Annotated in this window: 49 protein-coding genes and 1 tRNA gene; 43 read left to right on the top strand and 7 right to left on the bottom strand. The window is 50.9% G+C overall.

What is annotated here, in order from left to right:
• The first annotated feature begins 344 nt into the window (after window positions 1–344).
• Together Q2J39_RS01090 and Q2J39_RS01085 are read left to right on the top strand one after the other, a co-directional pair.
• Complete coding sequence (locus Q2J39_RS01090) at window positions 345–707, top strand: PadR family transcriptional regulator (protein WP_230268124.1); 363 nt, start codon at window positions 345–347, stop codon at window positions 705–707.
• Window positions 682–1,248 (top strand): HAAS signaling domain-containing protein, encoded by a 567-nt coding sequence (locus tag Q2J39_RS01085; RefSeq protein WP_230268123.1) that lies wholly within the window; start codon window positions 682–684, stop codon window positions 1,246–1,248. The genes Q2J39_RS01090 and Q2J39_RS01085 overlap by 26 nt, the downstream gene beginning before the upstream one ends.
• 274 nt (window positions 1,249–1,522) lie before the next feature.
• On the opposite strand, the gene Q2J39_RS01080 is transcribed toward Q2J39_RS01085, so the two are convergent.
• Entirely contained in the window at window positions 1,523–2,890 is a 1,368-nt protein-coding gene (locus Q2J39_RS01080) for a lyase family protein (protein ID WP_230268122.1), read from the bottom strand.
• An 827-nt stretch (window positions 2,891–3,717) separates the two neighbouring features.
• Between Q2J39_RS01080 and pulA the strand changes: the two genes are divergently transcribed.
• Together pulA and Q2J39_RS01070 are read left to right on the top strand one after the other, a co-directional pair.
• Complete coding sequence (gene pulA / locus Q2J39_RS01075; protein WP_288338866.1) at window positions 3,718–5,877, top strand: type I pullulanase; 2,160 nt, start codon at window positions 3,718–3,720, stop codon at window positions 5,875–5,877.
• Window positions 5,878–6,146: 269 nt separating this feature from the next.
• Window positions 6,147–7,661 (top strand): IMP dehydrogenase, encoded by a 1,515-nt coding sequence (locus Q2J39_RS01070; protein WP_230268120.1) that lies wholly within the window; start codon window positions 6,147–6,149, stop codon window positions 7,659–7,661.
• Window positions 7,662–7,785: 124 nt separating this feature from the next.
• Here Q2J39_RS01070 and Q2J39_RS01065 read toward each other — a convergent pair whose 3' ends face one another.
• Complete coding sequence (locus Q2J39_RS01065) at window positions 7,786–8,316, bottom strand: hypothetical protein (RefSeq protein WP_230268119.1); 531 nt, start codon at window positions 8,314–8,316, stop codon at window positions 7,786–7,788.
• A gap of 282 nt (window positions 8,317–8,598) precedes the next feature.
• Between Q2J39_RS01065 and Q2J39_RS01060 the strand changes: the two genes are divergently transcribed.
• Window positions 8,599–9,375 (top strand): ZIP family metal transporter, encoded by a 777-nt coding sequence (locus Q2J39_RS01060; RefSeq protein WP_288338865.1) that lies wholly within the window; start codon window positions 8,599–8,601, stop codon window positions 9,373–9,375.
• A 185-nt stretch (window positions 9,376–9,560) separates the two neighbouring features.
• Here the strand turns inward: Q2J39_RS01060 and Q2J39_RS01055 are convergent, their stop codons facing one another.
• Window positions 9,561–10,334, bottom strand: coding sequence for a hypothetical protein (locus tag Q2J39_RS01055; RefSeq protein WP_230267805.1), 774 nt, complete (start codon window positions 10,332–10,334; stop codon window positions 9,561–9,563).
• A gap of 287 nt (window positions 10,335–10,621) precedes the next feature.
• Here Q2J39_RS01055 and Q2J39_RS01050 point away from each other — a divergent pair, with 287 nt between their 5' ends.
• Both Q2J39_RS01050 and Q2J39_RS01045 read left to right on the top strand, forming a co-directional pair.
• Window positions 10,622–13,222, top strand: coding sequence for a hypothetical protein (locus tag Q2J39_RS01050; protein ID WP_288338864.1), 2,601 nt, complete (start codon window positions 10,622–10,624; stop codon window positions 13,220–13,222).
• Window positions 13,222–15,459: a nuclease domain-containing protein gene (locus Q2J39_RS01045; RefSeq protein WP_288338863.1), complete on the top strand. Its 2,238-nt coding sequence runs from the start codon at window positions 13,222–13,224 to the stop codon at window positions 15,457–15,459. Before Q2J39_RS01050 ends, Q2J39_RS01045 begins: the two co-directional genes overlap by 1 nt.
• A gap of 134 nt (window positions 15,460–15,593) precedes the next feature.
• Here the strand turns inward: Q2J39_RS01045 and Q2J39_RS01040 are convergent.
• Window positions 15,594–15,680, bottom strand: a tRNA-Leu gene (locus tag Q2J39_RS01040).
• A 403-nt stretch (window positions 15,681–16,083) separates the two neighbouring features.
• Between Q2J39_RS01040 and Q2J39_RS01035 the strand changes: the two genes are divergently transcribed.
• The 5 genes from Q2J39_RS01035 (at window position 16,084) to Q2J39_RS01015 (ending at window position 21,154) form a co-directional block, all read left to right on the top strand.
• Window positions 16,084–17,640: a nitrite/sulfite reductase gene (locus tag Q2J39_RS01035; protein WP_288338862.1), complete on the top strand. Its 1,557-nt coding sequence runs from the start codon at window positions 16,084–16,086 to the stop codon at window positions 17,638–17,640.
• Between the two features lie 116 nt (window positions 17,641–17,756).
• A complete protein-coding gene (locus Q2J39_RS01030) occupies window positions 17,757–18,779 on the top strand; it encodes an ABC transporter substrate-binding protein (protein WP_288338861.1) in 1,023 nt (340 codons plus the stop codon).
• Window positions 18,769–19,725, top strand: a complete 957-nt coding sequence (locus Q2J39_RS01025; protein WP_288338860.1) for an iron ABC transporter permease — start codon at window positions 18,769–18,771, stop codon at window positions 19,723–19,725. Before Q2J39_RS01030 ends, Q2J39_RS01025 begins: the two co-directional genes overlap by 11 nt.
• The gene (locus Q2J39_RS01020; protein WP_288338859.1) at window positions 19,718–20,554 is read left to right on the top strand and encodes an ABC transporter ATP-binding protein; all 837 of its coding nucleotides are present in this window, start codon (window positions 19,718–19,720) and stop codon (window positions 20,552–20,554) included. Before Q2J39_RS01025 ends, Q2J39_RS01020 begins: the two co-directional genes overlap by 8 nt.
• Window positions 20,555–20,650: 96 nt before the next feature.
• Complete coding sequence (locus tag Q2J39_RS01015) at window positions 20,651–21,154, top strand: 8-oxo-dGTP diphosphatase (protein WP_288338858.1); 504 nt, start codon at window positions 20,651–20,653, stop codon at window positions 21,152–21,154.
• Between the two features lie 155 nt (window positions 21,155–21,309).
• Here the strand turns inward: Q2J39_RS01015 and cobA are convergent, their stop codons facing one another.
• Window positions 21,310–23,427, bottom strand: coding sequence for a uroporphyrinogen-III C-methyltransferase (gene cobA, locus Q2J39_RS01010; RefSeq protein ID WP_288338857.1), 2,118 nt, complete (start codon window positions 23,425–23,427; stop codon window positions 21,310–21,312).
• A gap of 32 nt (window positions 23,428–23,459) precedes the next feature.
• Here cobA and Q2J39_RS01005 point away from each other — a divergent pair, with 32 nt between their 5' ends.
• The 13 genes from Q2J39_RS01005 (at window position 23,460) to holA (ending at window position 37,531) form a co-directional block, all read left to right on the top strand.
• Window positions 23,460–23,726 (top strand): hypothetical protein, encoded by a 267-nt coding sequence (locus Q2J39_RS01005; RefSeq protein WP_288338856.1) that lies wholly within the window; start codon window positions 23,460–23,462, stop codon window positions 23,724–23,726.
• Between the two features lie 552 nt (window positions 23,727–24,278).
• Window positions 24,279–24,650 carry a helix-turn-helix domain-containing protein gene (locus Q2J39_RS01000; RefSeq protein ID WP_288338869.1) on the top strand — a complete coding sequence of 124 codons (372 nt, stop codon included), beginning with the start codon at window positions 24,279–24,281 and terminating at the stop codon, window positions 24,648–24,650.
• Between the two features lie 482 nt (window positions 24,651–25,132).
• On the top strand, window positions 25,133–26,416 hold the full coding sequence (gene mnmA / locus Q2J39_RS00995; RefSeq protein ID WP_288338855.1) for a tRNA 2-thiouridine(34) synthase MnmA: 1,284 nt from the start codon (window positions 25,133–25,135) through the stop codon (window positions 26,414–26,416).
• 57 nt (window positions 26,417–26,473) lie between these two features.
• On the top strand, window positions 26,474–29,065 hold the full coding sequence (locus Q2J39_RS00990) for an AAA family ATPase (protein WP_288338854.1): 2,592 nt from the start codon (window positions 26,474–26,476) through the stop codon (window positions 29,063–29,065).
• A 442-nt stretch (window positions 29,066–29,507) separates the two neighbouring features.
• Window positions 29,508–32,135 (top strand): alanine--tRNA ligase, encoded by a 2,628-nt coding sequence (gene alaS / locus Q2J39_RS00985; protein ID WP_288338853.1) that lies wholly within the window; start codon window positions 29,508–29,510, stop codon window positions 32,133–32,135.
• A 139-nt stretch (window positions 32,136–32,274) separates the two neighbouring features.
• Complete coding sequence (locus Q2J39_RS00980; RefSeq protein WP_230267793.1) at window positions 32,275–32,421, top strand: hypothetical protein; 147 nt, start codon at window positions 32,275–32,277, stop codon at window positions 32,419–32,421.
• A gap of 27 nt (window positions 32,422–32,448) precedes the next feature.
• Window positions 32,449–32,700: an IreB family regulatory phosphoprotein gene (locus Q2J39_RS00975; RefSeq protein WP_230267792.1), complete on the top strand. Its 252-nt coding sequence runs from the start codon at window positions 32,449–32,451 to the stop codon at window positions 32,698–32,700.
• A complete protein-coding gene (gene ruvX, locus Q2J39_RS00970) occupies window positions 32,701–33,138 on the top strand; it encodes a Holliday junction resolvase RuvX (RefSeq protein ID WP_230267791.1) in 438 nt (145 codons plus the stop codon).
• A gap of 214 nt (window positions 33,139–33,352) precedes the next feature.
• A complete protein-coding gene (locus tag Q2J39_RS00965; protein ID WP_230267790.1) occupies window positions 33,353–33,613 on the top strand; it encodes a DUF1292 domain-containing protein in 261 nt (86 codons plus the stop codon).
• 38 nt (window positions 33,614–33,651) lie between these two features.
• Window positions 33,652–34,737, top strand: coding sequence for an endolytic transglycosylase MltG (gene mltG / locus Q2J39_RS00960; RefSeq protein WP_288338852.1), 1,086 nt, complete (start codon window positions 33,652–33,654; stop codon window positions 34,735–34,737).
• A 130-nt stretch (window positions 34,738–34,867) separates the two neighbouring features.
• Window positions 34,868–35,338, top strand: a complete 471-nt coding sequence (gene greA / locus Q2J39_RS00955; protein WP_230267788.1) for a transcription elongation factor GreA — start codon at window positions 34,868–34,870, stop codon at window positions 35,336–35,338.
• A gap of 336 nt (window positions 35,339–35,674) precedes the next feature.
• Window positions 35,675–36,328: a hypothetical protein gene (locus Q2J39_RS00950; protein ID WP_288338851.1), complete on the top strand. Its 654-nt coding sequence runs from the start codon at window positions 35,675–35,677 to the stop codon at window positions 36,326–36,328.
• 264 nt (window positions 36,329–36,592) lie between these two features.
• Window positions 36,593–37,531: a DNA polymerase III subunit delta gene (holA, locus tag Q2J39_RS00945; RefSeq protein WP_288338850.1), complete on the top strand. Its 939-nt coding sequence runs from the start codon at window positions 36,593–36,595 to the stop codon at window positions 37,529–37,531.
• Between the two features lie 167 nt (window positions 37,532–37,698).
• On the opposite strand, the gene rpsT is transcribed toward holA, so the two are convergent.
• On the bottom strand, window positions 37,699–37,962 hold the full coding sequence (rpsT, locus tag Q2J39_RS00940) for a 30S ribosomal protein S20 (protein ID WP_230267785.1): 264 nt from the start codon (window positions 37,960–37,962) through the stop codon (window positions 37,699–37,701).
• A gap of 109 nt (window positions 37,963–38,071) precedes the next feature.
• Here rpsT and fmt point away from each other — a divergent pair, with 109 nt between their 5' ends.
• From fmt to recO, 18 genes are all read left to right on the top strand, one after another.
• The gene (gene fmt / locus Q2J39_RS00935; protein ID WP_230267784.1) at window positions 38,072–39,028 is read left to right on the top strand and encodes a methionyl-tRNA formyltransferase; all 957 of its coding nucleotides are present in this window, start codon (window positions 38,072–38,074) and stop codon (window positions 39,026–39,028) included.
• Window positions 39,006–40,811, top strand: a complete 1,806-nt coding sequence (gene lepA, locus Q2J39_RS00930) for a translation elongation factor 4 (protein ID WP_288338849.1) — start codon at window positions 39,006–39,008, stop codon at window positions 40,809–40,811. The genes fmt and lepA overlap by 23 nt, the downstream gene beginning before the upstream one ends.
• The gene (gene hemW / locus Q2J39_RS00925; protein ID WP_288338848.1) at window positions 40,808–41,917 is read left to right on the top strand and encodes a radical SAM family heme chaperone HemW; all 1,110 of its coding nucleotides are present in this window, start codon (window positions 40,808–40,810) and stop codon (window positions 41,915–41,917) included. The genes lepA and hemW overlap by 4 nt, the downstream gene beginning before the upstream one ends.
• 86 nt (window positions 41,918–42,003) lie before the next feature.
• Window positions 42,004–42,267, top strand: coding sequence for a 30S ribosomal protein S15 (gene rpsO, locus Q2J39_RS00920; protein ID WP_288338847.1), 264 nt, complete (start codon window positions 42,004–42,006; stop codon window positions 42,265–42,267).
• A 457-nt stretch (window positions 42,268–42,724) separates the two neighbouring features.
• Complete coding sequence (locus tag Q2J39_RS00915) at window positions 42,725–44,053, top strand: hypothetical protein (protein WP_288338846.1); 1,329 nt, start codon at window positions 42,725–42,727, stop codon at window positions 44,051–44,053.
• Between the two features lie 368 nt (window positions 44,054–44,421).
• A complete protein-coding gene (gene pnp / locus Q2J39_RS00910; protein WP_288338845.1) occupies window positions 44,422–46,692 on the top strand; it encodes a polyribonucleotide nucleotidyltransferase in 2,271 nt (756 codons plus the stop codon).
• 119 nt (window positions 46,693–46,811) lie between these two features.
• Entirely contained in the window at window positions 46,812–48,209 is a 1,398-nt protein-coding gene (locus Q2J39_RS00905) for a Sapep family Mn(2+)-dependent dipeptidase (protein WP_288338844.1), read from the top strand.
• A 5-nt stretch (window positions 48,210–48,214) separates the two neighbouring features.
• Window positions 48,215–48,838: a tRNA (guanosine(46)-N7)-methyltransferase TrmB gene (gene trmB / locus Q2J39_RS00900; protein ID WP_288338843.1), complete on the top strand. Its 624-nt coding sequence runs from the start codon at window positions 48,215–48,217 to the stop codon at window positions 48,836–48,838.
• Window positions 48,839–48,841: 3 nt separating this feature from the next.
• Window positions 48,842–49,165: a thioredoxin family protein gene (locus Q2J39_RS00895; RefSeq protein ID WP_288338842.1), complete on the top strand. Its 324-nt coding sequence runs from the start codon at window positions 48,842–48,844 to the stop codon at window positions 49,163–49,165.
• 2 nt (window positions 49,166–49,167) lie between these two features.
• The gene (locus tag Q2J39_RS00890) at window positions 49,168–50,001 is read left to right on the top strand and encodes a hypothetical protein (protein ID WP_288338841.1); all 834 of its coding nucleotides are present in this window, start codon (window positions 49,168–49,170) and stop codon (window positions 49,999–50,001) included.
• Window positions 49,998–51,317: a UDP-N-acetylmuramate--L-alanine ligase gene (gene murC / locus Q2J39_RS00885; RefSeq protein WP_288338840.1), complete on the top strand. Its 1,320-nt coding sequence runs from the start codon at window positions 49,998–50,000 to the stop codon at window positions 51,315–51,317. The genes Q2J39_RS00890 and murC overlap by 4 nt, the downstream gene beginning before the upstream one ends.
• 365 nt (window positions 51,318–51,682) lie before the next feature.
• A complete protein-coding gene (locus tag Q2J39_RS00880) occupies window positions 51,683–52,153 on the top strand; it encodes a hypothetical protein (protein ID WP_288338839.1) in 471 nt (156 codons plus the stop codon).
• Window positions 52,154–52,235: 82 nt separating this feature from the next.
• Window positions 52,236–52,994: a hypothetical protein gene (locus Q2J39_RS00875; protein ID WP_288338838.1), complete on the top strand. Its 759-nt coding sequence runs from the start codon at window positions 52,236–52,238 to the stop codon at window positions 52,992–52,994.
• Between the two features lie 3 nt (window positions 52,995–52,997).
• Window positions 52,998–54,020, top strand: coding sequence for a LacI family DNA-binding transcriptional regulator (locus Q2J39_RS00870; RefSeq protein ID WP_230268318.1), 1,023 nt, complete (start codon window positions 52,998–53,000; stop codon window positions 54,018–54,020).
• Window positions 54,021–54,212: 192 nt separating this feature from the next.
• Entirely contained in the window at window positions 54,213–54,668 is a 456-nt protein-coding gene (gene ybeY / locus Q2J39_RS00865) for an rRNA maturation RNase YbeY (protein WP_288338837.1), read from the top strand.
• Window positions 54,649–55,008, top strand: coding sequence for a diacylglycerol kinase family protein (locus tag Q2J39_RS00860; protein ID WP_230268320.1), 360 nt, complete (start codon window positions 54,649–54,651; stop codon window positions 55,006–55,008). The genes ybeY and Q2J39_RS00860 overlap by 20 nt, the downstream gene beginning before the upstream one ends.
• Before the next feature lie 61 nt (window positions 55,009–55,069).
• Window positions 55,070–55,969, top strand: coding sequence for a GTPase Era (gene era / locus Q2J39_RS00855; RefSeq protein ID WP_288338836.1), 900 nt, complete (start codon window positions 55,070–55,072; stop codon window positions 55,967–55,969).
• A 169-nt stretch (window positions 55,970–56,138) separates the two neighbouring features.
• Window positions 56,139–56,966, top strand: coding sequence for a DNA repair protein RecO (gene recO / locus Q2J39_RS00850; RefSeq protein ID WP_230268322.1), 828 nt, complete (start codon window positions 56,139–56,141; stop codon window positions 56,964–56,966).
• Between the two features lie 164 nt (window positions 56,967–57,130).
• On the opposite strand, the gene Q2J39_RS00845 is transcribed toward recO, so the two are convergent.
• Window positions 57,131–57,671 (bottom strand): transposase (locus Q2J39_RS00845; RefSeq protein ID WP_300956673.1); only part of this gene is annotated, 541 nt, incomplete at its 5' end.

The raw sequence follows: 57,671 nt of genomic DNA, 5'->3' as shown, positions 1-57,671 counted from the left end.
GTGTACGAAGGCCAGATTCTTTGCGAGAGAATCTGGTTTTTCTTTTGGCAAAGGAAACGGCAGGGAAAGCAGCCGGGCCAGGGGATGAAAATCTCTGCGACCAGCGTTCTTTCTTCTCAGGCCGCCCTTTCGATCTATGGATCTATGACGATCGTCCTTGATTTCTGTGCGATGTCTTTCGTAAATGCGCAGTGAAAAGGAGACTTTCCTCTCTTGCATTCAGCGAAAGGGATGAGATGTTGCCGGACTGTTTTATACATATATAGTTAAAAAATAAATTATTTGATATACGATCGGCTTCTTAAGTACTGTGTGGTACGATGTATATACAGGAGATACCGTACATGAATATTGAGGATTGGAAATCCCAGATTAAGCGCGGGACACTGGAATTCTGCGTTCTGGCAATGATAAAGCAGCAGCCATCCTATGGATATGAAATGATCAGCACACTGGAAAAGTATCCGATTCTGGCCGCAAAAGAGAATACGATTTATCCACTGCTCAGACGGTTAATGAAAGAGGAATATATCTCCTCGTTCTGGCAGGAGAGTTCTGAGGGGCTGCCGCCGCGAAAGTACTATTCCATTACCGAAAAGGGAATGGAATATCTTTTGGCCATGTCTGAGGAATGGGAAAATCTGCAAAACGCGATTAAGGAAACCAAAGGAGCCAAAGACCATGGAACTGGAAAAATCACTGAATGAATATCTCGAAAAAATCGACACCAGTCTGAACCCAATGACTGCTTGCGAACGTGCCGACATTGTAAAAGAAATCAAAAGTGAAATGCTGGAACTGCATACCCGCGGAATGTCCGCAGAACAGATTCTTAATCGCCTGGGAAATCCTAAGGAACTTGCTAAAGCGTATTCAGGAGAAGCTGTTGCCAAAAGCAGAGGCTTTAGCTGGCGTAGGCTGAGTGCTGTAATTGCTTTTTACAGCCTTGCAGGATTTGGCGGTATGTTTGTTTTGCCCATTACAGGCCTTAGCGGGATCGGCTTTATGGCAGCTGGAGCGCTTTTTCCGCTTGCGGGCGTGGTCAAACTCGCAGCCCATTTCATGGGATATGAAATGAAAGAAATCGGAATTCACATTGGCTCGTATTCTGCAAGTGCCATCGAATTTCTTCCCCTTTCGATTTTGATGGGGGCTATCGTTTTTGTCCTTGGATGGCTGTTCTGGAAACTTACCCTGGTGATTGTTCAGTCTATGCGCCAGACAAAGAAAAAGCTGGATTGTATATAACTGAATCGAATATAACGAGAAACGCCGGACGCGGCGGCCTGATGGCCTGCGTCCGGCGTTTTTCTGAAGATTTGATTTTGCACGAAGCTTATCATCGAATTCGTGCATTTCCCGCCATTTGAATCGTTCAGCGCTTTCCGACAAACAGTCGATTCATACTGGATACCTGATCTTATTTCTGAAAGCCAGAGCTGAAGACGTTCTGGAGGATCGAATATCCTTTGGATTTTTGAGGGGCTGGAAGATGGGGCAGCCGCGTCGAAAATCGGATGGTTTACCGCACCATTTTTTCCGGACGAACGAGTTCGTCAAAGGCGGCTTCATCGAGAAGGCCCAGTTTCAGCACCGCTTCCTTGAGCGTCAGATTGTTTTCGAAAGCATATCGGGCGGCCTTGCCTGCGTTTTCGTAGCCGATGACCGGATTCAGGCACGTCACGAGCATCAGCGAGTTTTCGAGGTTTTCCTCGGTTTTCTGCCGGTTGACTTTGAGTCCTTCCAGGCAGTTGCGAGTAAACGAGACGATCGCATCGGCCAGAAGGCGGATGGACTGGTTGAGGTTGTAGGCAATGACGGGCATGAAGACGTTCAGTTCGAAATTGCCCTGACTGGCCGCAAAGCCGATAGCGGCATCGTTGCCCATGACCTGTACGGCCACCATGGTGACGGCTTCGCACTGGGTCGGGTTGACTTTGCCCGGCATGATGGAAGAACCAGGTTCATTGGCTGGAATTTCCAGTTCGCCAATTCCGCAGCGCGGACCGCTGGCCAGGAAGCGGACGTCGTTGACGATTTTCATCATGTTGGCCGCCAGCCCTTTGACGGCGCCGGAAAGCAGGGAACAGGCGTCCTTGGACGTAAGGGCGTGGAAATAGTTGGGATCCGGTTTGAAGTGAATGCCGGTCATGGAATCGAGAATCGCACAGACATCTGCGCCAAAGGTTTGCGGCGCATTGAGTCCGGTGCCGACCGCGGTCGCCCCGATGGCGAGTTCGTTGACGAAGGGAAGAACCGCTTCGATATGACGGCGGGAATGTTCCAGCATGGACCGCCAGCCGCTGATTTCATTCGAAACGTACAGCGGGGTCGCATCCTGCAGGTGCGTCCGTCCAATTTTGATAATGCCTGCGTTTTCTTCTTCCAGGCGTTTCAGAACGTCCACGCATTCATCGATTGCAGGAAGAAGCAGCTTTCGCGTCATGGACGAAGCCATTATGTGCAGGGCACTCGGGAACGTATCGTTGGAAGACTGGGACGCGTTGACTGTATCGTTTGGATGAAGAGAGAGTCCGGGATGATTTTTCATGCCGACATGTGCGATGACTTCGTTCACGTTCATGTTGGTCTGCGTCCCCGACCCGGTCTGCCAGACGGCCAGCGGAAATTCGCCGGTCAGCTTTTTGTTCAGAATGGCCTGACACACTTCGACGATGGCTTCTTTTTGCGCCGGATCGATTTTGTGATTGCGTTCATTGACAATGGCGCAGGCCATTTTCAAATACGCAAAGGCGTCAATGAGTTCAGTCGGCATCTTTTCGGTGCCGATTTTAAAGTTTTCCAGCGAGCGCTGCGTCTGGGACATCCAGCACGCATCCGCCGGAACTTTGACTTCGCCTAAAACGTCGTGTTCGATTCTGTATTCCATGAGTTCTCCTTTTCTCTTTCTTCTTTTTTGCTTATGTATGAAATCTGTACCGGAGACCTGCCCTGGAAAGGGAATTTTTCCAGACTGCGCAGGGGCATCGGGCGAGCCCCTCGTTTTCGACAGGCTCTTATCCCTGTCATTTTATCCATACGAAATCGTTTCGTCCTGCTTTTCCAGACGTTCCTGAATTTCGCCGGCGCTTTCTTGCGTACTTTGGCGCGCAAAATGAAGAAAAGAGTGTTTGCGTACGCTCTCGTGAATGCCGGCAGCGAGAAGGAGAGACTGGATAGAAAAATCAGGATTTCTTTGAAAACAGCGCGCTGCTGGACAGCAGGAGGATGTCTTAATAGCGCAAAAACGGGTGTCTGGAGTACATCTTTTCTTCAAATCGGTAGGATCAGAAGAGGAAAGCCTCGCCATCGACAGTCTGGAACACTCCAGCTCGAAAATACTGGATCCCATTCTGATGGGAAAGCGCGTACGAAACGTCGGTTGAGGACCATTTTTAACAAAGCATATGAAGACCTGGTTTGAAATGTACAAACTGATCTGTGATTTCTGTAAAGTAATTCCGGGTCAATCGCATTATTTTTAACTTGGAATATCGTGTTTACGTCCGATGTTTCTTTGGTAATACTACGTATTGATATAAGTTCTCGTTCAAAGCGGGAAGAAGCGGAAAAGAAAATCGATCTTCTTGTCTTCCGGAATCAATGCTTGTATGATCAGTCATTGAATTTCATTTTGTTGAAAACGACAAAATTCAGCCCGTTTAGCCTCTGCCGCTCTGCGGTTCTGAGGGTTGTGACACAGGCAAGGAGATGCCTATGAGAATGAAGGATAACCTGGAATGCTATATCGATGGATATAACTGCGTCCATGTTTATATAGACAAGAATTTTTATCAGGGAAACAGTCAGACCTTTCATCTGAAAGATGAACACGGTGAAATTGTTCCTCTGACCATACAGGAAAAGACAGATAATATTACCCACATTCGGTATACGTGTACGGTGGATGCCCCGCTGGAAATCGGACGGGACTACGTTCTGTATTCCGGACACTGCCGGACCGCACCGGCCAAATACAGCCATATTGTTAAGACGCCGGAATTTGCGAACGCCTGGCCGGCCGTCGATCTGAATACGCTTGGCTGTCACTACACGCCTGAGCAGACGATTTTCCGTTTCTGGTCTCCCGTCGTCAGCTGGGCGGAACTTGTTTTACTCGATGAAGAAGGAAACCGGCAGGCTGTCCCGATGGAACGGGATGAAGAAGGCTGCTGGACCGTTTGCGTCGAAGGCGATCTGCTGCATAAGCTTTACCGCTATCGCATGAACGTCAACGGCAGCATTCGTGAATGCCACGATCCGTACAATCTTTTTACCGGCGTCAATACGAGCTGCTCGCAGGTCAACGATCTCTCCTTGCTGAAAATGCCTGAACGCTTCAAACCAAAGCCGATGGCGCACCAGACCGATGCGATCATTTACGAATGTTCCATTCGGGATATGACCGCCCAGAAGGAAATCGGCGTTGAAAATCCGAAAACCTTCCCGGCGTTTGTACAGGAAAACGCCACAACCAGACAGAAACGTACAGGCCTTTCGTATATTCGGGAACTGGGCATTACCCACGTACAGCTGATGCCGGTTCTGGATTTTGGCAGCGTCGACGAAGAGTATCCGTCGCTTTATTACAACTGGGGCTACGATCCTGCGAGCTACCGCGCGCTGGAAGGCTCGTATTCGACCGATCCGTTCGATCCGGAACGCCGCATTCTTGAATTCGCCCAGATGGTACAGAAGCTTCATGAAGCGGGCATTAAAGTCACGCTCGATCTCGTATTCAACCACGTATGGAACCGTGACGGCTACGCGCTGGAAAACATGGTTCCGGATTACTTCTTCCTGATGGACTCCTTAGGCAATTATTCCAACGGATCGTACTGCGGAAACGATATCGATTCCCGTCCGGAAATGAGCCGGCGCTACCTGATCGATGCGGCCATGCAGCTGATTGACGTCTTCGATGTCGACGGCTTCCGCTTCGATCTGATGGGCGTACTGGACTGCTCGCTGCTCAACACGATTGCCGAAGAAGCGAAAAAGCGCAAACCGGATTTCATGATTTACGGGGAAGGCTGGGACATGCCAAGCTTTGTACCGCACGATATTCGGGCTTCCCAGAACAATCAGGCCAAAATGCCGCTGGTCGGTCATTTTTCGGACCGCTTCCGCGAAGTCATTCGCGGCTCGTCGGGTCAGATCAGCGACGCCGGCTATCCGGCAGGCAACCTCGGCCTTCTGCATGATGCCAAGCAGGTCATGTGCGCATCGGTTCTCGAAGGCCGATACGATGCGCCGTTTAAAGCGGTCAACTACATCGAATGCCACGACAACCATACCCTCTGGGATAAAAACCGCAAGGCATGCGAAGGCATGCCGCGCAGCGAACGCATACGCCGTCAGGTTCTGGCGAACGCGATGGTTCTGTTTGCGCAGGGCATTCCGTTCATTCATTCCGGCCAGGAATTCGGCCGGACCAAAAACAATCTCGACAACACGTACAATCGTTCCGATCATTACAACATGATCGACTACCATCGCCGCGATACGATGGAGCCGATGGTCGATCAATTCAAGGAACTCGTTAAAATCCGGCGCGAACATTCTTCGCTGCGTCTGACGAGCAGCGAAGCGATTATGCATAACGTTCATGTATCCGATCTCGATTCGAAAGTGCTCGTGTATCAGACGCAGGATGAAAACGAGAAAATGATTCTGTTCTTTAACCCGACGCATGAGACGTTCCATTACGATCTGACGAAGGAAGGGGAAGTTCTCTACGATGTGAACCGTCTGAACGAGAAACAGGCCCGTCATATTCAGATTGGACCGATCGGCACTGTCGTCGTTCTCGAAGAGACGTTTGAAAAGCCGCAGACGGCTGAAGAAGCTGAAGCTTCCGTGTCCAAAGCTGCATAAGACGGCCGGATCCAATCGAGTGGAAACGGGCGAAAGTCGGGCCAAAAACCGGAATAATGCCCGAAAGCTTTCCATTTTCAGTCCTTTTCAGGAGCGAAAGGGCATTTCATTTTGTTTCTTAAATTGAAAAATTTGTCAAAAAGCAGAGGTTTGGCCTCTGCTTTTTGACAGGACGGCGCATCCGCATAAAATAGAGAAAATGAGATTTGGCCGAAGTCGGCCAGCAGACAGAAATCCCATTCGAATTGCATGCATACAGGAGGAACAATATGGCAAAATTTTTCAGCGAACCTTCCCGCACTTTTGCGGAATACCTTCTCGTTCCAGGCTATACCGGACCAGAAGATACCCCGGATAAAGTCAGCCTGAAAACGCCGCTGGTGAAATTTAAAAAAGGGGAAAAGCCGGCGCTTTCCCTGAACATCCCGCTGACCAGTGCGGTCATGCAGGCGGTGTCCGGACCGGATCTTGCGGTCGCTCTGGCTCGCGAGGGCGGTGTCGCCTTTATTTTCGGTTCTCAGCCGATTGAAAGTCAGGCTGCGATGATTCGTCAGGTCAAGGCCACCAAAGCTGGATTTACCGGCAGCGATGCGAACGTTTCTCCTGATGATACGCTGCGCAAAGTAATCCAGATCCGTCAGCAGACCGGACATTCCACAATGGCCGTTACGGAAAACGGCAAAAAAGACGGCGTTCTCGTCGGCATTCTGACTTCCCGTGATTTCCGCGAAACCCGCGTAGATCTCGACAACACGAAAGTCAAGGATGTCATGACGCCCTATGACAAGCTGATCGTCGGCGATGAAGGTCTCACGCTTGGCGAAGCGAACGACATCATCTGGGACAAGAAACTGAACCAGCTGCCGATCGTAGACAAGGATCGTCGCCTGAAAGCGTTCGTTTTCCGTAAGGACTACGAACAGCACAAGGAAAACCCAAACGAAGTTCTGGATGAGCACAAACGCTACCTCGTTGGTGCAGGCATCAACTCCCGCGACTACAAGGACCGCGTTCCTGCTCTTGTAGAAGCCGGTGCGGACATCCTCGTTATTGACTCTTCCGAAGGCTATTCCTGCTGGCAGGCCGATACGATTAAATGGATTCGCGAAAAATACGGCGACACCGTTAAAGTCGGTGCCGGCAACGTTGTTGACGGCGACGGATTCCGCTTTCTGGCTGAAGCCGGTGCGGACTTCGTTAAAATCGGTATCGGCGGCGGTTCCATCTGCATCACCCGCGAGCAGAAAGGCATCGGCCGCGGGCAGGCGACCGCGACAATCGAAGTCGCCAAAGCGCGGGATGAATATTTCGAAAACACTGGAATCTACGTTCCAATCTGTTCCGATGGCGGTATCGTTCAGGACTACCACATGACGCTCGCCCTTGCCTTTGGTGCAGACTTCGTTATGCTGGGCCGCTACTTTGCCCGTTTCAAGGAAGCGCCGAACAAAGTAGTCAGCGTAAACGGAAACTACATGAAGGAGTACTGGGGCGAAGGAAGTGCTCGTGCCCGCAACTGGCAGCGCTATGATGTCGGCGGCGAAGGCAAGATGTCCTTTGTCGAAGGCGTTGACTCCTACGTACCATATGCCGGCGCACTGGCGGACAACGTCGGTCTGACGATTTCCAAGATCAAGCACACCATGTGCAACTGCGGCTTTACCAACATCCCGGATTTCCAGAAAAACGCGAAAGTTACCCTGGTTTCGGCTGTATCGATTTCTGAGGGCGGTGCCCATGACGTACTCGTCCGCGATGATAAAGTCGACGCCGGGCAGATGTAATTCCAATCATTTTGTTAACTGGACAGGCAGACCCCGGCGGTCTGCCTTTTAAATGGGAAAAATTAAAATGCAGATTTCACAGGCGGAAATCTGCAAAAAACTGAGTGATAAGCCGGCTGACTGATCAGAAGAAAAGAGACGTCGGAATCAGCAGCACATAAGGTGCGGTCGCTATGGAGATGATCAAAGCTGCTTTCCGTCTGCCTTTGACGGAAAGCCCGCTCTTTCGAAGAGCCAGGCGGGAATCGAGAAAATAGAGCGCAAATCCTGCCAGGATAATCGTCAGGCAGACCAGAAGCAGTCCAACCGGATGGGACCAGGGGTTGTAGTATACCGCCATTTCGATGGGATAGAGGGTTTCGGAATAGGGAATAAAACCAATCGCAAACAGAATTACGCAGCCCAGAACGTCCCCCAGATACCCAAGCAGCCAGACCTTCCACCAGGTCTTTTTAAAGCCCTGCTTCCAGTTTCGAGGATTGAAGCGCTTAAGACAGAAGCGGAGAACGGCGCAGTCGATTGCCAGATTGCCGAAAATGAACAGCGGCCAGATCCAGGTGATTGGAACTACAAAGAAGAAAAACAGAGGGAAAATGAGATTGTAAAGCCGCAGGGAAGAAGAGCGGGGCAGTGGAGCAGGATGGATTGTTTTCACAGGGATTCTCCTTGCTGGAATTTATTTTGAATTCCATTTCTCATGAATTGAGCTTATCATCCATCATGGCGTCTTTCGATAATGTCCGTCTAAACATATTCTGAAGTTTTTCTCATCAATAGTCTGCCATTCGACAGGCAAATGTATTATACGAGCCGTTCATATCCGTCGGTAAAATGTCCTTTCGCTGATAGACTGAAAGCAGTTTTTCTGCCGGAGCCGCTTTTCTTTTTTAGCCGGTTTTGTGGAGAACCGGCTTCAGTAATAAATGGAGGATCTGCAATGAACAGTATTCTGCTGGCAGCCTTTATTCCGCTGCTTGGAACTGCTGCTGGATCAGCATTTGTTTTCTTTGTGCGCAAACCGCTCTCACAGCTGGTAAATCGCTGCTTTTCCGGCATTGCGGCCGGAGTAATGACTGCCGCTTCAGTATGGTCATTGCTGATTCCGGCCATGGAACAGAGTGAACCGATGGGCAGAATGGCCTTTTTGCCGGCTGCCGGCGGTTTTCTGCTGGGCATTCTTTTTCTGCTTGTGCTCGATGCCATTACGCCGCACATTCATCCGGGATCGCTGGAAGAAGAAGGCCCGCATTCGAGTCTGAAAAAGCGTACGAAACTGTTTCTGGCGGTCACTCTGCATAACATTCCGGAAGGCATGGCGGTCGGAGCGACGCTGGCTGGCATGCTGAACACGAATCTGATCTCGTTTTCCGCAGTTCTGGCACTGTCCCTTGGCATTGCCCTCCAAAACGTTCCGGAAGGCGCGATCATTTCGATGCCGCTTTACGGCAGCGGCTATTCGCGCTGGAAGGCGTTCTGGTTTGGCACGCTCTCCGGCGCTGTCGAACCGCTGGCCACTGGGCTTACTCTGGCCATGCAAAGCTGGATCGTTCCGCTGCTTCCGTGGTTTTTAAGCTTTGCGGCTGGGGCGATGCTGTATGTGGTAGTGGAAGAACTCATCCCGGAAATGGTGCAGGGCGAACATTCCAATCTGCCAACGCTCTGCTTTTCGGGCGGCTTTGTACTGATGATGATTCTTGATACGCTCCTTGGCTGATTCGGCCAGTCCAAAATCGCCATAAAGAAAACACAAACAAACCGGACTCTGCCGGATCGAAAACGATCGGAAAAGTCCGGTTTTTCTGCGGATGGAGTCGGCAGGAGGGATTCAGCCGGAAGGCGTCATCCTCTGTCGCGAAAAGAGAATCGCAAAAATCCATTGCGAAAAGGATACAGGTACGCTTAATATTTCAGATTCAGCAGCAGGACATTGCCCTGAAAGTGCATTGGTTTGCCTGCAGTAAAGGAAGGATGATCCTTGCTCGGTCGTCTGGGCAGCCGTTTTGCTTTTTTCAGACGTCTTGGCGCAAGAAGGACCTGACGGCGTTTCGGTGTCTGATGACGGGAGCGCGGAAGCAGCACCGCGTCGGTTTTGAGAAGAGAACGGGAAGTTGAAGCGTATGTCTGGTTTTCCTCTTTTTTCATATCGTGTACCTTATCTGGTTTTGCTTCGGTCAAAAAGGGAAGCTTCTCTTCCTGAACAATCAGCGCAGTCACAGAAGAAGTCAGGGCAGGGACCAAGAAATCCGGCTCCTGCTGCGCCTTCTGGTGTTCTTCGATAAATTTCTGATTGAGCAGGGCTGCCTGATTGAGCGCGTACTGCGCTTTACGTCGCCATTGCAGGGCACGCGGATCGGTGGTCGGCGTCAGCCGGTCGAGCACCGAGCGCGGACAGTGATATTCGCGCGGGTCTTCGTATTCAAAACCGTGCACGATTTTAAACGTCGGCTTTCCGGTAAGGCTGTTTTCGCCGTCGATGTAGTAGACCGAAGTGATGTAGGCTTTCACATCGCCGGTAATCTGACTTTTCAAAGCCCAGTAGTAGCACTTGTTTTTGTCGCGGCTGAATTCAAGTAGTTCATAGACATTCAGGTCGATTACGCTGAAGCATTCCAGACAGATGTCGGGTTTTCCATCGGGTTTGTAGTATTCGATTTCCTTAAATGTAAAATGCATGCATTTTCCTCTTTTCTCCAGCCAGCGCCTAAAGCAGCGGTGCAGATCGGCTGCCTAAACGACCGCAATTTTAACGAATACGAAATAATACATTCGTAAACATTCAAGATTGCCTGCGCTGAATATCAAGCGACTGGACAGACCGATTCAATTATAGGGGAAAGCGGGAGCGCCTTTTCTATATTTTTTCTAAACATCCCTGAATTCAGCGGCTTAACGTAAAATCTGGCCGGGATCGGTCCTATAATCAAATTAATTCAGCCGAAAGGCAGGAAAGGAATGAAACTATGCCGCGCTATGTAGGAGAAATTCGAACCAGCGGATTTTATGTGAATTTTTATCCGACGTACATTTATGAAAAAGACAAATTTATTCGTTTGAGCGATGAAGATGTGGAGAAGATTCTTCCGGGATCGCAGTATCCCAACCTGAATCTGTTTTCCTCTTCGACATCGATGCGTTTAGACGATCTGTTTCAGGACGGAGACGACGTCATTATTGATTTTCAGAGCGATAAGCTCATTCCAAATTTGAAAAGCGATGGGAGCGTCTATCCTTCCGCCTGGAAACTCGATGTGTTCAAGCAGTATTCCGGATCGATTCTTCGCATGGAAGATGTGGGCTGGTACTATGCGCTGCCCCAGGAAGCCGTAGAAGGGGACTGGCGTAAAGATTCAACGGTGATTTTGAATACCCGCGACGTCAACGAAGATATGCGGGTCATGATTCCAGGTCCGATCGAAAATACGCTCGTCGGCCCGTTTCGGGTCCGTTACGACGAAGATCTCGATGAACTGGTGATCTATCCTTCGCTTGATCAGAAAAACTCCATTATTTCCGGCTATCTGTATTCGCCTTCTCTCGCGGATCGGATCCATACGCTGGAACAGATCGATGTGACGCGCGGCTATGTCCGCATCGAAGGCGAAGGCGTCGAACCGTGTCCGACCGACACCATTTCCGATGAGGAACTGATCGAAAACTTTACCGCATCCATCAAGGGAAAAACGGCGAAAACTATCGGTGTCGATCCCGCCGCGTTTGCGAGTCTGCTGGCCAGTTACCAGAACTCGCTGATCAGCGGCAAGGACATTCCGGCCGCACTGGCTGCGGAGCGGGTAAAGCGGCTTCAGGCGATTTTTGAATCGTCCGCAAAAATCGGCGAACTTTTTAATGAACTTTCCTCGCTCATTCCGGAAATGTTCAAGGCCCGCAAGGACGATCCTGACTATATGGATATGGTTCATGAGCTGCTCGAAAATGAGGAATTTGTCGAAGCGCTCCCTGCGTATTCGGAATACGTCACGTTTACAAGCCAGCTCAAGCAGAAAAACAGCGAACTGAAGGCGCAGAAGGAAGAACTCCAGAAAGCCGTCGATGAGCTGGAAATCCTGCAGCCAAAGCAGCAGCTTGAACGCTATCAGGAAGAGCTCGATCAGCTCAAGTCCATGAAAGCCAAAGCCGAAGAAGAATTCCAGGAAGCGCTGCGGCAGGCCAATATCGGCAAGGATGTGGCCAACCTGGAAGCAAGATCGTCCTACTTGCAGGAAGAAATTGCGCGTCGTGAAAAAAGCATTGCCGATCTCAACGTACAGATGGAAGGCCTGCAGGGAAAACTCGATGAACTGCTCGAACGCTCCAGCCAGAAAACGCTGGAAATCTCATTTGACGATATGATTTCCGAACGCTTCATGGAACATACCGCCCGTCTGGAAAATGCCAGACGGCTGGAAATTTACCAGCAGGCGTCCCGCGCCATTGCGGCCATGCCGCGATCCTTCCTTTCGAAGGAACAGCTCGTGGACTATCTGGTGTTCACGATGCAGAAAAGCCGTCCGGAATATTCCCGCAATGAAATTCTGAACATTCTCATCTGCCTGACCCAGGGCTTCCTGACTATCTTTACTGGTCAGCCAGGCTCTGGAAAAACGTCGATCTGCCGCGTTACGGCGCAGGCGCTTCACCTCGATCAGCCGGCAGAACTTGAAAAAAGTCATCCGCAGTTTCCGTACTGCTCCCGTTTTGTCTCCGTCAGCGTCGAACGCGGCTGGTCAAGCCGCCGCGATCTGATCGGCTTTTACAACTCGCTGACCCGCTCCTTTGAAAAAGCGGATCCGCGTCTGTTTGATCTGCTCAGCATTCTGAATCAGGAAAGCCGCGGAAACAGCGGCTCGGATTCGCTCCCGGCGCTCGTCCTTCTCGACGATGCCAACCTGTCGAGCATGGAATACTACTGGGCCGACTTCATGTCCATGGAAGAAAACGCCGCCATCCGCGGTACGATCGCGCTGGGCGACACGTATACGTTTGAAATTCCGAGGACTCTGCATTTTGCGGCTGCCATTCAGTCCGACCACACGACCGAACCGTTAAGCAGCCGTCTGCTGGACCGTGCCTGGGTCATTACGATGCCGGAAAAGCGTCTGCTGCTCAAGCCGGCCAGACCGCTTCTGGAAGACGAATTCCGCTCTTCGCTGATTACGCACGAACAGCTTGACGAAGTGTTCCTGCCGCAGGAAGACAGCCAGACGCTGCCAAGCGCGCTTGAAGACGTGTATCAGTCGCTGGCCGCTCTGTTCAAGGAAGCCGGACTTACGGTTTCCATCCGTTCGGAAAGCGCGCTGCGCAAATACGTGCTGACCGCTCTGCGCTGGTTTGTACCCGATGAAGACGAGGCCTATAGTGATGCCGGCACGATGGCGCTCGACTACGCCGTACTCCAGCGTCTGCTTCCGAAAATCAACGGGTCTTCGCACCAGTTCCGTACCATTCTGGAAAAAATGAAAAAAGTCTGCGAAACAGGCGGACTCATTAAGTGCGGCAGAAAACTGAAGGAAATCATGGAAAAAGGAGACGGTTCCATGCAGTTCTATCAGTTCTTCAGCTGATGTCCGAAAGCGTACTGCGGCTTTATGACGACTACCGGGCGGAACTGATCGAAGTTCCGCTGCATCCGGCCGATGAAGTACTGCCGCTCTCCTATTTGTTAAAAGCGCAGAAAGCCCAGGTGTATGCCACGGGATCGTATTCGGCGCAGCTCAGCGTTCCGCGTGCCGGCTACATACGGCATGTGGAAGTTCAGCTGAACCACTATCCGATCAGTGCCACATACTACGCCAATACCAACCGTCTCTACTTCGCGCCCGGCGGCCGGTCGAAATCGATTTTCGCCGATGCCTTTGGCTTTGCGCGCTTTACCATCCGGGTGACTTACGCCAGCGGACCGGCTCAGATGTTTTACTCCGACTACATCGAAGTCATCACGCCGCTGACGGACGAAAACTATTCCGTCAATTCCATGGGCGCCTATATTGCCCGTCACAATCCGATGCTCTTTTACGGAACCAGGGAAGACTACGATACCCGGGAAGGATCTAAAGGGCCCGGCTACTATTCGCTTGAAGACAAGATCCGTCAGCTCAAGCAGACCGCGACGCTTTTTGAACGGTCCTGGCGGCTCATTCGCCTGCGGCCAAGAAAAGCTGCGCTTCACTCTCAGAACGGCAGCAGCCAGTCCATGCAGGCCAGCGTGCGGTATTTGCTGGGACATCCAGAAGCCCTGCATCGTGTTCGCGATTCCCGCGTCGGTCTGCGTATTGGAATGAACACATATATTCCCGATCTCTCGCACGTCGATCAGACGCTCAGTACGACGGATGTGTACGAAAATCAGGTCACTCTCTCGTTTCTCAAGGGTGTCTGCGACGATATTGAAGCCATGATTCCCGAACTGGCCAGGGAGAAAAAGCTGATTCCTGCCCGGTCGGTTCTTCATGACAAGACGATCACGAACATGCAGAACTCCGCGGCCTTCCTGTACGAAGTCATGAAAAACTCGTTTGATTCGACAGAAAACGAACTGCGGGATCTGCTCGCGGGGTTCCGTTATCTGTATCAGGTGTATTCCCGTGCCATTCCGGCCAGACTCATTGAACTGAAAAAAGCGCCGACGCTGACCCCGGCGTTCCGTCAGCTGCCCGCATACCGTCTGATTTACGAAAGCATCAGCCGCTGCTTCGCGAGGAAAAACGTGAGTGTCGGCGATCTTCGCTTCGTTCGAACGTTTTTGCAGATTACGGAAATGTATGAAGTGTACGTTCTGACGAAGCTGGGCGAGTTTTTCGAAAGCAGCGGCTTTCAGCGCACCCGTTCGTACCGGGTCAACTACACGTTTGAAAGCGATACGTTTTATAAGAACACCGAGATCAACAACGTCTACATTTATCAGAAGGACGATCTGAAAATCACGCTTTACTATCAGCCGGTCATCTACAACCACAAGCATCCAGACCGCGCGATTACCGGCCTTGGCCGCTCCACATCGATTTCGATGCCGATCAAGGGCAGTGAAGAATCTTCCTATGGAACGTACTACACGCCGGACTACGTATTCCGCATTGAAAGTCCAAAGTGGAAAGGCGCCCGCTACATTCTCGGCGATGCCAAGTACTCCACGTCGCACGATGTCAAAAAGCAGAAAATTTTCCCGCTGATCTTCAAGTATCTGTTTTCCATTTCGCCGATTCATCCGGACGATCAGATTACCGGTCTTTACGTATTCAATGGACGAAATCCGGAAGTACAGACTCGTCTGCGCATCGCCCGCTCGATTTACGATCTGGTCCGCGATTCGGAGTCGATCTTTCCGCAGGTCGAAATCATTTCGCTTTACGAATATCCGGGAACCCGGCAGGCCGATCAGTTTGAAGCTTTGCAGCGTCTCTTTACCAATCAGATCGAAAAGGCCCGAGCGATTTACGAGCGGCCGCTAAATGTTTCGGACAGCGACAGTCTGCTTCCCGCCAATCTGGATTCGCAATCGCCGCTGGCCTCGCTGGCACTACTCTCGCAGGCGTCTTTGTTTGATCCCGATGAGGCTGCCCCCGAAGATCCGTTTGAGGAAGACTTCGAAACGATGGAGGCCACGGAAGATCAGGAAGCGTTCCCGCCTATGACCCCATCTTCGCCCGATTCGGATCCGGCACAGGATAATCCGGTCGAGGAGCCGGTCGATCGCTCTGTCGATTTTTCCGGACTGGAGCCGGAAAACGGGATCGACGAAAATACAGCGCAAAAAAACGAAGAACCTCTAAACGACGCAGTTCATTCGGATTTATCCGATTGAGTGAGCGGCGATTAAGTGAGCGGATTGATTTCATTGTTCACCCCGCATAACAAAACGCGCAGATTTCCGTATGGATCTGCGCGTTATTTCGTTTCATAAAAAAATCCCCAGATCTGGGGACTGAAGTTCGAAAATGGTGCCCACGGCCGGACTCGAACCGGCACGACATCGCTGTCGATGGATTTTGAGTCCACTGCGTCTACCAGTTTCACCACGCGGGCAACGTGTTCATTATAAAGAAATCCAAAAGGGGATTCAACGGAAAGATCAAAAGCCGCCAGAGCCGACGAATCGGACAGGCACGAGGACATGTTTCGCAGCCTGGAAGGAATAGCGTGATATTCCACAATCCAGCGGGCACTCCGTACGAACGAAGCAAGGCGGATCCTGCGCAGTCCAGAAAAGGGGAAGAAGATAGAAGGTTCCAGATTTTGAACAGAATACAGAGAAGACGCTCTTTTTATCCGAAATGAGCAGGAAAGGAACCGCAAAGGATATATACACGTTTCAAAAACGAAGCCGGGCGGAGACAGCCGCACATCAAAATCCTCAGATTTGTGATTCAAGTAAGGGGTGTCAGAAAATGCACTGTATTATACTGAAGTGGAATAGAGGTAAATATCCATGTCTGTTTTAAAACCTGTCGATTACGATGAATATAAGAAAGTCGTTCCGAAATTTCGCGAAGGAGCGGAAAAATTCTTCAATCACCAGATGAATATGAAGGAATACAAAGGCTTCTCCGGAAAATACGGAAGCTACGCCCAGCGCGGCGGCCAGAAAAGCATGCTGCGTCTGCGTATGAGCGGCGGCCGCGTCACGCCGGAAAAACTGCGCTTCATTGTTGAAATGATTCGCAAGCACGATGTCAAGATGGCGCACTTTACAACATGCCAGACCATCCAGCTGCACGATCTCGATGTCGATACCGTCTGCGACATTATGGAGCAGGCCCCCAATGTCGGCATCGTCTGCTACGGAGGCGGCGGCGACTATCCGCGCAACGTGATGTGCTCTCCGCTCAGCGGCGTGGAAGAAGAATACTTTGACGTTATGCCCCATGCCCTTGCGGCTGCTGAATTCCTGCTCGATTTCATCGACCAGGACAAAATGCCCCGCAAGCTGAAAGTCGCGTTCTCCAATTCGAAATCCAACGTCACTCATGCGACGTTCCGCGATCTTGGCTTTGTAGCCAGAGAAGACGGCCGCTACGATGTCTATATCGCCGGCGGTCTGGGAAACAATCCTAAATTTGGCGTAAAAGTCAAAGAAAGCCTGGAACCGGGTAAGATTCTGTACGTCATTGAAGCGATGATCCGCCTGTTCCGTAAATACGGCAACTACGAAAACCGCTCCAAAGCCAGAACCCGCTATTTGCAGGAAAGCCTTGGCCGCGATCGTCTGATCGAGGAATTCGACAAGGAATTCCGCAAGCTCAAAGAAGAAAAGAACCTGTATGTAGACAATTTTGAAGATCTGCGCATTCACAAGGAAGGCGAGGGCGAACCGCTCGAAGAGTCCTTCATCGTGAAGCATCAGACCAACGGCGATCTGTACAGCGTTCTCTTCCATCCGCGCGGCGGCGTTCCTTCGATCGAAACGCTCGGCTGTCTGTCCGGCGCTCTCGAACATATGGATCAGGTCGAAATGCGTCTGTCCCCGGACGAAGGGGCCTATATCATTAACCTGACTGCAAACGAAGCCCGTCAGATTCTGGAAATCATTGAATCCGAAGCGGCGCGGACGGCGTTCGAAACGTCCGAATCGTGCATTGGTGCGTCCATCTGCCAGGTCGGTCTGCGCGATTCGCAGGATCTGCTGCGCACGATTCTGGCCAAAGTCAGCGAAGCCGGCGTCGCCGATGACGCTCTGCCGCAGATTCATATTTCCGGCTGCCCGTCGAGCTGTGCCGCCCATCAGATCGGCAAGATCGGTTTCCGCGGCGCTCTGAAAGTCGTCGATAAGAAGCCGGTTCCGACCTTCCTGCTTTATGCCGGAGGAAACGATGAACAGGGCGAAGAAAAAATGGGCGTGGAGCTCGGCAATATTCCGGTTGATCGCATTCCGGATTTCCTGATCCATCTCGCGCGCATCGTGGAAGCTTCTGGCATGGGCTATGATGCCTGGGAAAAGGCCAATCCAGACGGAGTAAAAGAAGTCGCTGCCGATTACCTGATTTAATATCCAATTTGATTTTCACTCACGCTTCGGCATCAGAATTCTGATCCCGAAGCGTTTTCCGGATTCAGACCGGTTTTCTTACACCGGTTTTCAAAACACCATTCAAATACTGTCTTATGAACAAAATTACAAAACGAAACCTGAATTTAAAATCTTCCTTAGCCTCGCGCCTTCTGCTTTGCGCCGCCGTGACTTCTCTTCTGGGCGGCTGCGCGTCGAACTCTTCGCAAACCGCGGATGCTTCCGTTTCTTCCCAGACGTCCTCGCTCTCTTCGGCGCTTTCCACCCAGACGGATGAGCAGACGATTGTTCTTAAGGACGATCTTGGCCGTGAGGTCGAAATTCAAAAGCCGGAGCGCGCAGCCATTCTGATCGGAAGCTTTGCGGACCTTTTTGCGGATGCCGGCGGCAAGGATCAGATTGCGGCAGCGGCGCACGATACGTGGACGTCCTTTGATCTGGATCTCGATTCCGAAAAGGTACAGGATCTGGGCGATGTGAAATCCATTGCGCAGGAAACGCTGCTCTCATCCGATCCGGACCTGGTCATCGCCAGTGCCAAAAACGATTCTCAGAAGAAAATGGCGGATCTGCTGGAGGAATCCGGCATTCCTGTCGTTTACTATGATGTGTCTTCCTTTGAAGACTATCTGCGCGTCCTGGAACAGTTCTGTCGTATTACCGGGGATACAAGCAGCTATGAAAAGAACGGTCTCGAACAGCAGAAACGCATCGAAGCCATTCGAAACAAAGAGCGCAATAACCCGCCAAAAGTTCTGGCTCTTCGCGAAACTGGAAAGGGAATCAAGGCGCTTGGCTCTTCCAACTCAGTATTAGGCTCCATGTTAGCGGATCTGAAAACGGAAAACATTGCTGGCGAAGACGGTCTGGACACGCTGTCCATGGAAGTCATCGCGAAAGAAAACCCGGATCAGATTTTTTATGTCGCGCAGGGAAAAACGAACGAACAGGCGCAGGAAATGGCCGATGCCCTGTTTCAGAGCGATGCATGGAAAAACCTGGACGCGGTTAAAAACGGAAAAGTGTATGTCCTCGATCAGAAGCTGTACAACCTGAAGCCAAACGCGAAGTGGGCGGATGCTCTGGAAAATCTCGAAACGATCGTCTATGGCGAGTAAACCGCGCAAAATGGTGCTTGGCGCGCTCATTCTCCTGGTTGGGCTTTCTGTGATTTCCATACTGGCCGGTCCGGCCGGCTGGCTGGATCCGATGCAGGAATCGATGCGCTCGATCGTTTTGCATCTGCGTCTGCCGCGCGTACTTGGCGCTCTTCTTGCGGGAAGTGCGCTCGCGCTCTCCGGCGCTTTGGTCCAGACCATTTTGCATAATCCGCTGGCTTCGGCCAACATCATCGGCGTCAACGCCTCGGTCGGCTTTTTTACCATTCTTGGCAGCAGTCTCTTTCCGCTCTCCTTCAGCGCAGGAACGGTGTTCGGCTTTTTTGGTGGTCTGGCGTGCGGCCTTCTCGTCGCCAATCTGGCCAGAAAGCGAAAAGCGTCCCGGCTGACAATCCTGCTGGCGGGCATGGCGATCAGCCAGCTGTTTTCTGCCGGGATCGATCTTCTGACCGTCCTGGTCCCGGATGCGCTGAGCGGCTATGCCTCGTTTAAGATCGGATCGCTGGCTTCGCTTTCCTTAAATAAGGATCTGTATGCGTCCATCTTGATTTTGCCGGCAATTGTTCTGGTGTTCCTCTTTTCCAGAGAACTGGAAATGTTTACGCTTGGCGACCGGCAGGCACAGGCGCTCGGTCTGAACGTGGAAAAATGGAGTGTCTTCTTTCTGTTTCTTTGCGCGCTGCTGGCGTGCGGGGTCGTTTCGCTCTGCGGCATGCTTGGCTTTGTCGGCCTCATTGTCCCTGCCTGGCTTTCGCGCTATCGCCTGCCGTTTAAGACGTTTCTGCTTCTTTGCGTTCTGGTCGGCGCACTGCTCGTCTGCGCGGCGGATCTGATCGGCCGCTGGATTTTGCTTCCGTGGGAGCTGCCAGCCGGACTGGTCCTCTCACTGGCTGGCGGTCCGTATTTTCTCTATCTGCTTCTGGAAAGGAGAAAACTGGATGCTTAAAGCTGAACATATTCGCGCCGGCTACGGAAACAAAGTCGTCATCCAAGACTTTTCCTGCGATTTTAAAGAAGGAAAGCTGTATATCATCCTCGGCCGCAACGGTTCCGGCAAAAGTACGCTGCTTTCCATTCTCGGCGGCTGGATGAAACCGCAAAGCGGCAGCGTATTGTACAACGGGAAAAATCTCCTTCCTCTTTCTGCGATGGAACGGGCGAGAATTACCGGGCGAATCGCGGACGATACGCTCAATGTGCAGATGAGCGTTCAGCGCTTTGTGGAACTGGGCGATTACGCCAGAGAAGAGAGCCGGTTTTCGCGTTTCTGGAAAAAAGCCGGGAAGACAGATCTCTCCGGCATGCAGTCAGAAGATGCAGCAAAACGGGCACAGGATGCGATGCGTGCATTGTCGATTGACGCGCTGGCGACGCATCGCCTGGATGAAGTGTCCGCTGGCGAACGGCAGAAAGCGGCCATCGCACAGGTGCTCGTTCAAAACCCGCACTGTCTGTTTCTGGATGAACCGGGAGCCAACCTCGATCCTTCCGCGCGTTTTGAACTCATGGATCTGCTCTGCATGCTGAAAGATCCTTCGCGCATTCTCGTCGTCGTGGCGCACGATCTTGATCTCGCTTTACGCTATGCGGATGAAATTCTCGTCCTGGATGGACATCAGAAAGTGTTTCAGGGCAGCGCAATCGAACTTGCCCAAAGCGATCTTCTGCAGGAAGTTTTCGAGATCCGCCTGAACGACTGGGATCCGTCTACCCGAACAGCCAGACTGTTTCCGCTTCGTGAAAATCGAACGTTCTTTACGGTACGGGATGAATAAACTTTTTCGATTTTCAGGAATGGGTGTACGTTTTCTTTACGGCTCAAACGGTTTATACAGGACCGGTTTGAAAAGAGAGAAAAGAGGTACGAAACGATGAAGCATAAACTCGAACCTTGCGAGCTGACGACGATCTGTCTGCTCACACGGAATGATGAAATTCTTTTACAGAAACGGAATAAAGGCGAATGGGACGGCTGGGTTTTCCCCGGCGGCCATGTCGAACACGGCGAATCGTTCGTCCACGCCTGCAAGCGGGAAGTTCTCGAAGAAACCGGGCTGCGCCTGCGTACGGTGAAACTGGTCGGCGTGAAACAGTTTCCTCATGGCGATTCCCGCTATATCGTTTTCCTGTTTCGCTCAGACGATTTCGAAGGCAGTCTGATTTCCAGCGAAGAGGGCGAAAACCGCTGGTTTAAGAGGGATGAACTCCCAGAGGGACTCGTCATGGACTTTGATCTGATGCTGGAAGCGATGGACAACGATCATCTCGGTGAATTTCAGTATCGAATCGAAGACGGTCTGTATGTGCCGATTCTCTTTTACGATGACAAAGAGCAGCCGGTACAGCTCAAAGCCGAACACAAAGCCGGAAGCTGATCCGGTCTGGCTTCCAACGAAAATTTCAAAAGAAACAGGCAGAGGAAATCTCTGACTGCACGAAAAAATGCGAACGGCTTTAAGCTGGCTGTTCGCATTTTTATGTCTTCGTGTTTCCTGTTTTCGTATTTTGGGTCTTTGCATACGTGATGGGGTCAGGGAAGCAGCGTTTCAATGGCTTCGGCCATGCCGCGTGCATCTGGCGTTTCGGCAATGCGAAGATCGATCGCTCTCTTACTGCGTTCATTTTCCAGAACATCGGCAACTTCTTTCGAAATGGCAACAATACATTTTGTACGGTCGAGCAGATGATCGCGCAGGACGGCTTTGGCACATTCCCGGCTGGAAACGGCGAGCACATCCGTCTGGAGAAGCTCTTTCCAGGCCGGTGAATCGTCTTTTACTTTTGCCGGGAGAAAATCCATGCTCGAACTTTCAAAAGTCACTTCATAGAGCGGATGTTCTAGCACAGTAATCGAAGAAATTTCCTGCAGTCCTCTGGAGAGAACATCAATGGCCTGCCGGCTTTGCGCGAGGAAAACGCGATCTCCCTCAGCGAGTTCGGGCTTGAGGGTTTCAAGAAGGGATTGACTGGAGGAAGGCGATGCGACAAGGTCGGCGAAAATCCCGTACGATTCGAGAACTCTGGCGCTCTGGCGTCCGATCAGCGCAAACCGGGTATTGGCCAGTTTCCTATGATCGATGTGCAGGCGCTGAAATTCGCGCATGAGGACATGAATGCCGTGCGCGCTGGTCAGAACGATCCACTGCGGCAGACCTGAATCAAACAGATCGTCTGGCAAAGGCAGATCGTGATAGCGGACTTTGAGCAGCTGCTGATACTGCACAGAAGCGGGGAGAAGATCTTTCAGCTTCTGATTGAGAGCGTCCGATCCGCAAAGCCCGACGCGCAAATGCCTGGGCGGATCGTATAAAGCGGCCGTTCCGGAAATGACTACGATGGCCGGCGAAAACAGCTGATGCTCTTTTGCACAGGCAGAAAGCGAATCGAGCGTGCAGGAAGCGCTGGCGGTCATCATGGATGAGCGTGACGAAAAAATGGCGCAGAGCGTATGCGGATCCATACCGGCTTCCATCAGATGATGGGAAATTTCATCAAGCCGGTTCATCGCCATCAGAAAGACGATCGTTCCGGAAAATTCAGCAATGTTTTTCCATTCTTCCTTTGTTCGCGGTGTGTTTTCGCTCGTTCCGGTCAGAACCATGAATCCGCCGGCAACATTTCGCCGGGTCAGACCAAAGAGATCTTTGGCGGGAATGCCGTAAAAACTCGAAATGCCGGGAAGAACCTGCAGATCGATATTGTGCTGTCGAAGAATTTCGATTTCTTCCATGCCGCGGCCAAAGACCATCGGATCGCCGCCCTGCAGACGGACAATATGCACATACCGTTTTGAAAGCTCCAGAAGCAGTTCATGAATTTCCTGCTGACTGGAGCTTTTTTCATGTCCGCGCTTGCCGCGTTCGATTTTTTCAGCATTGGGGTTTAAATCCAGAATTTCCGGATCGATCAGACGGTCATAGACGATGACGTCCGCGCGTTCGATCGCATGCCGGGCAGCGAGTGTAAGGCCTTCAATACCGGCACACCCGGCCCCGACCAGAGAAATTTCAGGCTTTCGATTCATAGAGTTCCTCCTGTGTTCTGCGTGCTCAATCAGCCGTTCGACTTCCTTTGCACAAAGGGCACTTCCTTTCCGTATGGCGTCTTCAAACAGCCTTCGAAAAACGACGGGCCGAAGGGAAGACGGAACGGTCTCGCGAATATAAGGGCGAAGCTGCTTCAGCCAGAGAAGAATGGAATCAAAGTCTTCCGGGACGATCTCCCGGATTTTCTGTTTTAAATAGCGGGCAGCCGTCGGCGAAGCGCCGGAAGTGGAAATGCCGATAGCGTACTCCGTTCCGGAAACGACCGCTCCAAAGGTGACGGTGCACCAGTCCGGATCGTCCACGCAGTTGCAAAGAACGTTTTTCTCTTTGGCCCACAGGGCAATCGCGTGATTGATTTCGGGCTGATCGGTCGCCGCAATGATCAGCAGATAGTCGGTCGGACAAAACCAGTCGGGCGACCATTCCTGCTCGATTTGCATCACGGGTAAAGACGCAAATGCTTCAAGAAAAGAAGGGGAACAGACCGTAATACGGGCATGGAAGGGAAGAAGCCGCTGCGCTTTTTCCAGAGCGGCATGACCGCCGCCCAGAATGAGAACGGGTTTGTTTTCCAGATCAAAAAACAGAGGAAACCAGGCCATGAATAAAAACACCATCTTTCTGCACGCCTTAAATGAAACATAAGGCAAGACTATCGTACGCAAAGATCGAGAAAAGGTACTTAAATACGAACAGGATTTCTCCAGAAGGAAACGGGAAAGGAAATTCGGGCAGGGAAAAAGACGGACAAAACGGATTTTTAAAAAATGACCGGAGCTGGAATTTAGCACTTTTTATATTAGAAAGCAATAAGGAATCGTTAATGAAAATGAAAGGAATTCTTTCACAGCGCTTTTTTCCTTACTTGTTCTTAACAAAAGCAACCCTCTTTTCTTTATAAGTAGAGGAAATTCCGGGAAGGGGGCATAATGTACAGGAACACTTCAAAATGAATGCGCATTCAAATGGATGAGTCTATCATCACAAAACGATTCGAACCCATTTGAATCGGATTTCAACATAATCCGGATCCGATTTGAATAAAATTGTGGAAGACGGATAAAAAAATATTGTAAATTGTCTCATAAAGATACAAACTTAATTTAAAGACACGTTCAGCACAATTTCATGCAATTCTATTACCCTGTAAAGATGATAAAGGTATACAAAAATCTTAATTTATCGACAGAAAAAATGCTGAATGGGTACTTTCCGCCTCATTATTCCCACCCCGGCCGGATTAAGATTGTTCAAAGACGTTCCATGGGCTTTAAGAACGTGAATCGATCCGGCGAGTTCAGAAAGGAAAAGCTTCTTCGCAAACCGGAATTCTGAGTGCAAAGCTCCTGAAATGCATCATGAAGCAGGCAGCCTGGATTTTGAAATCCAGCAGGGGCTGTTTTCTTTCGTACGGTTTTTGTCCGGCTGCTGCTTTCGCCGGCACGTGAAGAAAATGACAGGTCCGGTTCATGACGGACCTTTTGGAGAAGCCGATCTGATTATGGTTATTTCGAAGCGGGAAACACCGATTGACCTCGAAGAAGGCAGTCCTGAATACGCAATGGTTCATGCCATTCTGGATACCCGGGAAAGACTGCAGATCACGCAGAGCGAGCTAGCCCGCCGCACCGGTATTGACCAGGGCGATATCTCCAAGCTCGAGCGGGGACATCGCAACCCTTCCCTGAAGCTGCTCAAGCGGCTGGCCGACGGCCTGGGGATGGAACTGCGGATTTCTTTCATTCCTATTGAGGACGCAGCATTAGAAAACGGGGAAGGCCCGGTTCTCTGTCTGCCTGAAGAACCGGTTGAAGAGATGGACTGAAGGCTTCGCTTTTCAGCTGCTGCACCGTATCCCAAAACCACTATTTAAGGCTGTCTGTAAAAGGGCAGCCTTTTTCCATGGGACAGCAAAGACAGATCGCCAGAAACCAGACGGAAAACACCGAAAACCAGACTGAAAATAGAGAAAGGCTCGGCTGCGGATCCGCGTATACCCCTAATAAGACCGGCCTGGAGTCGGCTGCTGCTTTCTCATACTGGCCTTGCCGGCCGTCTGGACTGCCCGTCTTGTGAAAAAGAGGCAGTTTTGACAGACTGCCCTCGGAAGTCCAAAATATAAAGAACTGCAAATTTCCCTGCACAATCTTAACGGTGCAGGTTTTCGCGTCCTCAGGCGCCAAAAGAAAAGGACGAAAAAGAGGAAAGTCTGCACGGTTTCAGAACAGACGGGATCCGGCAGCCGTTTTTTCTCTGGCAGTTTATCCTTGAAGGAATACCGAAACAGAACAGGAAAGGAGTTCAAGTATGAAAGTACTCGTCGGACTGAGCGGGGGCGTGGACAGTGCCATTGCCGCCTATTTACTGAAGGAGCAGGGCCATGAAGTGACCTGCTGCTTCATGCGCAACTGGGATTCGTTTCTCAACCATGACATTGCGGGAAATCCGGATCTGTACAATTCCGTCTGCCCGCAGGAGCAGGACTATCACGATGCCCAGGCCGTTGCAAAGCATCTGCAGCTGCCCTTGCTTCGTGTCGATTTCGTACGGGAGTACTGGGACAACGTGTTTACGACGTTCCTGGAAGAATACAAAAAAGGCCGGACGCCGAATCCGGATATTTTGTGCAATCAGTACATCAAGTTTGACTCCTTTTATAAATACGCCATGGAAAACGGATTCGATGCTATCGCGACCGGTCATTACTGCTCGCGCATTGACGAAGACGGATTTGCCTGGCTTGGCCGTGCCGCCGATCAGAATAAGGACCAGACGTATTTTCTGGCACAGATCGCCAAAGAGCCGCTCTCCAGAACGCTCTTTCCATTAGGTACGCTGACTAAGCCGGAAGTGCGCAGGCTGGCCGATCAGCTTCTTCTGGATTCGGTTTCCAAAAAGAAGGATTCCACCGGCATCTGCTTTATCGGCGAACGCAACTTCCGGGAGTTTTTAAGCAACTATCTGCCGGCGAAAGAAGGAAAGATCATCGATATCGATACCGGTCGGGAACTGGGTACCCATCAGGGGGTGCTGTATTACACGATCGGTCAGCGAAAAGGCTTAAACATTACCGGCTTTGTCGGCCCCTGGTTTGTCGCAGCAAAGGACGTCGAACGAAACCTTCTTTTCGTAGCCCGTACCGACCAGATGCACTGGCTCGTTTCGGATCGTGCCCGTATTGAAAAGATCAACTGGCTCGTTCCCGACGGATTTGAATTCCCGAAACAGTGCACGGTGAAATTCCGCTATCGCCAGAAGGACATTCCGGTAACCCTCGAGGTTCATGGCAATCAGGCGATCGTTTCCTATCCGCAGGGTGTCGAAGCCGTTACGCCTGGTCAGGAAGCCGTATTTTACATGGGCGATAAATGCCTGGGCGGCGGTGTCATTGAACAAGTTTTCTTTGAAGATCGCGATGTCTTTGAAACGATCGAGACCCGAGCCGAAGCCGCAATGAAAGAAGAGGCCGTTCGTCAGGCGGAAGCATTAAAGAAAAAAGAAGCAAAAGAGCGGGAAAAGGCCAGAAAGGCCCGACGTAAAGCTGCCAAAGAGCAGAACAGCGCGTCTTCTCAAACCGAAGACACGAAATAAGCAAGCCGGATCGATTTCCAATTTCGAAATGGAATGGCCAGAAAGACGGGAGAAGTTATGAGCGAGTACGAAACGCTGGAGCTGGAACAGCCGGAAACCGAATCGATAAGCGGAACCGTCCGCACTTTCATTTTTGAGCGGGGAAGCTTTAAGATCGGCCGTCTGCAGTATGAAGAAAAAAGAGATCTGTTGTTCAAGGGCAGCGGTCTGAATTCTCTGCTCGTCGGAGACGCGGTGACGCTTTTCGGACACTGGATTCAGGATCCCCGCTATGGACTTCAGTTTGAAGTTTCAAGCTGGCAGGCGCAGGAAACCAGCAAGGAAGAGACGCTGGTCCGCTTTCTCAGTTCCGATTTTTTCCCGTATGTCGGCCAGCGCAGCGCCGAAAAAATCGTCGACGCGCTCGGGGAAAGCGCGCTTGAGAAAATTCGAGAAAATCCGGAAGTCCTGATCACCAAATGCGATCTGCGCCCAAATCTGGCGGTACGCGTCAGCGAAGGCATTGCGAATCTGCAGGGAAAAGAAGAACTCGCTCTGACCCTGATGCACTGGGGCGTCAGCCTGTCCGAAACGCGTGCGATTCTCGCCCGCAATTACTCTCTGGAAGATTTACAGAAAAGCTGCTTCGCCCCGTTTTACGGCGGGATGGGCGTAACATATGGCGCCTGTACGCGCATTGCCAACGGACTGAAGCTTTCCGCCACGGATCACCAGCGCGCAGAAGCGAGAATTTACTACGAACTGAAAAACGCCTGTTTCCAGAGCGGCAGTACATTCATTGTCCGTCCGTTTCTGTATGAGCTCTGCGAGCGGATGGACCATTTTGAAGAAAGTCTGATTACCCTGTCCAACTGTGAAATGATCAAGCTGGAAAAAGACCGCGTATTTCCGCGGTTTCTCTGGGAAGCGGAAAATTCGATCTGCGATCTTCTGGCTGAACGGATGCTTCAGATGCAGGAACATCCGGGTTCATCCAATCCTGGATATGACCGGCAGTCTCTGATCGAAAAGATCGCGCAGATTGAACGACGCGATCGCATTACGTACAGCGAAAAGCAGATCGAAGCGATTGAGACGTGCTTTTCCAGTCCGGTTTCCATTTTGACCGGCGGTCCCGGAACCGGTAAAACAACGATCGTCAAAGCCATTCTCGAATGTCTGGATACCGTAATGCCCGGCTGCCGCTATCAGCTCTGTGCGCCGACTGGACGGGCTGCCAAGCGCTTAAGCGAACTGACGGGCTCCACGGGACGTACCGTTCATTCGCTGCTTGGCTGGGATCCCGATGCGGATGTCTTCGAAAAAAACGAATACAATCTGTATTCGAGCGATTTTATGATCGTGGATGAATTTTCCATGGTCGATACGCGTCTCTTTTCTGCACTGCTCAAAGCGATGCCCGCAAATACCCGTCTTCTGATCATCGGCGATGAAGAACAGCTCGAAAGCGTTGGGGAAGGCAAGGTGCTCAGCGATCTGATCGCTTCAAAAGAGTTTCCCACGATTCATCTCGACCAGCTTTACCGTCAGAAAAAAGGCAGCGGCATCGCAAAACTGTCGGATGAAATTCGCAAGGGGCAGCCCTTCGAATTTTCGGATGGCGTCGAACTTTGCGCGCCTGAGAAAAAAATGTCGGAGCAGATCGCGCAGATCGTCATGGAAAAGCCAAATCCCGGCAAGGTGCAGATTCTTTCTCCGAAATACGAAGGGGAAGGCGGCGTATTTGAGCTGAATGCGATTATGCAGGAACTGCTCAACCCCTTTTCGACTTCAAAGCCGGAAATCGTAGAAAAAGTAAGACATAACCAGAGCGGCTATCACGAAGTGCATTACCGGGAAGGCGATAAAGTCATGTTAAAAGTGAATATCGCTCAGGAAGGCATTTACAACGGCGATATTGGAGAAATCGTGGAAATCGTCCCGAAAACCCGTACGGCTCTCGTGCATTTTGACAACATCGAATACGAAGTGACCAGCCCGCTCAACGCAATGATTTCCCACGCCTGGTGCGTTTCGGTCCATAAGGCGCAGGGTTCGGAATATCAGGACGTTGTATTTTCCCTTCCGGAACAGGCGATGAAGATGAGCGCAAAACGTCTGGTCTATACCGCTGTTTCCCGGGCCAAGCGGGATCTTAAGATTGTTTCGGTCCGGGAAGTTTTTGAAATCTGCGCCAGACGTATCGATCCTGCTTCGCGGCAGACCACGCTCAAGGAACGTCTGCGCTGGAAAATCCTCTGCGCAAAACGCGTAGCCGAAAAACGCCTAAAGCAAGGCGAGAAGGCACAAAAAGCAGTCAGCCGAACGAATATGCCGCTGCCGGGCACATCGCTGACCTCGCCGGCCTATCATGCCCAGATTGCACAGGCTGCTGAGGCAGAACCGGTACGCTCAAACGAATCGACCGTTTTATCCGCTTTAAATGAAACCCATGCCGATTCATCGGCGATCGATAAGGAAATTGTAGATTTATCCGCCATCGAAGATCTCGATCTGGACGAAGCGCTGGATCCGGGAGATTCGGCCGATATGGATCAGAGAGCTTTAAGTATTCAGCCGGACGCGTTCGATGCAGCCGGCGAAAACGAATCGGATTCCGGTGATCTGCACGACGAATTCCGATCCCAGTCTTCTGAAGAAACAAAATAGGATGCCTGCGACATAAGGCGTCCTTTTTGTTTCCAGAGCGCAGCCCGAAGTTTGTGTACGTTTTGGATGGGCGATCGGGAATCGAATGGGAAGGCCGCACGTGTTCTTATGGGATTTGTTTGCGCACAGCTTTTTGAGAGTTTATACTTCTAAAAGCAGCATTGAAGGGAAAAAGGACAGAGTTGCGGCTTGCAGAGAGTCTTCGGCGGTGAAAGAAGACAGCGCATCTGTCTCGAGCCATCCTTGAGCTGCCGCAGTCTGGCGTTATCAGAAAATTAAGGGTGTCCATGGGAAAACCATGGGCAAACCGGGATGGCATCGCGTGTACACGTTCCTGGAAACAGGGGCGTTTTTTATTTTGTCTGTCCATACGCTCTGATAGCCGCTTCAGATTCGAGTTTGAAATGGGAATTATAAGCAGGAAACTGCTGAAAGGAGTCATATGAAACAACTTACCGGAAATCAGGTTCGTCAGATGTTTCTGGATTACTTTGAATCCAAGGGCCATATGATCGAACCCGGTGCAAGCCTTATTCCGCATAACGACCCGACGCTTCTCTGGATCAATGCCGGTGTCGCCGCACTGAAGAAATACTTTGACGGATCGGAAAAGCCAAAGAAAAACCGGATTGCCAACGCGCAGAAATCCATTCGTACCAACGATATTGAAAACGTCGGCAAAACCGCCCGTCACCATACGTTCTTCGAAATGCTTGGAAACTTCTCCATCGGCGATTACTTCAAGCCGGAAGCCATTCCGTTTGCGTGGGAATTTCTGACCAGTGATGAATGGATGGGCATCGACAAGGATAAGCTCTACATCACCGTCTATACGGATGATGACGAAGCGTACCGGATCTGGACCGAAGTATGCGGCGTAGATCCCAGCCACATTTTGCGTACCCAGGAAAACTTCTGGGAGATCGGCAAAGGTCCGGGCGGACCAGACACCGAAATCCATTTTGACCGCGGCGAAAAGTACGATCCGCAGCACCTTGGCGAAAAGCTCTTCTTTGAAGAAATGGAAAACGATCGCTACATCGAAGTATGGAACATCGTATTCAGCCAGTACGATTGCGATCCTTCGATCGACCGCAAGGACTATAAGGAACTGCCGCAGAAAAACATCGATACCGGCATGGGTCTCGAACGTCTGGTTGCGCTCGTTCAGGACGGCGAAACCAACTTCGATACCGATCTGTTCCTGCCGATCATTCACGAAACTGAAAAACTTTCCGGCAAAAAATACGAAGGCGAAAACAAAATGGCCTTCCGCGTTATTGCCGACCATATCCGTACGCTCGTCTTCGCGCTGTCCGACGGTGCCGGCTTCTCCAACTCCGGCCGCGGCTACGTTCTGCGCCGCGTACTCCGTCGTGCCGTTCGCTTCGGTCTGAAGCTCGGTCTGGATGAACCGTTCCTTTACAAGCTCGTTCCGACCGTCAGCGAAAACATGAAAGACTTCTATCCGTATCTGACGGATAAAATTGACGAAAACGAAAAAGTCATCCGTCAGGAAGAAGAAATCTTCAAGAAAACTCTGAAAAACGGTCAGGCGCTGCTCGATGATGAAATGGCCAAAGCCAAAGACGGCAAGCTGAGCGGTGAAATTACCTTCAAGCTTTACGACACATACGGTTTCCCGTTTGAAATGACCCAGGAAATCGCCGAAGAAAACGGTCTGAAAGCGGATCGCGCAGAATTCGATGAACAGATGAAGCAGCAGAAGGAAAGAGCACGTGCTGCCCGCAATGTCGAAGATTCCTTCGCCAGCCAGAACGAAGATCTGATGAACTTCACCGGCGCGTGCAAATTCAACGGCTACAACGTTCTTGCCGAAGAAGGCAAAGTCATCGCTCTCTTCAAGGACGGTCATCTTGTCGATGAACTCGACGGCGACGGTCAGGTGATCCTGGATGTTACGCCGTTTTATGTACAGTCCGGTGGTCAGGTTGCCGATACCGGAACGATCAGCTCCGATACCGTAAAAGCCCGCGTAGTGGATGGCGTTAAAACCCGCAACAAGCAGCACCTGCTCAAAATCGAACTCGATGAAGGCATCCTGCATGTCGGCGATACCGTATGGCAGAGCGTGGATGCGGTCCGCCGCGAAAACGTAACGGCCAACCACTCGGCAACGCACCTGCTGCAGAGCGCACTGAAATCCGTACTGGGCGATCAGATTCATCAGGCCGGAAGCTTTGTCGGACCGGACTATCTGCGTTTTGACTTCAACATGCGCGATAAGATCGGCGAAGAAAAACTCGCGGAAATTGAATCCAGAGTCAACGACATGATTACCGACTCCATTCCTGTATCCTGGGAAATCCTCGATATTGAAGACGCAAAGAAAACCGGTGCGACCGCGCTGTTCGATGAAAAGTACGGCGATCAGGTTCGTGTTGTAACGATGGGCGACGTCTCCAAGGAATTCTGTGCCGGCTGCCATGTTGACAACACGAGTGAAATCGGCGTGCTCAAGATCGTCGGCGAGGAATCCATCGGTTCCGATACCCGTCGTATTACCGCCAAGACCCGCAAGGCGGCGTATAACGATTTCGCAGCGCAGCAGAAAATGCTTGAGCACATTGCGCACACCGCTAAGGCGAAAGGCATTAAAAATCTGGATGCGAAGATCGATTCCGCTTTCGATCAGATGAAAGATCTGCAGAAGAAAATTGCGGAACTCGAAAACCAGATTGCTTCCTTCAAGTGCAAGGAATGGGCAATGGAATCCAAGGACATCAACGGCCTTCATGTTCTCTGCAAGAAAGTCGACAACATGGACTGCAAGGCTCTGAAGGAAATTGCCTCCAGCATTAAAGGAAACGACCCGAAAGCAGCCATTCTGCTCATCGCGCAGAACGGCGATAAGCTGACGCTGGTTGCTGCTGCAGGAAGCGATGCAATCGTCAAAGGCGTCAATGCAGGAACCGTCGTTCGTGAAGCCGCAGTACTTACAGGCGGCAAAGGCGGCGGCAAAAAAGACCTCGCTCAGGCCGGCGGCAGCGATGCCTCCAAGATCGGCGAAGCCTTCGATTCCTTTACCGCGATGGCCAAATCGCTCTAATTCTGGATCAGTAACAAAATCAACAGAGCCAAAACGGCTTTATACAAGCCGAAAATCAATGCGTTAGGCAAGACGAAAGCATGCAGCGAAGAGAGTTTTCCTGCATGCTTTTCTCTTGCTTTGTTCGGACGCTGTCCGAATGGAACAGGCAAAAGAAGAAAGACTGCGTCCAAAAGAAGGTATGCTGGAGGCAGTTCGAATCCAGGAAAAGGGCGGAAACTGCGCGCCTGACGTCTCTGGAGCGCTTTTGGCGCTTGCTTTTCAGCCTGTTTTTCTTGGTGTATGATTAGAATATTATAGAGGAGGGTAAATTATGGCCCGTATTACTGAAACCGTGATGTTTACCACGGAAAAAATCCGTCGTGAGAACATCAAAAAGATTCTTCGCGAAGTTTCTGAAGCACTCGAGGAACGCGGATACAATTCCGAAAACCAGATCGCAGGATATCTGATCAGTTCCGATCCTGCCTACATTTCTTCTTATAAAGATGCCAGAAATACCATCCAGAAGATTGAACGCTATGAGATCATTGAAGAACTCGTCCGGGCGTATCTGGAGAAATAAATGGAACGGATTATCGGACTTGATCTTGGATCGGTAACCTGCGGCATTTCGATCAGCGATCCGCTTGGCATGATCGCCAGAGCGCTGACCACGGTCCGCTTTGCACCGGACGACTACGATGCGGCTTTGCAGGATGTACTGAAGGTGATCCGGGAAAACGGCGTTAAAAAAGTCGTACTCGGTCTGCCGCGCCACATGAACGGCGATATCGGTATTCGCGGTCAGGTTTCAGAAAAGTTTGCCAAACTGCTGGAAGCCGAAGGCATCCAGGTGGAACTCTGGGATGAGCGTCTGACGACCGCCGCCGCAGAGAAGATCCTGATTTCCGGCAACGTAAAGCGCAAGAAAAGAAAGCAGATCATCGACCAGATGGCCGCCGTACAGATTCTGCAGAGCTATCTCGACCGCCAGAGCGGCGGACTGGTGATGCCTTTTTAATTGATGCATGTCTGTTCATTCGCCAGATTCGTTTAGAATCTGGCAATGTTTTCGGTACAATGAACAGGAACAGTCAAAAAAGGAAGCAGACGATTGCACAAATAAGCGAAAAATCATCTGCCCTGAATTCTGTTCATCAGTAAGAAAGAAATAAAAGAAAGCTGTAATAAGGGGAATCCCCTCAGGCCTGAGGGAGCTGAAAGGAGAAACCGCAATGATTGACTCGAATTCACTGTACGTCGTTGATGAAAACGGCGAAGAAAAACGCATGGTCATTCTGTTTACGTTTGACGATCCGAACACAGGAAAACAGTACGTCGTCTTCCAGGATCCGCAGGGAACGGAAGAGGAAGTATTCGCTTCCGCCTATAACGATGAAGGCGAACTGATTCCGATCGAAACCGATGACGAATGGAACATGGTTGAAGAAGTCATCGGCGCTTTTGCGACCGACGAGGAGGAAACAGAAGACTAGTTCAGGTCGACCTGACGGAGTGTACTGTCTTTCCTGCAATGAAAAAAGTAAGAAAACGCAAATCACACGTCGGACTAACTGTTACCATCATCCTTCTGGTTCTTGTGCTTGCCGCAGGAGCCGGAGGCTGGTTCTGGTTTCAGAGCGGACTTGAACCCGTTTCTGACCAGACCGAATCCATCGCGATTAAAGTTACCGAAGGTGAAAGCGCCGCTGAAGTTCTCACGTCGCTTGACGAAGCCGGCCTTCTGAAAAACCGGACGGCAGCCGAATGGTATTCCAAAATTCACGATGGCTTTTCCTATTACGTGGGCACGTACGAACTCGCGAAAAACATGAGCGTTCCCGAAATCCTTGACTATCTTTCCGATCCGGCCAATCTCGCCGCCTCCTATGCGGTCGTGACGATTCCGGAAGGATGCTGGGCCAAGGATATCGCCAAGCGAATCAGCGAAGCGCTGCCGGATCTGACGGCGGATCAGCTTCTCGATCTGTGGAACAGCAATGAGTTCATTCAGCAGGCGAGTACGCGCTATTCCTTCCTCAATCCCGAGGAAGTCTGCAACGATCAGTATTTTGTAAAACTCGAAGGCTATCTGTACCCGGAAACCTACTACATGGATTTCGACATGAGCGCCGAACAGGTCACTTACATGATGCTCGATCAGTTCCAGGCATATTATGATGCACATAAAGCGCAGTTTGATGCCTCCTCGATGAGCGTCCAGCAGATCGTTACGTTTGCGAGCGTCGTTCAGTTTGAATCGGGCGATGCGTCGATTATGCCTGATATCGCCGGCGTGTTTAAAAACCGCCTCGAGCAGGGCATGCCGCTTCAGAGCTCCGTCACGGTGTGCTACGCACTGTATGACCAGTTCGAAAAGCCGGAAGACTGCGAAACCAATGCCGATATCGATTCGCCCTACAACACCTATATGCATGACGGTCTGCCGATCGGACCGATTCTCAATCCGGGTGCAGCGGCTTTAGATGCGGCGCTTTCCCCAGCGGATAACGACTATCTCTATTTTGTCAGCGACATTTATGGAGACGGCGCGACGCATTTTGCACGAACTTACGAAGAGCATCTCGAAAACGTGGAAAAATACAACCTCAATTACTAAGTCGGTTTTGAGGCTGTGGTACAATTCACCTGTTTCGACTGCCCGTTCTGCATTTGGAATCGGCAGGAAATACATACGTCAGAAAACAGCGTACGTCTGTTGTATGGCATAAGGTAAGGAGAAATAATCAATGGCAGAAAAGATTTTATTGACCCAGGAAGGTCTCGACAAATATAAAGCCGAACTTGAAGATCTGATTCATGTCGTTCAGCCGCAGGTCATCGTTGAACTGCAGGAGGCCCGTGCTCAGGGTGACTTGTCCGAGAACGCCGACTACGATGCTGCACGTGACCGTCAGGCCCGTGTAGCAGCCCGTATCAAGGAACTCGAAGCGCTTATCAAAAATGCGGTTCTGATCGAAGAAGATACCGGCGACGCGAAAAACGTTCGTCTTGGATCCAACGTAACGATCCGCGATCTTTCCGATAACTCCACGTTCAGCTTTACGATCGTAGGTACATTCGAAGCGGACATTTACGAACACAAAGTGTCCAATGAAACTCCGGTTGTCAAAGCGATCATGGATAAAAAAGCCGGCGATACGGTTGTCGTTAAAGGCGTTGACGAACCTTACGAAGTCCGCATCGAATCCGTCAGCTGATTTTTCATCCTGACTCCATTTCAAAATCATCAGGCATTTCTTTTCTCTGGAAAGGAAGTGCCTTTTTCTTATGGAGCTTTACGTGTTTTGGATGGGGCTGGCGCCGATCGGGCAAAAGCGGGCACCGTAAGGGAAGGGATTGTGCTCGTTCTGGATAATGGAAGCGAAAGCCCGATCTGGATCTGCCGCCTGTCTGCGCCTGTTTCTCTGCGCATTTTTTGTCTCATCCTTTTCCAGAATGCATTTATGGAACGGAAACCAGAGTGCAGACCAATCCAGAATTCATTATTCGAAAGAGAAAATCAGGCGTATCCAAACCGGCAAAGGAGGAGAAATATGAAAAACGAAATGGATCCTTCATCCAGAATGGAAAACGATATTTTGCCCAAAGCGGCGGATTCTTCCTCGTCGATGACAAAGCCGGGAATTCTGCGCGGCGCTTCACCGGATCCGGCGCTGCAGTTTGTCTTTGCGATGTTTGCCACGCTGACGTGGCTGTCTAAAATCGTCACGATTACACCGGATGCCCGCTTAGTCATGGGCGTTTTGCAGCTTTCACTTGGCGTGGCGGCTTTTACCGGAAGCCGTATGAATCTGCTTCGGGATGATCCGCATGGAAACATCAATCTGATTCTTTCTGTTATTCTGGGCTTTGCAAACGGTCTGACGCAGATCGCGTGGAGCGCAGCAGAACTTAGTCACCTTCATTTCCATCCCTGGATTCTTTCTGTGGTATTGCTGGTGGGCGGCGTATACATGCTGTCGTTTCTGCCGCTGATGATGCATGCGCCCGTTTACGTATGGGTGGCTCATCTTTGTGTATCGCTTGGCTTTCTGAGCAGTTCGTTTGGCGACCTGCTCTCTGTTCCGTTTCTTTCCCAGTTTTCCGCCTGGCTGCTGTTCGTGTTCGCCATTCTTTCGCTGTATCAGGGAATGAGCGAAATGTATGCCCAGTACGGCCGGCATCTCTGGCAGGGGCCAAGAATCTGATCGACGGAAAGAACAAGCTGCTTTTCTTTTTGTACCTTTTTCGGATCTGCGCTTTGGCAGGGCCTTTTTTCTTCAGGAAACAGAGAGGAGAGCGAGGAACAGGCGGAGAGCAGGCGAGGAGAATTGGCTTCGGGTCAACGGTTCCTGACCCAGCCCTGCGATGGGTCGATTTTGGCTTTCGAGAAGAGGACCGGTACAATAGAGGCAATTCGAATTCTCCTTCTGGAGAATGGAAACAGGCAGTCAGGAAATGAGGGTGCAGCCATGATGTATATTCTGGTCGGTGAAGACGAAGCGAGAATGCAGTATAAGCTCGAAAAGATCCGCGAAAAGGAGAAATGCGAAGAGACCGTTCGCATCGATGCGAAAGCGGATGGGGAAGCGGCACTTCTGTTTGAGATGGATACGATGAATCTGTTTGGAACGAAAACGCTCCTGATCGTGGATAACGCCTCTTTTCTTGGTGCAAAAAACGATTCTGGCGTCGATCCGGCAAAAGTCGCTGAACGCAAGCCGGACGATAAAGTTGTTGTTTTCCTCTGTCATTCCAAAAAGATCGATACCCGTAAAAAGGCGATCAAGACGCTGGCGACCAATTCGACCGTGATCGAATGCATCGGTCTGACTGAAAAGACACAGCCGGCGGAAGTAAGGGAAATGATGAAGGAAAAGGGGATTACGATGGATCCGGGTGCGTTTGAATGGTTTTGCGCGCACGCCGGCTATTCTTCCTCGAACCTTTCCATGCAGCTCGACAAGATGGCGCTCTATTCGAATCACCTTTCTATGGGGGATGTGAAGGCGATGACCACCGTCGAACCGGCAACGAACGTCTTTAAAATGACAGATGCCCTCTTCGAAAAAGATAAAGTCCGCCTGCTTGGCCTGTACCGGAATTTTCGACGGCAGAATATGGAGCCGATCGCGATTCTCGCTCTGCTGGCCAGCCAGATTCGATTTGTCTATCAGGTTCGCGTACTCATGGACGAAGGCCGCAGTCAGAATGACATGATGAAAATTCTGAACGCTTCTTTTGGGCGGATCTGGAACTCGATGCGAAACGCGCGTCGCTTCCGGGCCGATCAGCTGCTCGATGATCTCGCCTGGCTCAGCCGGCTGGATGAAAGCATGAAAAGCGGGCGGATCGACAAGGACGCCGGCTTTGAAAACTTTATTTTGCAGGTGGGAGCGCAGGAAATTTAATCCGCGCGGTATGCGAATATCAAAATTTTGCCAAATGAAAAAGGAACGCGATGTGTTTACACGATCGGGTTCCTTTTTTACGGCTGATTTACGGATTGTATATCAAAATAAAAAAACGATATCGACGGATCACGCTAAGCTTTCAATCGGATATCGTGTTTCTCATTTTACTGAATGGAGTTGACAGCCTGTGCCAGTCTTGATTTCTGGTTGGAAGCATAATTTTTATGCTTGAAACCTTTGGCAACAGCTTTATCAAGCTTGGAGCAAGCCTGTGCGTAAGCTGCCTGGGCTGCTTCTTTATCCTGTGCTTCTACAGCTTTAAGAACTTTCTTAATGGCAGTTTTGAGAGCGGATTTCTGCGAAACATTGCGGCTTCTAGCTTTATTATTCGTGAGAACACGCTTTTTCTGCTGTTTGATCTGCGGCATGGTGACACCTCCTGACATAATTCTTTGAAATTATAGCAAACCCAATTATGAGATGCAACAAAAGGGATAACTATCGTTTATAATAGTGATCCGAAAGGAGGGCCGACAAATGGAAAATCGCATTATTTTTATGGGAACCCCGCAAATTGCCGCGGATGTTCTCCAGGCTCTGATTGATGACAAGGCAAATATTGTGCTCGTAGTTACCCAGCCCGACCGCAAGGTAGGACGCAAGGGCATACTGCAGCCCTGTGAAGTAAAACAGCTTGCTCTTGAACATGGCCTGCCCGTCTTTTCACCTGAGAAGATTTCCAAAGACTACAAACCGATCGAAGACTGCCATGCAGATCTGATCGTAACCTGCGCCTACGGACAGATCGTCCCCGAAGGCGTTCTGAACGCACCGAAACAGGGGTGCGTCAATCTCCACGGATCGCTGCTTCCGTTATACCGCGGAGCGGCTCCCATTCAAAGGGCGATCTGGGACGGCTGTCCCAAAACCGGTATGTGTCTCATGCTCATGGAAAAGGGAATGGATACCGGTCCGGTCGCGGACAGTATTGAAATTCCAATCGACAGCTGCGAAACCTCGACTACGCTCTTTAAGAAAATGGGCGAAGCCGCCGGAAAGCTGATCGTAAAAAATCTGCCTGCTCTGCTGAAAGGCGAACTCGTCTTCCAAAAGCAGGATGCATGCAAGGCTATGTACGCGCAGAAAATATTGCCGGAAGACGAAAAGGTCGATCTGAGCAGGGATGATCGTCAGATCTGCTGCCAGATCCGTGCCCTGTCCAGAGAACCTGGAGCCTATGTCATCGCCGATGGCAAAAAGCTCAAGATTCTCGAAGTACGCTACGAACCGGGCGAAACCCCAGGCATCGGCGTCTTTACCAAAAAAGGAAAGAAACAGTTTGCCATGGGCGGACACGAAGGACTGTTTCTGCTCGATGAAGTGCAGCTTGAAGGAAAGCCTGCCATGAAGTCCGCCGATTTTTTAAATGGAAAAGGCAGAAGCCTGCTCGATAAGAAAGCGGGGGATTCATTTGGATCAACAGCACATTCGTAATTTTTCAATTATTGCCCACATTGACCATGGAAAATCCACTCTGGCCGACCGCATCCTCGAACTGACGGATTCGGTGGAAAAGAGGGAAATGAAGTCGCAGATTCTCGACTCCATGGATCTGGAGCGTGAGCGTGGCATCACCATTAAGCTCAACGCCGTTGAACTGGTTTATCACGCAAAAAACGGGGAAGACTATCTCTTTCATCTGATCGATACACCGGGTCACGTCGACTTCTCGTATGAAGTGTCCCGATCGCTGGCCGCCTGCGAAGGCGCCATTCTCGTCGTGGATGCGGCACAGGGCGTGCAGGCCCAGACGATGGCCAACGTCTATCTGGCCCTGGAAAACGACCTGGAAATACTTCCCGTCCTCAATAAAGTTGACCTTCCAAGCGCCCAGCCGGAAGTCGTTAAACAGGAAATTGAAAACCTGATCGGCCTCGACTGCTCGGAAGCGGTGGAAATTTCAGCCAAATCCGGCCTGAACGTCGATAAGGTTCTCGAAGAAATCGTCAACAAGCTTCCGGCGCCGACCGGTTCCAAGGACAAGCCGCTGCAGGCGCTCGTCTTTGACTCCGTTTACGATCCGTACAAAGGCGTTATCGCCTGGGTTTCCGTCAAAAACGGCGAACTCAAAGTCGGCGACCGCATTCGTCTGATGCAGTCCAAAGCCGAATACGAAGTCACGGAACTCGGCGTTCGTACGCCCAAGCTTTTAAACAAGGAAAAGCTCTCCGCCGGCGATGTCGGCTGGGTTGCTGCTTCGGTTAAGGACATTAAAACCGTGCGGGTCGGCGATACGATTACGCTCGCCGATCAGCCAGCGGCCGCGCCGCTGCACGGCTATAAGGAAATGCAGCCGATGGTGTACGCCGGTCTGTATCCAGTCGACAATGCCCGTTATGACGATTTAAAGGAAGCGCTCGAAAAGCTGCAGCTCAACGATGCGTCCCTTCAGTTTGAGCCCGAAACATCGCAGGCGCTTGGCTTTGGCTTTCGCTGCGGCTTTTTAGGCCTGCTGCACATGGACGTTGTCGAAGAGCGTCTGGAGCGTGAGTATAACCTCAATCTGATTGCGACCAGTCCGTCGGTAATTTATCAGGTTCATAAAACCGACGGCACGGTGGAAGAAGTTGACAACCCGGCCGCTCTTCCGCCCGCGCAGAACATTGACTGGATCGAAGAACCGTACGTAAAAGCGGAAATTCTCGTTCCGAAAGAATACGTCGGCACGATGATGGATCTCTGCCAGAAAAAGCGCGGCGAGTACATTGATCTGCAGATGATCGACGACACCCGCATGGAACTCATTTATGAAATGCCGCTTTCGGAAGTCATCTTCGACTTTTTCGACCGCATGAAAAGTTCTACCAAAGGCTACGCCAGCTTTGACTACACGTTCTCCGGCTATCGAAAGAGCGATCTGCAGAAACTCGACATCCTGCTGAACGGTCAGCCGGTCGATGCGCTGAGCATCATCGTCCACAAGGATTTCGCTTACGCGCGCGGCAACGCGATGGCTGTCAAACTGAAAGATCTGATTCCCAGACAGCAGTTTGAAATTCCGGTCCAGGCAGCGATCGGTTCCAAGGTCATCGCCCGTACCAACATCAAGGCGCTGCGCAAAAACGTTCTGGCAAAATGCTACGGCGGCGATATTTCCCGAAAGAAAAAACTTCTCGAAAAGCAGAAGGAAGGAAAGAAGCGCATGAAGATGGTCGGCAGCGTCGAAATTCCGCAGGAAGCCTTCATGGCCGTTCTAAGCATGGATGACGACAAATGATCCCTTCGGCTTACGTTCACGTTCCGTTCTGCTCCTCGATCTGTTCCTACTGTGCCTTTGCCAAAAGTGCCCGGCTTGAACTTGTCGATACGTGGCTCGACGCCCTGCAAAGCGAAGTGGAAGCTGAACTTGGACCGCTGAAGCAGAACCATCCGGATTTTCGCTTTCGGACGCTCTATTTTGGAGGGGGCACGCCCAGTGTGCTGAATCTTTCACAGACAAAACGGCTGCTCGAGCTGTTTAAGTACTTTGCAAATGAAAATACGGAGTGGACGGTTGAGGTCAATCCCGAATCGATCACTAAAGAAAAGCTCCGGCTGTATCGAGAAGCTGGAGTCAATCGCGTTTCGATCGGTCTGCAGACCTTTGATGAAGAACGACTGAAGCAGATTGGCCGTACGAACACCGTTCCAAATTCGCTGAAAGCCATCGCGCTATTAAAAGAAAGCGGGATTGAGCGGATCTGCGCCGATCTGATGTACGGCTTTCCTGGAGAAAGTCTGGAAGATCTCAACCGGGATCTCGACGCGTTTTTGAATCTGGACATTTCGCACCTGTCCATTTATTCGCTGATTCTCGAACCGGGAACCCGCTTTGGCAGTCGGTATTCCGAAGACGATCTGGATGAAGATCTCTGCGCTCTGCAGTACGAAACGATCGAAAAACGGCTGGAAGCTGCCGGATACGAGCATTACGAAATTTCGTCCTATGCGAAAAATCAGGCGTACGGTAAACACAACCTTCTCATATGGCTGGATGGTCTGTATTACGGCTTTGGCTTTGGTGCCGTCGGCCGGGATGAAACGGGACTGTACGAACACGCCTCGTCTTTAAAAGCCTGGATGGAAAATCCGTTCGAAAAGATCCGCCCGGAAAATCCCAATCCTGAATTTGACGCGATCATGACCGGCCTGCGGACACGCGAAGGTCTCGATGTTCAAAAGTGGAACGCGAAGTACGGAATGGATCTGGAAAGCCGCTACGTGGACGTTTTAGACAAGTGGAAAGACGTCTTTATCCGAAAAGACGGAAAGCTTTCCCTGAGTGAATCCGGCATGGAAGTTCTGGATTCGATTTTAGTTGATTTTCTCTTGAGTAAAGAGTAATCTGACATAGATTCGTGCCCGGCACAGGGTTCTCCAGCCCCTGCTTGGCGCTGAATGACACCAAATGCATTGAGGAGGATATGAAAATGACCAGTGCAGAAAAACAGGCGATTATTAAAGAATACGCCGTACACGAAGGAGACACCGGCTCTCCTGAAGTTCAGATCGCAATTCTGACCCGCCGGATCAACGAGCTCACAGAGCACTTCAAGGTTCACAAACACGACTATCATTCCTACAGAGGTCTGATGAAAATGGTTGGACACCGCAAAAGCCTGCTCAACTACCTGAAGCGCGAAGACCTCGACCGCTACAAAGCTCTGATCGCAAAACTCGGTCTGAGAAAGTAGTCCAAAACAAAGCTATGCTTTCGGCAGTGCCAGACGCACTGCCGTTTTCTTTTATCGTCTGGAAAGGAACTGTCTACAAAGGGTCCCTTTCCGCTCTGACGGATCATGCCGGCTTTGGATTTTTCCGGCATTATTCTTCACATTCTTTCGCAATTCTTTTCTGGCTTATGTAAAGAGTTTCGATGCCTGGGAAAATTAATCTTTCTTTTAGAAAGTTTCGATACCGTCAGACAGTGCACAGACAAAAACAGATTCTCGCCGTATCCGCCGTCGTTTTTACAGGACGGCTTAGTACGGGTTTTCCAAGGGCGAAACAGGAAAACGAAAAAGAGGAAAAAGAGTCTGTTTCTGGATCTGGGCTTGATCGATTTACAATAGTGATGATTTTCAAAAAAAGTTCCTGGCTGGCCTCTGGCTGCCGTATGCCTTTTTTCTGAAAAGAGACAGGAGTACACGTATGAAATTTTTAAAATGGATATCGGCGGGGGCGCTGGCCTGCGGTCTGCTGCTTTCCGGATGTGCCAAACCCGTCCCGGTGACGGAAGACAACGCCCCAAGCGAACTGCTGAAAAAGGCGGCAGCCATTAGCAGCGAATCCACGATGGATGACATCGTAGAAGTGTTCCAGGGCATGGTTGATCAGACGTACGACGCAAATCCGACCGGTCTGGTCTACGACGAAAGCGGAACATCCACTTCCATCGATACGCTTTCGGACAAGCTCGAAGGAACGAAGACGTCTCTCAGAAGCTACGACATTCGCGTACCGGCTAAAGACCGGTTCTATCAGCTGTACGAATATTCGCTCAAAGATGAAACCGAGCCAAAGGCAAAGGAAAAATCGAGCAGCGAAAGCAGCTCGGTCGAATCGGGAAGCGAGAACGGTTCTGCAGCTGAAAACGCCGATCAGGCTTCCAACAACCAGCAGATCAGCGGCCTTTCGGAATATTCTCCGTACGGGGAAACCGTGGTCTACACCTCGCTTGCAGACGGCGTTCGCATTGCTGGAGCCAACGATCCAATGACCATCACCAGCATCAGTTCCTACGAAAACGAAAACGCGGCCGTGGAAGCCGACCAGCTCGATTCCGCGATTGAAAACTCAGTCGTTTACGCGCTTTATTCCATGTTCGGATCGAACCTGCTTCTGCAGCCGCTCGAATATCCGGATCTGTATGACTTCACCCTCGCAAAAATCGGAAACGAGTACCGCTGGACCATTTCCATGGCCGATGCGGAAGCCTACAATACGCAGCTCGACAGTGTATACGAAAGTTCCTACGGCATGAGCCGTCTCGATATTCGCGGCGACGGAACGCTCGTTCTGGACGGCTACGATCTCGAAGACGTTCGTCTCGTTCTGACGACCGATGCCAACGGCGCGCTTAAGAAAATCGAAAACATTACCCGCTCCAAGGCAACCCTTGGCGAGGACAGTCTCGATCTGTCCAGCAACGATACCGTTGCCGTTTCTGCTGCGCCGGAAAGCTGGATGACATTCTTTGAAGGCTTCTTCACGAGCGTAAAAGGCGAATCCCTCAAGGAAGGCGACACGTTCAAGCTTCTGCAGAAGTTTGACGTGAAGAAAGCCGATTCGAGCGCTTCTTCCCAGGAAAAGGCATCTTCTGAGGCATCGTCCAAAGCGGAAAGCGCTGCAAATGAATCCAAAGCCGATGCGAAGAGCGAGTCCAAAGAAGAGTCCAAAGCCGATTCCAAGGCAGATTCGAAAGCAGAATCCAAGACCGAATCCAAAGCGGACTCCAAAGCAGATTCTTCGAAAAAGTAGTCTGTAAATGAAAAAAGACGGATCCAACCGATCCGAGATACAATCACAAACTAGCGCCGCAGAGTTTTCTGCGACGTTTTCGTCTGGCGCAAAGCCGCCAGAAAAGAGTGGAGAATCTGACCGGGAACCTGAACAGGGAATGTGAACAGGGCGAATGAACCTGAAAAAGGAACGGAGAAGAGAACATCGTCGGGCAGAGGTGATATCTGCAGCGCCAAGATGGTCTGACACCGAGCATCCGGGTTCCGGTGTCAAAAATCGAATGTTCAAAGCCCATATTGCCGACTCCTTTCCAAGCGGGATAGAACGAGGATTTTCGTTGTGTTATGATAGCGCTTGATAAACTAAAAGTGAGGTAAATAGACAAGATGGCTAAACAGGTATTTCATCTTGACTTTTGCGGAAAGAACATCACGGTAGAAACCGGTGAAATCGCCAAACAGGCTAGCGGCTCAGTACTCGTCCGCTATGAAGACACGGTTATTCTTTCGACCGCAGTGGCTTCGGCCCAGGCCAAAGAAGGACTGGATTTCTTTCCCTTAACGGTCAGCTATGAAGAAAAACTGTATGCGGCCGGCAAAATCCCAGGCGGCTTTCTGCGCCGCGAGGGACGTCCGACTGAACATGCGACACTGACTGCCCGAATGATCGACCGGCCGATCCGGCCGCTGTTTGCGGAAGGCTTCCGCAACGAAGTTCAGGTGGTGAACACGGTCTTTTCCGTAGATCCGGACGCATCGAGCGAAATGGCTGCGATGCTGGGTGCATCTCTAGCCCTCTGCCTTTCGGATATTCCGTTTGGCGGACCGATCGCCGGCGTAAAAGTCGGTCTGATCGACGGGGAATTCATTGTGAACCCGGATACGGAACAGGCAGAACGTTCGGAAATTGATCTGACCGTTGCCGGTACGGCTCAGGCACTCAACATGGTTGAAGCCGGCGCCAACGAAGTCAGTGAAGAAGTCATGCTCGAAGCGCTGATGTTCGGTCACGAAAAGATCAAGGAACTCTGTGCTTTTGAAGAAACCATTATTGCTGCATGCGGCAAGCCAAAACGCGAAATTCAGCTTTTTGCCTTTGACGAGCAGCTCGAAGCCGCTGTACGCGACGCGTACGAAAGCGACATTCGCAAAGCGGTATCCATTCAGAAAAAACTCGAGCGCTACGCTGCAATCGATTCGCTGATCGACAAGGCGGTAGCGGAATACGAAGCAAAAGAATACGAAAGCGAAAAAGCGAAAGCCAGTACGCTTAAGCAGGTTGGACAGATCTGCCGCAACATTGAAGCGGATGAAGTCCGCCGCCTGATCATTGAAGACAAGGTTCGTCCGGACGGCCGCGCCATCGACGAAATCCGTCCGCTGAACTCGCAGGTTGACCTGATGCCGCGCGTTCATGGTTCCGCCATGTTCACCCGCGGAGAAACGCAGGTTATTTCCTCGACGACGCTCGGCGCGCTCAATGAAAACCAGATTATCGACGACGTAACCGAAGTCGATAACAAGCGCTTTATGCATCACTACAACTTCCCGCCTTACTCCGTAGGCGAAACCGGACGCATGGGTTCTCCAGGACGCCGTGAAATCGGTCATGGTGCCTTAGGCGAACGCGCACTGTCCAAAGTTCTTCCTTCGGTAGAAGAATTCCCGTACACGATCCGTACGGTAGCGGACGTTACCGAATCCAACGGTTCGTCTTCGCAGGCCTCCATCTGCGCCGGCACGATGTCGCTGATGGCGGCAGGCGTTCCGATCAAGGCGCCGGTAGCCGGTATTGCGATGGGTCTGATCATGGATGACGAGAGCGGCAAATACACCGTTCTGACCGACATTCAGGGTATGGAAGACCACTTCGGCGATATGGACTTCAAGGTAGCCGGAACTGAAAACGGAATTACCGCTCTGCAGATGGACATCAAGGTCAAAGGCATTACCCGTGAGATTTTCCAGGAAGCCCTCGCACAGGCCAACAAAGCCCGCAAGGAAATTCTGGCCAACATGCTCGCGACCATTCCGGAACCGCGCAAGCAGCTCTCGCCGTATGCACCGAAGATTGCCCAGATGAAGATTTCCGTAGACAAGATCAAGGATGTCATCGGACCGGGTGGCAAGATGATTAACCAGATCATTGCTGACTGCGACGGTGTCAAGATCGACATTGAAGACGACGGATCCGTAGTGATTTATCACAAGGATCAGGCAGCCATCGACAAGGCGGTTGCGGCGATTAACGAAATCTGCCGCGAAGCCAAAATCGGCGACGTGTACGAGGGCAAGGTTGTCCGCGTGGAAAGCTATGGCGCCTTCGTCAACCTGTTCGGAAAAACCGACGGCCTGCTCCACGTATCCAACATCAGCTGGAACCGCGTAGAAAATGTGGAAGACGTTCTCAAGATCGGCGATGTGATCGATGTCAAAGTCACCGAAATTGAAGACGGAAAAGTCAAAGTCTCGGCCAAAGCGCTGCTTCCTAAGCCGGAAGGTTATAAAGAACCGGAACGCAGAGGTCCAAGAAATGACCGCGGCCGCAGACCAGGCGGAAACGGAAGACGTCCGGATAATCGTCATGGCGACCATCACGGCGATCATAAAGACCGTCCCGCAGCGGCCGCTGAAACCAGCGAAACCCCGGCGGAATAAAGTACGCAAAGATCAGAAGCTCACCCTTCTGGTCTTTTTGTTTTGTACATATTCGAAAGCCGAAGAGAGACGGGCCGCTGTGCTAGAATAGACAGGACAGAAAGAGTGAAAAAAACAAAATGAATTATCGTACTCTTGCGAATCAGTATTTTGATTCCTTTAAAAAAGATCTCAAAACCCTTGTTTCCATCCCTTCCGTCCGGGATAAGGAACATGCGAATACGAATGCGCCTTTTGGTCCAGCCGTTCAGGATGCCCTGGAAACGATGCTGGCCATGGGAAAACGGGACGGTTTTGCCACCAAAAACTTTGACGGCTATGCCGGAACGATTACCATTCACGATGCCGGACCAGACGCAGAAAGCGTCGGCATTCTCGGTCATCTCGATGTTGTACCAGCCGGCGACGGCTGGACGCGTCCGGCTTATGATCTGACGAAGGAAAAAGGCTGGCTGTTTGGCCGCGGCGTTCTCGATGACAAAGGCCCGCTGCTGGCGGCGTACTATGCCATGAAAATTTTGCACGATCAGAATGTAAAGCTGAATAAGACCGTGTATCTGATTGCCGGAACCGATGAGGAAAGCGGCATGGAAGGCATCGACTACTACCTGAAAAACGGCGGTCCGATTCCGACGATGGGATTTACCCCCGATGCGGATTTCCCGGTCATTTACGGCGAAAAGGGAAACATCCATATGATTCTCGAAAGCGATGCGCCCACGATTATTTCTTCCATGACAGCCGGCGAGCGTCCGAATATCGTCATTCAGAACGCGTCTGCCGTTTTGAACACGAAGGAATTTGATCCCGCGCTTTTCGATTTCTATCTGCGTACCAACGATCTGAAGGGTTCCTATTCCATTGAAGACGATGGCGTGCATATTTACATGATCGGCAAGCCGGCACACGGCTCTACGCCTTACCTTGGCAACAATGCCGGAGTACATCTGTTCAACTACGTTGGCCAGGCGTATAACGACGCGCTCTCCAATGCGATGTATGCCCTGCTCAAGGACTGGAAAGGCACTCCGGAACACATCGATATCGACGGCCTTTACATGGGCTTTCTGACGATGAACCCGGGCCAGATCGAAATCAAGGACGGTCACGCTTCCGTTCTGATCGATATCCGCTATCCAAACGATACCACTCCCGAAAAGGTTCTTGCCGGCTTTGAAGAAGCGGCCAAGGAAAGTCCGGTCGACATGCATGCGAAAATGGTTTCCGCAGGCAAGCCGCTTTTTGTAGACCCGAATTCCAGACTCGTAAAAGATCTGATGCAGTCGTATGCCGACTACACGGGCGATACGTTCTCCCCGGCCATTACGATTGGCGGCGGCACGTATGCCAAGCACTTTGACAACTTCGTAGCCTTTGGCCCTGAAAAGCCGTGGGAAAAAGCACCGGCCGATCTGCACGTCGGCTCGATTCATTCCGCCGATGAAGGCGTATCCGAAGACGCACTCGAAGAAGCGATCGCCATTTACGCGGATGCGATTGAAAGGCTGGCTTCCTGATGCGGATGCGCCGCATTCCCTGGGCTGCTGACTATCTTACTACATCGCCCTCGCGTGTTCATGCGCCTGAGCAGAACAAAGGAAACTGGAATTCTTCGAAAAACGGAAAGCTCCATCTCGAAATCGGCTGCGGCAAAGGCGGCTACTCGGCCGTAATGGCCGCGCTGTATCCGCAGGATACGTTTGTGGCTGTCGAGCGCAACGAAAGCGCTGCCGGTCTGGCCGCGAAAAAATTCGATGAAGCCGGCGTGTCCAATCTGTCGCTCGTATATGGCGACGGCGCGGATCTGTCGCAGTGGTTTGCGCCGGGCGAGCTCGATATTATTCATCTGAACTTTTCCGATCCGTGGCCCAAAAAACGAAACGCCAAACGCCGTCTGAGCGCGCCCGGTTTTCTCGAACAGTACAAAACGGTTCTGGCCGATAACGGTCAGGTCATTATGAAAACCGATAACCAGGCGCTTTTCGAATACTCCCTGCCTGTGTTTGCGCATGCCGGATTCATGCTGGAAGAAGTCAGCGTCGATTTTCGAAGAGAAGACCATCCGGAAGATCCGCTGACTGAATACGAAGAAAAATTTGTACAGGCCGGAAACCCGATTTATCGGGTCATCTGGCAGAAAGGCTAAAAAATGAAACAGCTTCATACCCCGACTGAAGTGAAGAACGCCATGCAGCAGAACAAGCCTGCTGTTCTGGCGTGGTCCGCCGCATGGTGCCCGGACTGTGTATACCTGAAAACCTTTATCGATAAGATTGTCGCCGACAATCCGGAATTCGATTTTTATATGCTGGATCGCGACGAACTGCTGGATCTTGCCATTGAGCAGGAAATTCTCGGCATTCCGTCCTTTACTGTCTTTAAAGACAGCAGGGAAATCGGACGTTACGTATCCAAGGACAGAAAAACCCCGGAACAGATTCAGGCGTTCCTCAATACGTGCAAGGAGGCTTAACTATGGGAATTAAAGACATGATGAAATCGTTCCTGTTTGAAACCGTCGATTCCATCGAAGACGATGACGAAGATGTCGTCGAAGAAACCACCGAAGAACCTGTTGAAGAACAGCCTGCAGCTGCAGAGCCTGTTTCTCCTGCGGTTCACGAAACGCCGGCGCCAGCCGTTCAGCCAGCCGTGCTCGAACCGGTCACTCCAGCGGAAGTGGACCGTCAGGCTAACGATTTCCTGGCAAGCACCTCCCGCAAGCCGGAATCTTCGCTCTTTGCGGGCGTTGAAGAGACGCTGAGTCCTTCGACAAACAGCAGCAGCCAGACTGCCAGAAGCCATGCGAAAAAAACGGAAGCAAAAAAAGCACCGGCCCAGGCGCGCAAAGGTGCTTCCCGCAAGGATAAAACCGCCTTTATTGACTACTCTGCCGTTCTTTCTCCAATTTTCGGAAACCTTCCCGAAGATCAGAAAGATGTGGACGCCGTACACGATGCGATCAATCTGCCGGAACCGCAGGATCACTCCGACATGATTCAGATCATCTCGCCAATGTACGGCACAACTCCAAAACCGAAAAAGCGCGCCCCGCTTGGCGAACGCCGTTCCGCTGCTCCCAAAGCCGCAGCCGAAGCGCCCGCTAAGGAAGCCGAAAAAGCCGCACCGGCGCATGAGGCAGCGCAGGCTTCCGCAGCGGCGCGCACAAACACAAACCGCACGCGTCTGACGGATGAGCTTCTCAGCAATGCCGCAGCCGCTTCGAATACCCATTCCAAACCTATGGATCTTGCCGCCTATCTTTCGCGTCCGGCAAGAACGTCTTCAAAGGACGGCGATAAGGAATGAATTATTTCTTTACCGGCATCAAAGGAACCGGCATGGCCGCTCTGGCCGAAATCCTTGCCGATCAAGGCAATGAGGTGCGCGGCTCCGATATCGAAAAATACATTTTTACCGAAGACGGACTGAAAGAGCGCGGCATCGAAATTTATTCCTTCGATCCCGCCAATATCCAGCCGGGCGATACCGTGATCGCCGGTCTCGCGTTTGAAGACGATCATCCCGAACTCGTTCAGGCCAGAGCCATGGACGATGTGAAAGTGTATCGCTACAACGAGTTTTTAGGCCATCTTCTGGAATCCTACAATTCCATCTGCGTAGCCGGCTGTCATGGCAAATCCACCACGACTGGTCTGCTCGCGCACATTCTTTCTGCGTGGGAACCGACCGGCTATCTGATCGGCGACGGAAACGGCCATATGCCTGCCGATGCGAAGCATTTCGTTCTCGAGTCGTGCGAATTCAAGCGGCATTTCCTGGCGTATCATCCCGACTACGCGCTGATCACCAATATTGAGCTCGACCACGTCGACTACTACAAAGATCTTGACGACTACATTTCCGCCTTCCAGAGCTTCATTCGCCAGACGAAAAAAGAAGCCGTCATCTTCGGCGACGACCCCTGGCTGCCCGGACTGGACTATCCCATTCCGTATGTCAAATACGGTCTGAACGACGGCAATGACTATCAGGGCGTCAATCTGGTGCAGGATGAACACGGCTCTACGCTAAGCGTTCTGTACAAAGGTGAGAAAATCGTCGATCTCATCCTGCACGAAAGCGGATTGCCTTTCGTATGGGATTCCCTGGGCGCATTCGCGCTGGCGCATCAGCTTGGCATGCCGGCCGATCAGATTGCGGCACAGATCGATTCCTTTAAGGGCATCGCCCGCCGTTCTGTGATTGAAGAAATCGGCGAAAACGTTCTTGTAGACGATTACGCGCACCATCCGACCGCTATTCGCGAAATGATCCGCGGCATGCGTCATCGCTATCCGGATAAGAAGATCGTCGCGCTGTACAAACCGGATCGCTATTCCCGTCTGGAGTATTTCCTGGACGGCTTTGCCGATTCGCTTAACGAAGCGGATGCGAGCGCCGTACTCGACTTTGATTCCAATATTCATCCGGAAAACGATTCGATCAAAGTGACCATTCAGGATCTTCTCGATCGTCTTGAAAATGGCCGTCTGCTGGAGATCGATGAAGTAAGCGCAAAGCAGCTGCAGGATCTGGGCCCCGCGGTTTATATCTTCATGTCTTCGAAAAACATTTATCTTCTGAAGAATCTGCTCAAAAAGCGCCTTCTCGAAGCCGAATAAAGTCCGCCTCAAACTGGATTTACATGCGAAAATCCGTCGCATTCCGCAGGGAATGGACGGATTTTTTTGAGGCGCTCAGTGAGCAGGTCACAAGAAGGCGCCTTCTGAATTGATCGATGGTATATTTGATTAATAACATATCCGTTTTAGATTAATGCGTTTAGTATTTCTTTATTTTCCATTCTGGAAAACGACTGAATCTGGAGCCAATCGTCAAAGAATTTCTTTACGTCATCGAACAGAACACTGAATCTTTTCAAAGTTCAATGAAAAGTTTTCATCCGTAAGAATGAATAACGTCATCAGTGCTATAATTTGAACGAATTGAAACATCTCAAAACGGATCAGACAGAGAAAGGAATTGTATGACAGTAAATCTTGATGTTCTGATGTATCTGGCCAGAATTGCCCTGGCGATTGCGGGTGTCATCGCTCTGGTTTATCTCGCGATGCTCTTTAAATCCGTAATCGACACCATGAAGACCTTTTCCAAAACTCTGGAAGCCGTCAATCGGGATCTGGTAAAACTTGAGTCTCCTCTGAACACGATCGGACAGGTATCCAATACGGTCGATCAGGTTTCGGATTCAGCCAAGAAGGCCGCCATGGGAGCCATCAAAGTTTTCTCAGAAGGTACAACGCGGCTCGGATCCAAAATGAACCAGAAATCCGAAGGCGTTAAGCGCAAATCGACCCGTCCAGAAACCGAGCCGGATGTGCAGCTGGAAAGTCAGTCTGCTCCTGCAGCCGATTTCCAGCCGGTCGGCATCGTGAAAGAGGAAGTCAGCGCCATCGTCACGGAAGAAAGCCAGACCCGGCCTGAACAGAAGGACTGAACGGCCAGCACAGGACGCCAGTCAACAGACGTCCAGTCAGTCCAGAATTGTTTCGAACCAGGAAAGCCATGGAGGATATGTAATGGAAGACGAAAAGAAAACAGTCGATACAGAAGAAGTAAAAGCGACTGAAACGGCTGAAAAAGAACCAGCCGATACCCCCGAACTGCCAGATGTGCCAGAAGAAGAACTTCTCGAAGCACCGAAAGAAGAAGAACCGGACGAAGATACAGAAGCCAAGGAAGATGCAGCACGTACTGCAGCCATTGACGAAATGGAAAAAGCCACGCAGAAAGCACTGGATGCCATGCGCGAAAAAGACAATCCGGAAAATGCCAAAGTCGTGGACGATGCGGAAGAAGAAGCCAGAGAAATCTTTGATGATTTTTCCAAATGGATGAAAGACAATACGCAGCCGGAACGCCTGAAAGCGGAATTCAAGGGCGTATCCGAGAAAATCGCGGAAGTACTCGAAAACGCGCGCAAATCGGCGATCGCCGTTTCCCAGAGCGAAGACTTCAAAAAGACAATGGAGTCCGGAAAGAACTTCGTACTCGGAACTGCCGGCCTGATCGGCGACGGTCTGAAATTCGGCTACGACAAGCTGATGGAAATCCCGGAACTGCGCAAGATCTCAGATAAAGTCAATGACAAAGTCGACGATCTGCGCCACAGCGAAACGCTTCGCAGCGCGGTTGACCGTTCCGAAGAAGGATTCAACCAGTTCACAAACGCACTGTTTAGCGGCATCAAGTCGTTCTTCACTCAGCCGGAAGCCAAAGAGGGCAAAGAAGACAAACACGATCTGCCGGATCTGCCAGAAGATACAGATGGGGAATAAGCAATGAAACGGATTACAATTTACGATGTCGCCAAGGAAGCGGACGTATCCCTTGCGACCGTGTCCCGTGTTATTAACGACTCCCGCGTAGTCCGCGAAGATACCCGTCAGCGCGTACAGGAAGTCATTGAAAAGCTCGGCTATAAGCCCAATGCAGTAGCGCAGGGCCTCGCTCTGTCCAAGACGACGACGGTTTCGATTGTCATGTCGGAAAAGCTGCTCGCCTACAACGCCCGCATTCTCAACGGACTGATGGACGTAGCGCACATTTACAACTACAACATCATGTTCCACACGACATCCAAGGGCATTTCCAAAATGCAGGATGTCATCGAATCCATTATCAAGTCCCGCGTTGACGGCGTCATTCTGTTTAATGACAACTTCACGCAGGAAGAAATGGACGTACTCAACGAATACAAAGTGCCGATGGTCGTTGTCGGCAGCAAGTTTGAAGATTCCGAACACGAACACGTCGGCAACGTATTCGTTGACTTCGAACAGCTCGCCTACGATCTGGTCAAGGACTGCTTTGAAAAAGGCGTTACTGACATCGCCCTGATGGAAGACAAGCTCAACCTGTCCATGATGACCCAGATGAAGCAGGGCATTTCCCGCGCCTTTGAAGACGCCGGCATGACGTTTGAAAACTATCTGTCCTATAACGATACGTACAAGACAAGCTACGAGTATTTCTCGGACTATCTCAAGACGCACAAGCCGCATACGCTGAACATCGCCTTCCGCGATTCGCAGGCGATCGCCATGCTGAACGCAGCCAAGGAAAACGGCTATTCCGTTCCGGAAGATCTGCAGATTGTTACGGTACTCGATTCCAAGTATCTGCCGATGATGCGTCCGACGCTGAGCGCCTACAATGTGCCAGAATACGACATGGGTGCGATCGCGATGCGTGTTCTGACAAAAATGCTCGTCGGCCAGGACGGCCAGAATCTCGAAAAGATCATCGAGATCAAAGCCTCTCCGATTGCCAGAGAATCCACTCTGCCAAGCGAGCTCAAATAGTATTTCAAAAAATCCAAAGCAGGCTTCAAGCCTGCTTTTCGACTGTTCAGGGCGTTTCGTCAAAACGAAACAGGCTGAACAAATAATCAAACCGAAAAACGAAAAACCGAACCTCCCGGTTTTGAAATCCAGGAGAGGGATCGTTCGGTTTCTCAAAACGGCATACAAACGAATGTGGGGTAGAATGAAGCCATGGAAATTGTTTTTAATCAAATGACGGACCATCTGCCGGATCACGATTACGTAAAGGATTACCAGACGATCATGGAAAAAGCCGGACGGCTTATGAATCTTGACGACGATCTGGTCTGCTCCGTAATTTTTGTCGATCCCGAGCAGATTCATGAAATCAACCGCGACTACCGGAACATTGACCGGCCAACGGATGTCATTTCGTTTGCGATGAAAGATGACTCTTCCAATATTTTCATTGAAGAAGAAGAAAAAGAGCTGGGCGATATTTTTATCAATACCCAGGCAGTGGAAGATCAGGCCAGAGAATACGGTCATTCCGTACGCCGTGAGTCCTGCTTCCTGTTCTGCCACGGCCTTCTGCATCTTTGCGGCTATGATCATATGACACCGGTAGATGAAAAAGTCATGTTTTCCTTACAGAAAGACATCCTTCATGAAGTGGCTGATCAATAGATTTCGCTACGCCTTTTCCGGCGTTCGCTATGGAATGCTTCGCGATCGCAGCGTCCGCTTTCAGTTTGTTCTCGCCGCTCTGGCGATTGCGGCCGGGCTGATTCTGAAAATTTCCAGAAGCGACTGGCTGTGGATTATCCTGGCCGTCTGCCTGGTCATCATGGCGGAAATTTTTAATTCCTGTATCGAAAAAACCGTGGATTACATATCGGAAAAACGGGATCCGCGCGCCGGTCTGATCAAGGATATGGCCGCTGCTGCGGTTCTGATGGCTTCAGTCTTTGCGCTTTGCGCGGCCATGTTTATTTTTCTGCCGCCTTTTCTGGCCTGGTTTTCGTAAAGAAAAAACTTCTGGCTGGATCCGGATCAGTTCCGGTCTGCTTTAGAATGGAGAGTTTTGTATGGCATCTTTTAAATCTGGATTTGTGGCTATCGTCGGCCGGCCCAATGCGGGTAAATCGACGCTTTTAAACGCTTTACTTGGCGAGAAAATCGCCATCATGTCAGATAAGCCGAATACGACACGAAACAATATCGCCGGCATTCTTTCCCAGGACGCTGCGCAGTTTGTCTTTGTGGATACGCCGGGCATTCATAAACCGCAGCAGGAACTTGGACGCGTCCTCAATAAAAACGCGTATATCGCTATGGAAGACGCGGATGTCGTGGCCTGGATTGTCGATGGAACGCAGTTCTTTGGCTCGGGCGACAATTTTATTCTCGAACGTCTCAAAACGCTTGGAAAACCGATTATTCTGCTTTTAAACAAAGTGGATAAGATGTCCCGCGAAAATCTGCTTAAACGTCTGAACTACTGGTCCGGACTGTACGATTTTGCAGAAATCATCCCGCTCTCGGCTCTGAAACGCGAAAATATCGATGAAGTTCTGCACGTCTTCAAGGATTACCTGCCGGAAGGCGATCCGCTCTATCCGAGCGAAATGAAGAGCGACCACGGTCTGAACTTCCAGCTGACCGAACTCGTTCGCGAAAAGATCCTGCAGAAAACGCACGACGAAATTCCGCATTCCATTGCGGTTCTGCTGGAAAGCATGGAAGAAGTCAACGGCAAGGTTTACCTGTCCTTTATCGTCATCGTCGACCGCGACTCGCAAAAAGGCATTCTGATCGGAAAGGGCGGCGACATGATCCGCTCCATCCGCATGAGCGCCCAGAAGGACATTAAGGAAAAACTGGGCAAGCCTGTCAACATCGAGCTGTATGTGCGCGTGGAAAAGAACTGGCGCAATAAGGAAAACAAAATTAAGGAATTCGGTCTGGACGAACTCTCCGACGACTGACCGGTTTACTAGCTTCTGGTACAGACGACTCTGGCCAGAAGCTGTTTTCTTCTGGGCTTTTCCTGGGACGTGCAAATCCGGATAATAAGAGGCGTGCTGAGTACGGCAGGCTGCAAAGAAACGACATTGCCCTGCATTCTTGGCCGCGAGTCAGAAGGAGGAAAAACGCATGGAAGAAGAAAATCAGTTTTTTGAGTCGGGCGAAGCGCGCATTCAGTCCAGACAGGGGCTTGTTCTTTCCACAATGGACTACAAGGACAACGATGGCCTGATTACGATGGCGGATGAAAATGGAATTTTTAAAGTCTATGCCAAAGGCGTACAAAAGGAAACGTCCAAAAACCGCCGGCTGTTTCTGCCGTTTTCGCTTACCCGTATCGCTTACGATCCGAAGTATTCCCGGGATTTTCTGTTTCTGATCAACGGACAGGTGATCGAGTCGTACTGGAAAAATTCGTCATCGCTCGAATACCAGTGCATCAACCAGATCCTGACGTCCCTGATTCTTCGGCACGACAGTACACCCGAAATTTATTACGATCTGCATTCGTTCTGGCAAAAGGCGCAGGAAGGCGAAATCGCGGATGCCCGACTGGCTGCGTGCAAGACGATGATCGAAATTCTTCGTGAAGCAGGCGTTCTGATGAATGTGGATGAATGCACCGTCTGTTCGAGAACGGACCGGATCGCAGGCGTGTCCATCGAAACCGGCGGATTTGTCTGTCTTGACCATCTGGGCGAACACCAGCCCTGGCCCAAGGCAGATCTCATGCTGCTGCGTCGACTGACGCGCTATCCGTTAGAAAAGCTGTATCGTCAGGATCTGCGCCCGCAGGACGATCAGTTTCTGCTCTGGCTGATGGAGTGGTATCAGTACACGACCGACAGCCGTCTGCGCTCTCTGGATCTGCTGAAACAGCTGATCGAAATGGGTGATCGAAAGAAAGACAAAACGTCTTCGAACCAATGCCATTCGGTTTTCCGGATAAAACAATGATTTGAACCTAACCTGTCTCGGAAGTCGTACCTTCCTCACGGTGATATCACGGTGACGTTATCTTATTTGGATAAGTTTATCTTGTTTTTTGAATAATTTGGCGCACTTAAAAAGAGCTGCTGTTCAGTATCTCCAAAACAATCTTAGTTGTATAAGAAAATTATCTACATTATTCGGTGCTGATTTGAGTCCGGTTTTCTTTGAGTATGCCGATCAAAATACCTGCCTTCTTTGACCTGCGATTTATGCTTCCAGATCTGCCTGAGCAGATATTCTTCATCCAGGAACTCGTAATTAAAGAACTTTCTAAGAAGCTCAAAGGCGAACTTCCGGTTGAGGACCGTTTTCCGTTTTGGCTGTTTCCTGGGAGCGGGTTGATGAATCTCGCAATAGGTGACGCCTGCGCTGCAGAGATTACAAAAGGTCAGACGAGCCCAGATCTCCTGCTTAACCGCATCCATCTTTCTGGCATGAATAGCCTGTAAACCTGTCGAATATTTCAATTCCAGGAAGCCTGTCTCAACAGACCATCTGGATTTATACAAATCGCGGATGTCCTCAATCGAAAACTCAGATTCAGGGAGACTGGTTATGAAGTACGGATATGGTTCAGGTGCGCCGGGTCTGGTGTCGGTATGAAGTTTCACAAGTCGAATGGTGAAATTGCACTCGCCATTTGCGTCCAGACAGGATTTATCTTTTCCG

The organism is uncultured Allobaculum sp., from assembly GCF_948576815.1.
In the GTDB taxonomy this organism is placed as follows: domain Bacteria; phylum Bacillota_I; class Bacilli_A; order Erysipelotrichales; family Erysipelotrichaceae; genus Allobaculum; species Allobaculum fili.
The sequence above is the reverse complement of the archived record's forward strand: the minus strand, read 5'-3'. Positions and strand labels throughout refer to the sequence as shown.

Bases quoted from the DNA above. Each gene is read 5' to 3' on its own strand.
- Q2J39_RS01070 (WP_230268120.1), top strand. From the start codon at position 6,147: ATGGCAAAATTTTTCAGCGAACCTTCCCGCACTTTTGCGGAATACCTT.
- alaS (WP_288338853.1), top strand. From the start codon at position 29,508: ATGAAACAACTTACCGGAAATCAGGTTCGTCAGATGTTTCTGGATTAC.
- Q2J39_RS00890 (WP_288338841.1), top strand. From the start codon at position 49,168: ATGGGAATTAAAGACATGATGAAATCGTTCCTGTTTGAAACCGTCGAT.
- Q2J39_RS00965 (WP_230267790.1), top strand. From the start codon at position 33,353: ATGATTGACTCGAATTCACTGTACGTCGTTGATGAAAACGGCGAAGAA.
- Q2J39_RS01045 (WP_288338863.1), top strand. From the start codon at position 13,222: ATGTCCGAAAGCGTACTGCGGCTTTATGACGACTACCGGGCGGAACTG.
- Q2J39_RS00990 (WP_288338854.1), top strand. From the start codon at position 26,474: ATGAGCGAGTACGAAACGCTGGAGCTGGAACAGCCGGAAACCGAATCG.
- fmt (WP_230267784.1), top strand. From the start codon at position 38,072: ATGGAAAATCGCATTATTTTTATGGGAACCCCGCAAATTGCCGCGGAT.
- Q2J39_RS00980 (WP_230267793.1), top strand. From the start codon at position 32,275: ATGGAACAGGCAAAAGAAGAAAGACTGCGTCCAAAAGAAGGTATGCTG.
- Q2J39_RS01020 (WP_288338859.1), top strand. From the start codon at position 19,718: ATGCTTAAAGCTGAACATATTCGCGCCGGCTACGGAAACAAAGTCGTC.
- holA (WP_288338850.1), top strand. From the start codon at position 36,593: ATGATGTATATTCTGGTCGGTGAAGACGAAGCGAGAATGCAGTATAAG.
- Q2J39_RS00875 (WP_288338838.1), top strand. From the start codon at position 52,236: ATGGAAGACGAAAAGAAAACAGTCGATACAGAAGAAGTAAAAGCGACT.
- Q2J39_RS01015 (WP_288338858.1), top strand. From the start codon at position 20,651: ATGAAGCATAAACTCGAACCTTGCGAGCTGACGACGATCTGTCTGCTC.
- rpsT (WP_230267785.1), bottom strand. From the start codon at position 37,962: ATGCCGCAGATCAAACAGCAGAAAAAGCGTGTTCTCACGAATAATAAA.
- Q2J39_RS00950 (WP_288338851.1), top strand. From the start codon at position 35,675: ATGAAAAACGAAATGGATCCTTCATCCAGAATGGAAAACGATATTTTG.
- Q2J39_RS00880 (WP_288338839.1), top strand. From the start codon at position 51,683: ATGACAGTAAATCTTGATGTTCTGATGTATCTGGCCAGAATTGCCCTG.
- pnp (WP_288338845.1), top strand. From the start codon at position 44,422: ATGGCTAAACAGGTATTTCATCTTGACTTTTGCGGAAAGAACATCACG.
- Q2J39_RS00860 (WP_230268320.1), top strand. From the start codon at position 54,649: ATGAAGTGGCTGATCAATAGATTTCGCTACGCCTTTTCCGGCGTTCGC.
- Q2J39_RS00915 (WP_288338846.1), top strand. From the start codon at position 42,725: ATGAAATTTTTAAAATGGATATCGGCGGGGGCGCTGGCCTGCGGTCTG.
- Q2J39_RS01085 (WP_230268123.1), top strand. From the start codon at position 682: ATGGAACTGGAAAAATCACTGAATGAATATCTCGAAAAAATCGACACC.
- Q2J39_RS01090 (WP_230268124.1), top strand. From the start codon at position 345: ATGAATATTGAGGATTGGAAATCCCAGATTAAGCGCGGGACACTGGAA.
- Q2J39_RS00870 (WP_230268318.1), top strand. From the start codon at position 52,998: ATGAAACGGATTACAATTTACGATGTCGCCAAGGAAGCGGACGTATCC.
- ruvX (WP_230267791.1), top strand. From the start codon at position 32,701: ATGGAACGGATTATCGGACTTGATCTTGGATCGGTAACCTGCGGCATT.
- recO (WP_230268322.1), top strand. From the start codon at position 56,139: ATGGAAGAAGAAAATCAGTTTTTTGAGTCGGGCGAAGCGCGCATTCAG.
- mltG (WP_288338852.1), top strand. From the start codon at position 33,652: ATGAAAAAAGTAAGAAAACGCAAATCACACGTCGGACTAACTGTTACC.
- Q2J39_RS01050 (WP_288338864.1), top strand. From the start codon at position 10,622: ATGCCGCGCTATGTAGGAGAAATTCGAACCAGCGGATTTTATGTGAAT.
- Q2J39_RS00905 (WP_288338844.1), top strand. From the start codon at position 46,812: ATGAATTATCGTACTCTTGCGAATCAGTATTTTGATTCCTTTAAAAAA.
- Q2J39_RS01055 (WP_230267805.1), bottom strand. From the start codon at position 10,334: ATGCATTTTACATTTAAGGAAATCGAATACTACAAACCCGATGGAAAA.
- Q2J39_RS01005 (WP_288338856.1), top strand. From the start codon at position 23,460: ATGAAACATAAGGCAAGACTATCGTACGCAAAGATCGAGAAAAGGTAC.
- Q2J39_RS01060 (WP_288338865.1), top strand. From the start codon at position 8,599: ATGAACAGTATTCTGCTGGCAGCCTTTATTCCGCTGCTTGGAACTGCT.
- pulA (WP_288338866.1), top strand. From the start codon at position 3,718: ATGAGAATGAAGGATAACCTGGAATGCTATATCGATGGATATAACTGC.
- Q2J39_RS00975 (WP_230267792.1), top strand. From the start codon at position 32,449: ATGGCCCGTATTACTGAAACCGTGATGTTTACCACGGAAAAAATCCGT.
- greA (WP_230267788.1), top strand. From the start codon at position 34,868: ATGGCAGAAAAGATTTTATTGACCCAGGAAGGTCTCGACAAATATAAA.
- era (WP_288338836.1), top strand. From the start codon at position 55,070: ATGGCATCTTTTAAATCTGGATTTGTGGCTATCGTCGGCCGGCCCAAT.
- rpsO (WP_288338847.1), top strand. From the start codon at position 42,004: ATGACCAGTGCAGAAAAACAGGCGATTATTAAAGAATACGCCGTACAC.
- Q2J39_RS01025 (WP_288338860.1), top strand. From the start codon at position 18,769: ATGGCGAGTAAACCGCGCAAAATGGTGCTTGGCGCGCTCATTCTCCTG.
- Q2J39_RS01030 (WP_288338861.1), top strand. From the start codon at position 17,757: ATGAACAAAATTACAAAACGAAACCTGAATTTAAAATCTTCCTTAGCC.
- Q2J39_RS00895 (WP_288338842.1), top strand. From the start codon at position 48,842: ATGAAACAGCTTCATACCCCGACTGAAGTGAAGAACGCCATGCAGCAG.
- Q2J39_RS01080 (WP_230268122.1), bottom strand. From the start codon at position 2,890: ATGGAATACAGAATCGAACACGACGTTTTAGGCGAAGTCAAAGTTCCG.
- murC (WP_288338840.1), top strand. From the start codon at position 49,998: ATGAATTATTTCTTTACCGGCATCAAAGGAACCGGCATGGCCGCTCTG.
- Q2J39_RS01035 (WP_288338862.1), top strand. From the start codon at position 16,084: ATGTCTGTTTTAAAACCTGTCGATTACGATGAATATAAGAAAGTCGTT.
- trmB (WP_288338843.1), top strand. From the start codon at position 48,215: ATGCGCCGCATTCCCTGGGCTGCTGACTATCTTACTACATCGCCCTCG.
- hemW (WP_288338848.1), top strand. From the start codon at position 40,808: ATGATCCCTTCGGCTTACGTTCACGTTCCGTTCTGCTCCTCGATCTGT.
- Q2J39_RS01000 (WP_288338869.1), top strand. From the start codon at position 24,279: ATGACAGGTCCGGTTCATGACGGACCTTTTGGAGAAGCCGATCTGATT.
- cobA (WP_288338857.1), bottom strand. From the start codon at position 23,427: ATGGCCTGGTTTCCTCTGTTTTTTGATCTGGAAAACAAACCCGTTCTC.
- ybeY (WP_288338837.1), top strand. From the start codon at position 54,213: ATGGAAATTGTTTTTAATCAAATGACGGACCATCTGCCGGATCACGAT.
- mnmA (WP_288338855.1), top strand. From the start codon at position 25,133: ATGAAAGTACTCGTCGGACTGAGCGGGGGCGTGGACAGTGCCATTGCC.